Source organism: Peptostreptococcus sp. D1, assembly GCF_900112955.1.
Taxonomy (GTDB): domain Bacteria; phylum Bacillota; class Clostridia; order Peptostreptococcales; family Peptostreptococcaceae; genus Peptostreptococcus.
On the sequence record NZ_FONP01000008.1, the window covers coordinates 57,672 to 106,179 of the forward strand.

At 32.4% G+C, this 48,508-nt stretch carries 51 protein-coding genes (1 of these 51 running past the window's edge); 38 read left to right on the plus strand and 13 right to left on the minus strand.

What is annotated here, in order from left to right; all coding sequences use genetic code 11:
• Together BM120_RS07010 and BM120_RS07015 are read right to left on the minus strand one after the other, a co-directional pair.
• A protein-coding gene (locus BM120_RS07010; RefSeq protein WP_177187396.1) for an HAD family hydrolase crosses the window boundary here: on the minus strand, nt 1–619 show its 5' portion. It extends 125 nt beyond the left edge of the window; only the first 619 of its 744 coding nucleotides appear in the window; the start codon lies at nt 617–619; its stop codon lies beyond the left edge, outside the window.
• Nucleotides 620–693: 74 nt separating this feature from the next.
• Nucleotides 694–1,233: a TDE2712 family protein gene (locus BM120_RS07015; protein ID WP_091994419.1), complete on the minus strand. Its 540-nt coding sequence runs from the start codon at nt 1,231–1,233 to the stop codon at nt 694–696.
• Nucleotides 1,234–1,603: 370 nt separating this feature from the next.
• On the opposite strand from BM120_RS07015, the gene mnmE reads away from it, so the two are divergent.
• From mnmE to rsmG, 3 genes are read left to right on the plus strand one after another with little or no spacing between them, the layout of a single operon-like run.
• Nucleotides 1,604–2,983, plus strand: a complete 1,380-nt coding sequence (mnmE, locus tag BM120_RS07020) for a tRNA uridine-5-carboxymethylaminomethyl(34) synthesis GTPase MnmE (protein ID WP_091994421.1) — start codon at nt 1,604–1,606, stop codon at nt 2,981–2,983.
• 40 nt (nt 2,984–3,023) lie between these two features.
• Nucleotides 3,024–4,910, plus strand: a complete 1,887-nt coding sequence (mnmG, locus tag BM120_RS07025; RefSeq protein ID WP_091994422.1) for a tRNA uridine-5-carboxymethylaminomethyl(34) synthesis enzyme MnmG — start codon at nt 3,024–3,026, stop codon at nt 4,908–4,910.
• Nucleotides 4,911–5,633 (plus strand): 16S rRNA (guanine(527)-N(7))-methyltransferase RsmG, encoded by a 723-nt coding sequence (gene rsmG / locus BM120_RS07030; RefSeq protein WP_091994424.1) that lies wholly within the window; start codon nt 4,911–4,913, stop codon nt 5,631–5,633.
• Nucleotides 5,634–5,968: 335 nt separating this feature from the next.
• On the opposite strand, the gene BM120_RS07035 is transcribed toward rsmG, so the two are convergent.
• From BM120_RS07035 to BM120_RS07050, 4 genes are all read right to left on the minus strand, one after another.
• Nucleotides 5,969–6,439, minus strand: a complete 471-nt coding sequence (locus tag BM120_RS07035) for a hypothetical protein (protein ID WP_091994426.1) — start codon at nt 6,437–6,439, stop codon at nt 5,969–5,971.
• A gap of 392 nt (nt 6,440–6,831) precedes the next feature.
• On the minus strand, nt 6,832–7,284 hold the full coding sequence (locus tag BM120_RS07040; RefSeq protein ID WP_091994427.1) for a thioredoxin fold domain-containing protein: 453 nt from the start codon (nt 7,282–7,284) through the stop codon (nt 6,832–6,834).
• 252 nt (nt 7,285–7,536) lie between these two features.
• On the minus strand, nt 7,537–8,679 hold the full coding sequence (locus tag BM120_RS07045; RefSeq protein ID WP_091994429.1) for an aminotransferase class V-fold PLP-dependent enzyme: 1,143 nt from the start codon (nt 8,677–8,679) through the stop codon (nt 7,537–7,539).
• A 55-nt stretch (nt 8,680–8,734) separates the two neighbouring features.
• The gene (locus BM120_RS07050; RefSeq protein WP_091994430.1) at nt 8,735–9,355 is read right to left on the minus strand and encodes a GerMN domain-containing protein; all 621 of its coding nucleotides are present in this window, start codon (nt 9,353–9,355) and stop codon (nt 8,735–8,737) included.
• 360 nt (nt 9,356–9,715) lie between these two features.
• Between BM120_RS07050 and yedF the strand changes: the two genes are divergently transcribed.
• The 21 genes from yedF (at nt 9,716) to dnaB (ending at nt 29,440) form a co-directional block, all read left to right on the plus strand.
• On the plus strand, nt 9,716–10,330 hold the full coding sequence (yedF, locus tag BM120_RS07055; RefSeq protein WP_091994432.1) for a sulfurtransferase-like selenium metabolism protein YedF: 615 nt from the start codon (nt 9,716–9,718) through the stop codon (nt 10,328–10,330).
• Nucleotides 10,331–10,337: 7 nt separating this feature from the next.
• Nucleotides 10,338–10,604, plus strand: coding sequence for a putative Se/S carrier protein (locus BM120_RS07060; RefSeq protein WP_091994433.1), 267 nt, complete (start codon nt 10,338–10,340; stop codon nt 10,602–10,604).
• A gap of 39 nt (nt 10,605–10,643) precedes the next feature.
• Nucleotides 10,644–10,823: a DUF951 domain-containing protein gene (locus BM120_RS07065; protein ID WP_091994435.1), complete on the plus strand. Its 180-nt coding sequence runs from the start codon at nt 10,644–10,646 to the stop codon at nt 10,821–10,823.
• Nucleotides 10,824–10,939: 116 nt separating this feature from the next.
• Complete coding sequence (locus tag BM120_RS07070) at nt 10,940–12,136, plus strand: aminotransferase-like domain-containing protein (RefSeq protein ID WP_091994437.1); 1,197 nt, start codon at nt 10,940–10,942, stop codon at nt 12,134–12,136.
• A gap of 1,026 nt (nt 12,137–13,162) precedes the next feature.
• The gene (locus BM120_RS07075) at nt 13,163–13,966 is read left to right on the plus strand and encodes a hypothetical protein (protein WP_091994439.1); all 804 of its coding nucleotides are present in this window, start codon (nt 13,163–13,165) and stop codon (nt 13,964–13,966) included.
• A gap of 15 nt (nt 13,967–13,981) precedes the next feature.
• A complete protein-coding gene (locus BM120_RS07080; RefSeq protein WP_091994440.1) occupies nt 13,982–14,881 on the plus strand; it encodes a radical SAM protein in 900 nt (299 codons plus the stop codon).
• Nucleotides 14,882–15,095: 214 nt separating this feature from the next.
• A complete protein-coding gene (locus tag BM120_RS07085) occupies nt 15,096–16,085 on the plus strand; it encodes a helix-turn-helix domain-containing protein (RefSeq protein WP_091994442.1) in 990 nt (329 codons plus the stop codon).
• 272 nt (nt 16,086–16,357) lie between these two features.
• Nucleotides 16,358–16,843 carry an RNA polymerase sigma factor gene (locus tag BM120_RS07090; protein ID WP_091994444.1) on the plus strand — a complete coding sequence of 162 codons (486 nt, stop codon included), beginning with the start codon at nt 16,358–16,360 and terminating at the stop codon, nt 16,841–16,843.
• Nucleotides 16,844–16,845: 2 nt separating this feature from the next.
• Entirely contained in the window at nt 16,846–17,814 is a 969-nt protein-coding gene (locus BM120_RS07095) for a hypothetical protein (protein ID WP_091994445.1), read from the plus strand.
• 203 nt (nt 17,815–18,017) lie between these two features.
• Nucleotides 18,018–18,341 (plus strand): hypothetical protein, encoded by a 324-nt coding sequence (locus tag BM120_RS07100; RefSeq protein WP_091994447.1) that lies wholly within the window; start codon nt 18,018–18,020, stop codon nt 18,339–18,341.
• Nucleotides 18,342–18,446: 105 nt separating this feature from the next.
• The gene (locus BM120_RS07105) at nt 18,447–19,892 is read left to right on the plus strand and encodes a cell wall-binding repeat-containing protein (RefSeq protein ID WP_091994449.1); all 1,446 of its coding nucleotides are present in this window, start codon (nt 18,447–18,449) and stop codon (nt 19,890–19,892) included.
• Between the two features lie 17 nt (nt 19,893–19,909).
• The gene (locus BM120_RS07110) at nt 19,910–20,929 is read left to right on the plus strand and encodes a cell wall-binding repeat-containing protein (protein WP_091994451.1); all 1,020 of its coding nucleotides are present in this window, start codon (nt 19,910–19,912) and stop codon (nt 20,927–20,929) included.
• A 133-nt stretch (nt 20,930–21,062) separates the two neighbouring features.
• Nucleotides 21,063–21,806, plus strand: coding sequence for a LytR/AlgR family response regulator transcription factor (locus BM120_RS07115; RefSeq protein WP_091994452.1), 744 nt, complete (start codon nt 21,063–21,065; stop codon nt 21,804–21,806).
• Nucleotides 21,803–23,110, plus strand: coding sequence for a sensor histidine kinase (locus BM120_RS07120; protein ID WP_091994454.1), 1,308 nt, complete (start codon nt 21,803–21,805; stop codon nt 23,108–23,110). The genes BM120_RS07115 and BM120_RS07120 overlap by 4 nt, the downstream gene beginning before the upstream one ends.
• 309 nt (nt 23,111–23,419) lie before the next feature.
• On the plus strand, nt 23,420–23,710 hold the full coding sequence (rpsF, locus tag BM120_RS07125) for a 30S ribosomal protein S6 (protein WP_091994456.1): 291 nt from the start codon (nt 23,420–23,422) through the stop codon (nt 23,708–23,710).
• 17 nt (nt 23,711–23,727) lie between these two features.
• Entirely contained in the window at nt 23,728–24,162 is a 435-nt protein-coding gene (locus BM120_RS07130) for a single-stranded DNA-binding protein (protein WP_091994497.1), read from the plus strand.
• Between the two features lie 21 nt (nt 24,163–24,183).
• Complete coding sequence (gene rpsR, locus BM120_RS07135) at nt 24,184–24,411, plus strand: 30S ribosomal protein S18 (RefSeq protein WP_091994457.1); 228 nt, start codon at nt 24,184–24,186, stop codon at nt 24,409–24,411.
• Between the two features lie 120 nt (nt 24,412–24,531).
• The gene (locus BM120_RS07140) at nt 24,532–25,554 is read left to right on the plus strand and encodes a DUF2232 domain-containing protein (protein ID WP_091994459.1); all 1,023 of its coding nucleotides are present in this window, start codon (nt 24,532–24,534) and stop codon (nt 25,552–25,554) included.
• Nucleotides 25,555–25,571: 17 nt separating this feature from the next.
• The gene (locus BM120_RS07145) at nt 25,572–27,578 is read left to right on the plus strand and encodes a DHH family phosphoesterase (RefSeq protein WP_091994460.1); all 2,007 of its coding nucleotides are present in this window, start codon (nt 25,572–25,574) and stop codon (nt 27,576–27,578) included.
• A 1-nt stretch (nt 27,579) separates the two neighbouring features.
• Nucleotides 27,580–28,029 carry a 50S ribosomal protein L9 gene (gene rplI / locus BM120_RS07150; RefSeq protein ID WP_091994462.1) on the plus strand — a complete coding sequence of 150 codons (450 nt, stop codon included), beginning with the start codon at nt 27,580–27,582 and terminating at the stop codon, nt 28,027–28,029.
• Nucleotides 28,030–28,105: 76 nt separating this feature from the next.
• Complete coding sequence (dnaB, locus tag BM120_RS07155; RefSeq protein WP_091994463.1) at nt 28,106–29,440, plus strand: replicative DNA helicase; 1,335 nt, start codon at nt 28,106–28,108, stop codon at nt 29,438–29,440.
• A gap of 418 nt (nt 29,441–29,858) precedes the next feature.
• Here dnaB and BM120_RS07160 read toward each other — a convergent pair whose 3' ends face one another.
• From BM120_RS07160 to BM120_RS07185, 6 genes are all read right to left on the minus strand, one after another.
• Nucleotides 29,859–30,845 (minus strand): ATP-binding protein, encoded by a 987-nt coding sequence (locus BM120_RS07160; RefSeq protein WP_091994465.1) that lies wholly within the window; start codon nt 30,843–30,845, stop codon nt 29,859–29,861.
• Between the two features lie 8 nt (nt 30,846–30,853).
• Nucleotides 30,854–31,939 carry a DnaD domain protein gene (locus BM120_RS07165; protein WP_091994467.1) on the minus strand — a complete coding sequence of 362 codons (1,086 nt, stop codon included), beginning with the start codon at nt 31,937–31,939 and terminating at the stop codon, nt 30,854–30,856.
• Nucleotides 31,940–31,999: 60 nt separating this feature from the next.
• A complete protein-coding gene (gene rlmH / locus BM120_RS07170; protein ID WP_330389412.1) occupies nt 32,000–32,482 on the minus strand; it encodes a 23S rRNA (pseudouridine(1915)-N(3))-methyltransferase RlmH in 483 nt (160 codons plus the stop codon).
• Nucleotides 32,482–33,279: an MBL fold metallo-hydrolase gene (locus tag BM120_RS07175; RefSeq protein ID WP_091994468.1), complete on the minus strand. Its 798-nt coding sequence runs from the start codon at nt 33,277–33,279 to the stop codon at nt 32,482–32,484. The genes rlmH and BM120_RS07175 overlap by 1 nt, the downstream gene beginning before the upstream one ends.
• Nucleotides 33,280–33,525: 246 nt before the next feature.
• Complete coding sequence (gene rd / locus BM120_RS07180; protein ID WP_091994470.1) at nt 33,526–33,687, minus strand: rubredoxin; 162 nt, start codon at nt 33,685–33,687, stop codon at nt 33,526–33,528.
• Nucleotides 33,688–33,798: 111 nt separating this feature from the next.
• Nucleotides 33,799–34,257, minus strand: a complete 459-nt coding sequence (locus BM120_RS07185; protein ID WP_091994471.1) for a Fur family transcriptional regulator — start codon at nt 34,255–34,257, stop codon at nt 33,799–33,801.
• 263 nt (nt 34,258–34,520) lie between these two features.
• On the opposite strand from BM120_RS07185, the gene BM120_RS07190 reads away from it, so the two are divergent.
• From BM120_RS07190 to BM120_RS07200, 3 genes are all read left to right on the plus strand, one after another.
• Nucleotides 34,521–35,519 carry a metal ABC transporter substrate-binding protein gene (locus BM120_RS07190; protein WP_091994473.1) on the plus strand — a complete coding sequence of 333 codons (999 nt, stop codon included), beginning with the start codon at nt 34,521–34,523 and terminating at the stop codon, nt 35,517–35,519.
• Nucleotides 35,520–35,658: 139 nt separating this feature from the next.
• Nucleotides 35,659–36,327, plus strand: a complete 669-nt coding sequence (locus tag BM120_RS07195) for a metal ABC transporter ATP-binding protein (RefSeq protein ID WP_091994474.1) — start codon at nt 35,659–35,661, stop codon at nt 36,325–36,327.
• A 1-nt stretch (nt 36,328) separates the two neighbouring features.
• Nucleotides 36,329–37,111, plus strand: a complete 783-nt coding sequence (locus BM120_RS07200) for a metal ABC transporter permease (protein ID WP_091994476.1) — start codon at nt 36,329–36,331, stop codon at nt 37,109–37,111.
• A gap of 108 nt (nt 37,112–37,219) precedes the next feature.
• Here the strand turns inward: BM120_RS07200 and BM120_RS07205 are convergent, their stop codons facing one another.
• Nucleotides 37,220–38,170, minus strand: coding sequence for a CobW family GTP-binding protein (locus BM120_RS07205; protein WP_091994478.1), 951 nt, complete (start codon nt 38,168–38,170; stop codon nt 37,220–37,222).
• Between the two features lie 218 nt (nt 38,171–38,388).
• Between BM120_RS07205 and BM120_RS07210 the strand changes: the two genes are divergently transcribed.
• The 11 genes from BM120_RS07210 to tuf form a co-directional block, all read left to right on the plus strand.
• Nucleotides 38,389–39,975: a permease gene (locus tag BM120_RS07210; protein WP_091994479.1), complete on the plus strand. Its 1,587-nt coding sequence runs from the start codon at nt 38,389–38,391 to the stop codon at nt 39,973–39,975.
• A 14-nt stretch (nt 39,976–39,989) separates the two neighbouring features.
• The gene (locus BM120_RS07215; RefSeq protein ID WP_091994481.1) at nt 39,990–40,766 is read left to right on the plus strand and encodes a TIGR03943 family putative permease subunit; all 777 of its coding nucleotides are present in this window, start codon (nt 39,990–39,992) and stop codon (nt 40,764–40,766) included.
• 143 nt (nt 40,767–40,909) lie between these two features.
• Nucleotides 40,910–43,405: a cell wall-binding repeat-containing protein gene (locus tag BM120_RS07220; RefSeq protein WP_091994482.1), complete on the plus strand. Its 2,496-nt coding sequence runs from the start codon at nt 40,910–40,912 to the stop codon at nt 43,403–43,405.
• Nucleotides 43,406–43,514: 109 nt separating this feature from the next.
• Nucleotides 43,515–43,976 carry an S-ribosylhomocysteine lyase gene (locus BM120_RS07225; RefSeq protein ID WP_091994483.1) on the plus strand — a complete coding sequence of 154 codons (462 nt, stop codon included), beginning with the start codon at nt 43,515–43,517 and terminating at the stop codon, nt 43,974–43,976.
• Between the two features lie 35 nt (nt 43,977–44,011).
• Nucleotides 44,012–45,415, plus strand: a complete 1,404-nt coding sequence (gene cysS / locus BM120_RS07230; protein WP_091994484.1) for a cysteine--tRNA ligase — start codon at nt 44,012–44,014, stop codon at nt 45,413–45,415.
• Complete coding sequence (locus BM120_RS07235) at nt 45,400–45,840, plus strand: Mini-ribonuclease 3 (RefSeq protein WP_330389414.1); 441 nt, start codon at nt 45,400–45,402, stop codon at nt 45,838–45,840. Before cysS ends, BM120_RS07235 begins: the two co-directional genes overlap by 16 nt.
• 11 nt (nt 45,841–45,851) lie before the next feature.
• Entirely contained in the window at nt 45,852–46,586 is a 735-nt protein-coding gene (gene rlmB, locus BM120_RS07240; protein ID WP_091994486.1) for a 23S rRNA (guanosine(2251)-2'-O)-methyltransferase RlmB, read from the plus strand.
• Entirely contained in the window at nt 46,552–47,115 is a 564-nt protein-coding gene (locus tag BM120_RS07245) for an NYN domain-containing protein (protein ID WP_091994488.1), read from the plus strand. Before rlmB ends, BM120_RS07245 begins: the two co-directional genes overlap by 35 nt.
• 27 nt (nt 47,116–47,142) lie before the next feature.
• On the plus strand, nt 47,143–47,379 hold the full coding sequence (locus BM120_RS07250; protein WP_091994489.1) for a hypothetical protein: 237 nt from the start codon (nt 47,143–47,145) through the stop codon (nt 47,377–47,379).
• A 17-nt stretch (nt 47,380–47,396) separates the two neighbouring features.
• Nucleotides 47,397–47,498, plus strand: a complete 102-nt coding sequence (locus BM120_RS11305) for a hypothetical protein (RefSeq protein WP_330389415.1) — start codon at nt 47,397–47,399, stop codon at nt 47,496–47,498.
• A 45-nt stretch (nt 47,499–47,543) separates the two neighbouring features.
• Nucleotides 47,544–48,508 (plus strand): elongation factor Tu (tuf, locus tag BM120_RS07255; protein ID WP_091994491.1); only part of this gene is annotated, 965 nt, incomplete at its 3' end.

Sequence of the window (48,508 nt, forward strand, 5' to 3'; positions counted from 1 at the left end):
TTTTTGCACCAATCACATCATTTTCAAATGAATCACCAATATAGTAATATTTCAAATTAGGTATGTCATCTGATTGAAGCCTGTTATTTGAAATCAGGTTATCTTCAATATGTTTTTTTGCATAGCAAAATATTCTGGAATCTGGTTTATGAAAACCAACATCCTCAGAAACAAAAATATTATTTTTATCTACATATTTGTACATATCTAAATATTTTATCTTATTATACTGTTCTTTGTGAGGTCCATTTGATATAATTCCAATTTCTGAGCCTTTTGAAATGATATAATCAAGTGACATTTGTACGTGATCCTCAAACTTGATATGTTTTTTTTGATCCAAATAAACCAGATGGAATTGCATTGCCTCTTTGTCGTCTATAGATATTCCATTATCAATAAATGAATTTTTTGTTCTATAAATACATAGATACTCCATAGAAATTTCGCCCTTTAATGCTTTATCATAAATTTCGTTGTTGTATTTTCTAAAATCCAAAAATATTTGGTGAATATTTTTAGGAAGGTAATAATACATTTTTTTAAATGCAAGTCTAAATGGATATTCCAAATCATACAGAGTATCGTCAATATCAAAAAAGAAAACATTTCTATTCATATACATTACCTCCCATAAATAATTTCTGATTATTGTGATTTATTAAGCTTCATACTAAGATAATACAATGAGTATTAATTTTTTTCAACTAATTCACATAGTCTTTCAAATACATAATCCTTCAATGGTTTTCCATCTACTACTGCATTATCGTTTTCATCAAAGTATATTGTGAAAAAGTTTATTAATAGAGCATCTCCAGCTATATAGTATGGATCTAGATGAAGTGGTGCTATATGAACTGTTATTTTTTCCAAATTTGAATCTGGATATTTTTCGTTTAGCTTTTCAACAAGGTCGTCTACATTTAAAACCTTTACTGGCTGTGCCATTTTTGTAGCAAGTGAAACGTCTTCCGCAATCCACATATTTTTGCTCCAGAATCTTTTTTCCGGTTTTGTTGCAGCTGAAAGCAATTCTCTGTTTTGAATAGAGCTTAATACTTTTCTGATTGATTCCTCTGTGAATTCAGGACTTTGTACTAGCTTCATCGCTTCCATATTGGCTACGTCAACAAAAAAGCTTTCATTCACCTTTTCTCTGTCGACTACAGTACTCCAATAGTATAGCATAGATTCAATTACTTCGAGATTAATAGTTACTGATTTTATCATGATTTCCTCCTCCAATATCTTATATAGATATAAACTATATTAAGCATATTATGTTAAAATTTTTATCAATAACATTATTATAGTATATTTTCATTCAAATTTATAGTTAGAAGTACGATATTTTTTATATATATGTAGCAATAGTAAAAAATTTAGTTATGACTTGCAACAATGTGATATAATTTTATATATTGGATAGGTCTAAAAATTTGAGTTTAGAGTATAAAAATAATATAAAGTTTATTGTTGATTATAATAGATTTATATGAATACATATAAGTATATATGTACAAATATGTATTTATAATATTTTATGTTATATAAATGGTGAAATTGTCAAGGGATATTGAAATAGAGAGCGAGGTATAGAGTGTTTATTGATGATACTATTTCTGCCATTGCTACAGCTCCAGGTGAGGGTGGTATAGGCATAATTAGAATAAGTGGAAGTAAGGCTGTAGATATTGCAAAGGCGATATTTAAACCCTTTTATAAAAATGGTATTGATGAATATAATACTAGAACATTGATATATGGTAATATAGTGGATGGCGAGGAAATTGTGGATGAAGTTTTGCTGGCATATATGAAGGGTCCTAATTCATATACAGCTGAAGATGTGATAGAAATAAACTGCCATGGTGGGTTTATTTCCGTGAAAAAAATACTAGAGCTGACTCTGAAAAATGGGGCTAGATTGGCAGATAGAGGAGAGTTCACAAAGAGGGCTTTTTTGAATGGTAGAATTGATTTGTCACAGGCAGAGGCAATTATAGATATTATCAACGCCAAAACAGACAAATCTCATGAAATTGCACAAAGTCAGCTGGAGGGTTCACTTTCTGATAAAATAAAGAAATTGAGACACAGGATAACTGAGGTTTTGGCTCAGGTAGAGGTTGCTATAGATTATCCTGAAGAGGATATAGAGTTTATCACTTACAAAGAATTAACTGAAAAAACCGAGTCTATAAGAGATGAGATTAGATTTCTATATAATACCGCGGATACAGGCAGGATTTTTAGAGAGGGGCTTAAAACAGCTATTTTGGGTAAGCCGAATGTTGGAAAATCATCGCTAATGAATGCAATTTTAGGTGAAAATAGAGTAATTGTGACGGATATTCCAGGAACAACTAGAGATGTAATCGAGGAGTTCGTAAATATAAATGGTATTCCTTTGAAAATTGTCGATACAGCAGGAATAAGGGAAACCGAAGATATAGTAGAAAAAATAGGTGTTGAAAAATCTATTTCTCATCTGAAATCATCTGATTTAAATTTATTGGTAATAGATATATCCAGAGAATTGGAGGCTGACGATTTGGATATATTGAAAAATATTGATCCGAATAAAACTATTGTACTACTTAATAAGATTGATTTGGAGTCAAAAATAGAATTAAAGGAGATTGAAAAATATGTTGATAATGAAAATATTATTAGCATATCTGCATTAAAGCATGAGGGGTTAAATTCGATTCATCAAAAAATAGAAAAGATGGTATTTAGTGGTGAAGTACAAAGCTCTTCTGATGTAGTAATTACAAATTCTAGACATAAGGATGCTATATATAAGGCTATGAATTCCATTGAGGATGCCGTAAACGGATTAAAGGATATGCTTCCTTATGATTTTATAGAAGTGGATTTAAAAGATGCTTGGGATAGTCTTGGATATATCAATGGTGATACAGTGTCAGAGGACTTGTTAGATACTATATTTAGCAATTTTTGCATTGGAAAGTAGATTGTATTAAAAAGTAAAGATAAATAAAGAAAGGAAATATATGGAAAGATTTGAAGCGGGAAATTATGATATTATTGTAGTTGGTGCTGGTCACGCTGGATGTGAAGCGGCGTTGGCTTCTGCAAGATTAGGAATGAAAACTCTGATGCTTACACTTTCTCTAGATGCGATTGCAGCACTGGCTTGTAATCCTTCAATTGGAGGAACTGGAAAGGGGCAGCTGGTAAGAGAGGTCGATGCATTGGGTGGTGAAATGGGTATAGCGATAGATATAACATATATTCAGAGTAAGATGCTCAATACGGCAAAGGGTCCGGCAGTACATTCCTTGAGAGCACAAACCGACAAAAATTTGTATCATAGAGTTATGAAAGAAACAATAGAAAATCAGGATAATCTAGACGTTGTGATGGATGAAGTGGAAGAAATTCTTCACGAGGGAAGGATAGTTACAGGTGTAGGGACTAGATTGGGATGTAATTATAGATCCAAGGCTGTAATTCTTGCCACAGGTGTTTACCTCGAATCAACTGTTTTCATTGGTCATGACAAATTTAAAGAGGGACCAAATGGACTGGCATATGCAAAAAGTCTGACAAAGAGCTTGGTGGAGCTTGGGCTTTCTATGAGAAGATTCAAAACAGGTACTCCAGCGAGAATTCATAGAGATAGTATAGATTTTTCAGTTATGGAAATTCAAGAGGGGGATAGTAAGGTCACTCCGTTTTCATTTATGAGTGATGATATTCAAAGAGAACAGGTTTTGTGTCATCTAACAAGGACCACTCCTGAAACAAAGAGCTTGATACAAGAAAATATTACTAGAAGTGCTATGTACAGTGGAAATATAGAAGGAACAGGTCCTAGATACTGTCCATCAATTGAGGATAAGATTGTGAAGTTTGCCGACAAAGAAACTCATCAGCTATTTATAGAGCCGGAGGGATTAGATACAAAGGAAATGTATATTCAAGGTGTTTCGACAAGTTTTCCACTGGATATGCAGGTTAGAATGTATAGAACGATAAAGGGCTTGGAAAATGCTCAAATTATGAGACCGGCATATGCAATAGAGTACGATTGTATTGATCCGACTCAATTAAAGCAAAATTTGGAGATAAAGGGCGTTGAAAATTTATTTTCTGCTGGACAATTTAATGGAACATCGGGATATGAAGAGGCAGCGGCTCAAGGATTGATTGCAGGAATAAATGCAGTCTTAAAAATTCAAGGGAAGGAGCCTTTTATTATAGACAGATCTGAAGGATACATAGGTGTTCTGATAGATGATTTGGTTACAAAGGGAACTAATGAGCCATATAGAATGATGACATCTAGAGCTGAATATAGACTTTATTTGCGTCAGGATAATGCTGATATGAGACTAACTCAAAAAGGATATGATATAGGGCTTGTTACACAAGAGAGATATAATAGATATATTAAGAAAAAAGCACAGATTGAATCCGAGATAGAAAGGCTAAAAAAGAATAGAATAACACCAAATGAGGTGAATGAATTATTGGCTGAAAGGGGAATTGTAGGTCTAAATAATGGATTGTCACTTTATGAATTTTTAAAGAGACCAGAAATAGACTATTCATTTTTAGACATTACTGGAAAATCAAGTGAATTGGAGCTGCCAGAGGATGTTAAAGAGCAAGCTGTAATAATGATAAAATATGAAGGCTATATTGAAAAGCAAATGAAGCAAATTGAACAATTTAGAAAGCTAGAGAATAAAAAGCTTTCTGAGGATATAGATTATAGCTTGATAGATGGGCTAAGACTTGAAGCCAGACAGAAATTAGATCTGATTAAGCCAACTTCGATAGGACAGGCTTCGAGAATATCGGGGGTTTCTCCATCTGATATATCAGTTCTTTTAATATATTTAGAGCAAAAGAGAAGAAAAGTGGAGGCGTAAGTGAGCAGAGAGAATATAGAGCTGTTGGAAAATGGTTTAAAAAATTTCAATATTGATGTAAATGATACTATGCTGGAAAAATTTGAGAAGTATAGAGAAATATTGGTTGAATACAATAAAAATATGAATTTGACAGGAATTACTGAACAGAGAGAGGTTTATATAAAGCATTTTTTGGATTCGGTAGCAATTTTTAAAGATGGATATATTATGGATGGATTATCTGTGATAGACGTTGGTACTGGTGCGGGGTTTCCTGGAATACCTTACAAAATTTGCAATCCAACAATAAAGCTTACACTTCTAGATTCTTTAAATAAGAGAATTAATTTTTTGAGGGAAGCTTGTACAAATATAGGCTTTGATGATGTCGAATTTGTTCATGGAAGAGCAGAGGATTTTGGTCAAAATGAAGATTTTAGAGAAAAATTTGATATCGCAACTGCAAGAGCTGTTGCAAATTTACCCATTCTTTTGGAGCTATGCATTCCATTCGTGAAGGTTGGAGGCTTCTTTATCTGTTTAAAAGGACCAAATGCTGAAAATGAGGTCGAAGAAGCGAAAAATGCAATGGATGTACTCGATGTAAAATTAGTTGAAAATATTGAGGTAAGCTTGCCTGATGAAGAACTTAAACACAGGATATTGGTGTTAAAAAAAATAAAAGAAACTCTAGGTAAATATCCTAGAAAAGCTGGTAAATTATCTAAAAAACCACTTTAATACAAATTTTGGATAATCAAAATAATAGTAAACTAATAGTAAACTAATATCATCAAAAGATGATATAGTGTAAAATATAGATTTTAAAAATAAAAAGTCTATCCACATTCCCCATAAATGGTGGAAATGTGGATAGATTCCTATTTTTCTTTTATTTTTCTAATATTTATCAAAATAGCGAATATTATTATCAAGACAGAAAATAATACACTTTTAATGCCATCAAAGCTTAATAGAATAGATTTTTTATTGAATAAAAAATCTATTCCAATTATTGCTAAGTAAGTTTTTATAGATTCATATAATATTAGTATCGATTTTTATAGATTCATACTTTATTTTCCCCAGTAGGTAAATATGCATTCTGCTATTCCATATGCCACACCATACTGTAAACCGCTTTTTGCGAGTTTTCTTGCAAAACCTTTAATTCCCATTTTTTTTAGTTGTTTTGGTGAAAACCCAAAAAGAACACCTTTTGCTATATTAACTGGATTTATTACTTTCGATATACAAGCTCCTGTTTTTGTTTTAGTCCAAAAATATATAGAGTCTTTTAAATCTAACATTTCCCCTACTGCATAAGGCTTTATAACTACAAAATCACTATTATTCTTTACTGAATAAGCTATGTATGCTGCATAATCATCCACTGTATTAAATTGTAACTCTGCATTTTGATTAGCAATAACATTATTAGATGGTTTAGCTTCACTAGCGAATGAAGAAAGTGAATTAAAAGGTGACATTAATAAAGATAATAATAGAACAAATAGACTTAATTTTTTGAATTTTTTTAATAACATAAAACAATTTCCCCCTTTTTTTAAATTTATTATAATTGATACTATAAAAAATGTCAATATAAATGCAAATAATTGTATTTAATAGAATATAAATTATGGGATTTGAGCTTTTTTGTCAAATAACGTTAACGAATTTATCTCACGATGAATTTGAAAATTTTTACCATCAACGCTAAATATTATACAACCAATAAATCCTAAGCAAAGAGGTATCCAATCATTCATAAGAATGTTGGATACCTCTTTGCTTAGGATTGACTTTCAAGTCATACCATTTTTACGGTTAAAAAATTTATGTTATGTTAAGCAACAACTTATTTGAAATATAATAAATTTTTGTGATAACCTATAAATTATAGAAGCTATCAATTATATTAATTACTGTTTAGATGCTATTGTTTGTTAAGCTCTTGATGAGTTTTATCGATCAACTCGGTAGGTAAAACTTTATATTTACCATCTTTAATCAGTAACATACTAGGAATTGTTTCAAGTCCGTACTTTTCATAAAACTTCTCGTAATTTTTGTCTTTAAAATCCTTATCCATATCGACTTCGACAAGATAGCTTTTCACATTTACTTTTTTCTGTATATTTGAAACTATGTATTCATATGAACTCGAAAATCTAATACAGTATGGGCAATCTTCAGAGGTCAATACATACAATCCATCTTCTTCGCTAGTGATATCTTTCCAGCTTTTTTTATTTACCAAGAATTTTATGTTATTTTTATATTCTTTCTGCTCCATCATTAGTTTAATATCATCCTTTTTGGCAAAAATGCCGACAACCAAAGCAACTAAAACAATTACTACTATATAAATAAGTTTTTTGTTTTTCATATGTACCTCTCATAATATTAAGATAATAAATAATAATGTCAACAATATTTTCAAAACTCTATTATTGCACTAATATATTATCTTATCACTGACAAAAAGTAAACAAATATATAAAAAAACTATATTGAAGTAATCTAAAAATTAATAATATCTATACAAAAAATTGAGATCATTGATTTTTAAAATAAATAATCTCAACTTTTAAATATTATTCAAAATTTGTTGATGCTGATATAGAACACTTTAATTGTCTTAATATGATTTTGATATTTCCTTTAGTGCATGAATAGCCTTGTCTACGTCATCCTTGGTATTAAAATAACCAAAGCTAAATCTGATTGCACCTTGATTTAATGTACCTATTGTTTTGTGGGCAAGAGGTGCACAATGAATACCAGATCTTGTGGCAATATCAAATTCTCTATCCAATCTAAATGTAATTTCTCCGGAGTCAATATCGCCTATATTTACTGCGATAACAGCAGATCTTTCCTTTGAAGACCTTGGTCCATATATCTTTATATTGTCTATTTCTGATAGCCTGTCTAGCATGTATTGAGTAAGCTCTTCCTCGTGATTTCTAATCCTTGAAAGTCCAGTTTCCAATAAAAACTCAATACCTGCTCCAAGTCCGGCTATGCCAGGTGTGTTGTGAGTTCCAGATTCATATTTATCTGGATATAGATCTGGTTGTATTATATCCTCAGATTTACTGCCAGTACCACCTTCTCTTTGGCTTTTCAACCTAATATCATCATTTACATACAAAATTCCCGTACCTTGAGGTCCTAAAAGACCTTTATGTCCAGGCATTGCCAACATATCTATATTCATTCTCTGGACATCTATATCATATATTCCGGCAGATTGAGAAGCATCTACCAAGTATTTTATGTTATGTTTTTTTGCTATATTTCCAATAGCTTCTATATCTACAAGTGTTCCCACGACATTAGATGCATGAGTTGTTACAATTAATTTGGTATTTTCCTTTATCGCTGATTCTATATCCTTTGGTGATATTTTTCCCTCGCAATCAGCCTGAACAAATGTATGCTCAACTCCTATTTTTTCAAGCTCCATTATTGGTCTTAGAACGGAATTATGCTCCATAGTCGTTGTTACTACATGATCTCCTGCTTCTAAAAATCCCTTTATAGCGAGATTTAATGAATCTGTCGCATTGAAGGTATAGACAACCTCCATTGGATTTTTTATATTAAATAGTTTTGCTACCAAATCTCTAGTAGCCTCTACCGTTCTAGCAGATTCCATTGCCATCCTGTGACCGGATCTGCCGGGATTAGCACAATATGCCCTTGAACAATGATCCATAGCCCTATAAACATTTTCCGGTTTTGGAAAAGTCGTTGCAGCATTGTCTAAATAAATCATTTTATTGCCTCCTTGCGATAATGTCAATTGTCGTTTGATATTATCTAAGTTTATATTACTTGAATTTTAGATATTCCCCATCCTTTATTACTATATGCCCACTTGAATAGCTTTTTCCGTCAACTGTCAATTTGACCTGTTCGACCTTGAAGGTTTTTATCAAGCTATTTGTGAATGATCTCAACATAAGGGTTTCAGCACTTGAGCCCAAATCAAAGTTAACGAACTTGTCATTTACATCGACGATTAATGTTCTAACTCCATCAACTGTTTCAACCTTGGCTTTATTTACATCTGTACCTTTTTGAAGTACTTTTTCTGAAACAAGTGCTTTGATAACATTTCCGACACTTACTTCATCAGCCTTTTGCTTATGCTCAGTCAATTTTTCTGAGTTGATATCATAAGTGTAGTAAGTTATTTCAGCCTTTCCGGATTCTGTTTTATTTGCTTCGTTATTTTGAGTGGACTCTTTTTCTTTATCAGATGCTTCCTTAGAAGTGTCGTTATTCTCGCTATTTTTAGACTCTGAGCTTTCATTGGTATTTTTTTCCTCTGTTTGTGTTTTTTGTTCAGATGAATTATTTGCATTTGTTGTACATCCAACCATCGAGATAGTTGATGTAATAAGTATTCCAACCATCAGTAAGCCTTTGATTTTTTTATTGTATTTCATAATGTAATCCTCCTTAATTTGTTTTTCCTCAATTACTTTAAGTGAAATATCAAAAACTGATAAAAATTGATATCAATATTATTATATCATATTTGTGAGCTTTTTAATATATAATAGAATTTCGAATAGGAAATATCAAAAATATATATGAAAAAATTTTTCTCGAAATTGTGAAAATTTATTAATAATTATCTCTTTAATTTTATTTTTTTTAGTTAAATATAAGCAAAAACTAAAATTAACTAAAAATAATAATTGTGTAGCGTTTTCCCTTGGATGAAATTGAAATTATTATGTGTCACAAATACCAATAATGTGATATTATATAAGTGTAAGTGTACTATGTTGGAGGTATGAATAATGGTAGTAAATGTAGACGCAAAGGGGCTTGCTTGTCCGATGCCTGTAATAAAAACTAAAAATGCTCTTGAGCAAATAGAGGAAGGCGTTGTCGAGGTTGTAGTAAGTGACAATGTTCCAAAGGAAAACATTTTAAAATTTGCAAGGTCAGTCAATTGTAGGGCTGAGATTATAAAAGAAGAAAAAGATGAAATTATCATTAGAATTTCAAAGGAAAATGGAGCAATGCTTGATATAGCTGATGAAGATATTACTTGTGATGTCGAAATCCCTAAGGGAAAAGAAGTGATAGCTATCATGAGTAATAGAATTGGAAGCGGTAATGATGAGCTAGGTGCTGTTTTGATAAAAGGCTTCCTGTTCACACTTACAGAGTCCAAGCCATTACCAAGGTCGATTTTATTTTTAAATGGTGGAGTAGAATTAACTACAAGAAATGAAGCTACCGTAGAGCATATTAAAAAATTGGAAGAGCTAGGTGTTGAAATACTTTCATGTGGAACTTGTCTGGACTACTATGGTCTAAAGGAAGAATTAAGGGTTGGTACAGTGACTAATATGTACACAATCGTTGAAGAGATGAAAGCTGCATCAAAAGTAATTACAATTGGGTAGGTGATATATGAATAATTTTTATATTGTGTCGTTTAACTCGACACACCATGCTATTAGATCAGAGAAGCTATTGTTGGACGATGGTCTAAAGGTAATGACATTGCCTACTCCTAGAGAGGTAGCTGCTAGCTGTGGGCTGTCAATAAGGTTTGAATTTGAAGATAAAAAAAGAATAAAGGAGCTATTAGAAGAAAATTCTATTGACATAAAGGGTGTTTATCATATATTGAGGAATGAATCAGGTGATAGAGAAGCACTTGAAATAGAATTTTAATGAGAGAATTTTCTTCTTGCTATAAATATGGGAGAAAATATGGCAGTAGACATTAAGGTTGGAAATATTGTTGAATTAAAAAAACAGCATGCTTGTGGTTCCAAAGAGTTTACAATAACTAGAACAGGAGCTGATGTAAAGTTTAAATGTAATAATTGTGGAAGAATAATAATGCTTGATAGAGAAACTGCTGAGAAAAGAATAAAAAAGTTTCTTTAAGGTTGTTTTTACTAGCAGGGCAAAATATGGGAGCTTTAGTATTATTAATGTGTTTGTCATGCTTTTAAATAAAATAATATAATTAAATTATTCTAAATTATGGAGGTGCTTTTTAAATGGCTGTAAAATTTGCAAAAAGACTAGAAAAGGCAGAAGGTTCTGCTATTCGTGAAATCCTTAAGTTAGCTTCAAATCCGGATGTAATATCTTTTGCTGGTGGGCTACCAGCTCCTGAATTATTTCCAGTTGAAGAAATGAAGCAAGTGGCGATTGCAGTAATGGAAGAACAAGGTAGAGCTGCTATGCAGTATTCTGCAACAGATGGTTACCCACCACTAAGAGAAGCTATAGCTGAAAGAATGAACAGAAAGCTATACACTGATGTTACTGCTGATAGCATATTGGTAACTAATGGATCTCAGCAGTGCCTAGACTTTATGGGTAGAGTATTCCTTGACGAAGGTGACAAGGTTATAGTTGAAAGCCCATCTTATCTTGGTGCATTAAATGCATTTAAGGCTTATGGACCACAGTTTATTGAAATACCTACAGATGGTGATGGTATGATAATGTCAGAGCTAGAAAAAGCTCTTGCTGAAAATCCTGACGTTAAATTTATATACGTTATCCCTGATTTCCAGAATCCATCAGGAAGAACTTGGCCAATTGAAAGACGTAAACAATTTATGGAAATCATAAATAAGTATGAAATTCCAGTTGCAGAAGATAATCCATATGGCGAATTAAGATTTGAAGGAGAAATATTCCCATCATTGAAGTCTTATGATACTAAGGGATTGGTTTGCTTCTTCGGAACATTCTCTAAGATTCTTTGCCCAGGATACAGATTAGGTTGGGTTTCTGCAGCACCAGAAATACTTGAAAAATTCAATATTTCTAAGCAGGCTTCCGATTTACAGGCATCTACAATTTCTCAGATGGAAATAGCTAAGTTTATCGAAATGTTTGATTTAGATGCTCATGTTGAAAAAATCAAAGAGGTATACGGACATAGAAGAACACTTATGCTTGATGCAATGGACAAATATTTCCCGGAAGGTGTAACATTTACTAGAACTGATGGTGGATTGTTTACATGGGTGACTCTTCCAGAAGGAATAGATGCTGCTCAGTTGATGAAGGATGTTGTTCTTCCTAATAACGTTGCTTACGTTCCAGGTGAACCATTCTATCCAAACGGAGGAAATGCTAACCATTTCAGAATGAACTATTCTTGTATGCCTGATGATAAGATAGTAGAAGGTGTTAAGAGATTAGGAAAGGCTTTGACAGAAGCTATAGAAAAACTATAATATTTGATCTTTATTTAGAATAACAGAAAAATAAACTATTTTATATATGAAGCGTTATTAAATATAAACTTCAACAATAGATAGGCAGGAAATTGCGTGATTTAACGTTAATTTCCTGCTTTATTATTGTTGACAATTTGACTACCATATTGTAAAATAGATTGACATGTTTTCAATTTTTTTTCAAAAAATTAGCGCTGATGGTCTCCGAACTCACCTCAAGATGAATTTGAAAATTTTTACCATCAACGCTAAATATTATACAATCTATTAAAAGCTCTGGACGAACTATACGGTCAACTAATATAGATTCAATTTTATATAGTTAGAAATAAGAATAAATCTTTACTAATATTTTTTGTAAAATATTTTATCTGTATTTTTTAAAATATAATAATTAATATTATAAATGTTATTAAAGCTACAGAATAAGATATTAATGTGTATTTATTTATAAATATTTCCCAAAAACTAACTTTTCTAATACGTGATATTAATAGTGAAAATACTAACGCAGATACGAAATATACTATTAACACTAAATATTTGTCCATTAATGAAAACCTCTCTTTGAATATGTAAACGCACCAATATATTGTCTTTTAGCTGAATCTAAATAAAATTTACCCTCATAATTATTTTACTTATTCTTTTTTTAAGCATAATTTAATCCCTACTAAGTATTATTTTTATTAATGATATATCATTATTGAATAATATTTTAACTTAGTAGATAATAAAAATCAATATAAAAATGTTAATTTTTTTATTTTTTAGATTATTTTAATTTTTTCTTTGTTTTTTCTTTATTTTTATCCTTAATATAAAAATAGGTAACTCATAAGAGTCACAAATAAAAATGAATACCCACAACGCTAAATATTATACAACCTTATTATTGTGCAATGAGAAAGAATGATTTAAAATATATATTAGGTAAACATTTTATTGAGGGGTATGTTAATAAGATAAGGTAATTTAATGGGTATTAAGTGATTTGCAGTAGGTAGGAGAGGGTGTGTAATTATGTTAAATAAAAAAATTTCTTTATTAACAGCTTCAATACTATTATCTTCAATGCTTATGATGGTGGCATGTCAGATATCTGAATCAGCCGATAATGAAGTAAGCTATGCTCAGAAGCTTGAAGGAAGTGCAGTAAATATTGATAAAAATTTTAAAAAGGATGTTGTTGAAGCAATAAAAGGTGATATCATTAGGGATATCAGAAATTCGTATGAAAAAGAGGATTTAGAAGGATTATTGCCAATAGTGGTTTTGAAAATTGTAGGGATAAAAGATAAGGGGGATTTTTATACAGTGTTTGCAAATGTGAATACAAACCTGTTTTCCTTTAAAGAGGGATTATTTACAGATGAGTCAGGCTCGGCTTATCCTGTTAGATACGATTTGTTTAAGGATTTTGGCATAAAAAAAGTACATGAAGCAAAGGATGGAGGGTTATTCGCTGATTCGATATTGGAGCTTACAGAAAATGACAGGGAATTGTCCGGTAAGCTTTCAGAATCACAAGGCTATTATCCAGTTGTATATAAGGACATACTTGCAGAATTGAAAAACGAAGCAAAGACCAGTGGATTAAAAAATTATTATCATAAAATTAATGAGATTCCAGGATATGAATCTAAGGTGGTAAAAATAAAAGAAAAGAATATTGATGGTCTAACATATGTGATAAAAAACGATGAATATGAAAAAATAAAAGATAATAGAAAGAACAAGGATAATAAAAAATATCTTTTTGCACCATGTGTTTTGCATGATGAAGCAACAGGTATTACAGTATCAACAATTTATTCAGAACAGTAGTGGAGGTATTATAATATGAAATATGACGAACAGATATACAGACCACCAAAGGAGTATAAATCAATATTGCTTCAGGTGACTAGTGGATGTACTCACAACAAATGTAAATTTTGTGGAATGTATAGGTACACAAATTTCAAAATGGAAAGTTTGGAGCAAATAGAAAAAGATATCGTTGAGGCAAGTAATCATCCGTTTTACAGGAATACTAAAAGATTATTTCTCTTAAATGGCAATCCATTTGTACTACAAGCTGAAAGGCTTCTAAGAATTGCAGAATTAATCCATAGATATCTTCCGAAGGTTGAGGTGATTACTACATATGCTTCAATAAAGGATATTGAGAGAAAAACTGACGAAGAGTTAAGAGCTTTAAAAGAAGCTGGATATAACGACCTATACATTGGTGTTGAATCCGGCAATCAAGAAGCCTTGACATTTATCAATAAAGGTAACACAGTAGAAGAAGCTATAAGAGAAATGAAGCGACTAGACAAGCTTGACTATTACTACTATGCTATGATATTGACAGGCTTGATGGGTAAGGGCGTGGATAAAGCTATTGAAAATGGTAGAAAAACAGGAGAAATGCTCAGTCAAGTAAATTGTAGAGGTATATTTCCGATGTCTGTGACAATTGTTCCTGGAACTGAATTATGGGAAATGTATGCCAATGGAGAGTATGAGGAAGCTACAGAGTATGATAGATTAATAGAGCTGAGAGAAATATTGGAGAATTTAAATCCTCAAAAAACAGCACTTATTTCTTCTGCTCATAATTCGAATACCATGTATATAAAAGGAATTATTCCAACTGAAAAGGATAGACTGATTAATGAGATAGATGAAATATTGAGCGAGGCATCTCCAGAGGAAATGCAAGAATGGATAGATAGAAGAAGAATAAGACTCTAATTTTATGCTAGATTGTTTTTCAGAAAGGACGAGGAGATAGGATACTGAATATATGTATTTATTATAAGATTCATTTGATTTGGCTTAAGCAAAATCCTTGAAAATACTTGGTTGCAAGCGTTAGTTGACAACTTGCAAGGTCTGATTGGTGGTATGCAACTGTAAACGAACGTATAATTGATACATATTAATTTGGTAAAAGGAGTGATAAAAAATGAAATTAGCAGATAAGATAATTCTACTTAGAAAAAAGAATGGATATTCTCAAGAGGAGTTGGCTGATCTTTTGGATGTTAGTAGGCAATCTGTATCAAAATGGGAGAGTGCTCAATCTATACCTGACTTAAAAAAAATACTAAAAATGAGTTTTATATTTGGTGTAAGTACAGACTATTTGCTAAAGGATGAGCTTGGGGAAGATGAGCTTTTAGGTGATGAAATAGTAAAAACAGATAATGACTATAAAGTAAAATACGTTTCTATGCAAGAAGCTAGTGATTTTCTGGGAAAAAGCTTAAAATCAGCGAAAGAAATCTCCTTTGCCGTAATGCTATGTATACTGTCTCCAGTTACGTTGATTTTTCTTAAGGGATTGATGGAAATGAATGTGTTAAAGATGTCTGAGGATAGAGCTGGCGCATTTGGAGTAATGATACTGATTGCTATTGTTGCTATTTCTGTTGGCATAATTATAAAAAATACTATGAAAATGAAAGAGTATGATTACTTGGAGAATGATTCTATTGAAACTGAGTATGGTGTAGATGGGATGGCAAAAGACAGAAAAAGAGAATATTTAGAGATACATACGAGAAGTCTTATAATTGGTGTAGGTTTATGTATTGCATCTGTTATTCCCATTATGTGCAGTATAATTGTATTTGGTAAGGAAAGTGAATTTACAATATTTGCGGTATGTATATTATTGATTATGATTTCAATTGGCGTGAAAGCAATAGTTGATACGTCTATTGTGTGGGACTCAATTATTAAGCTTCTTGAGGAAGATGAATATACTAGAAGTAATAAGGCCTATAGAAGAAATTCCATCATGGGTATATATTGGTGTATTGTTATTGCAATATATTTATGCTATAGCTTTGTATCTAATGACTGGAGAATGAGTTGGATAATTTGGCCTGTGGCTGGAGTATTGTCAGCAGTAGTATCCCAAGTAGAGAAGATGATAAAAAAGAAGGCTTAATTAAGCCTATGCAAGAAATTTAATACAAGAAATCTGATGCAAGAGCTATTAATAGTATTAATAATAGTTTTTAAAAATGAAGCATGGAAATCCTACGATAATTTGGTAGGATTTCTTTTTTTATTAATTTTTTATAAATATGAGAGAAATATCAAAAAAAATTGTGATTTTGTTAATACTTAAAATTTTTTTGCGTATATATATGTGAAAACCATTAAAAATATACTATAGTATTAATAAATCACTAGTGACAAGAAAGGGGGAATGGACCGTTGAGTTTCGACGATATTTACGAAAAATACTTTTATAGAGTATATAGATTTGTTAATGTAAGAGTTATGAATCATATGGATTCAGAGGATATTGCTGTAAAGATATTCGAGAAAATCTATAGGAACTTAGACACATATTCTCCTGAAAAAGGAAGCCTGGATGTATGGATATTTACCATAGCAAGAAATGAGATAACCTCTTTTTTCAGAACGAAAAAAATTCAAGTTGTCAGTATGGAATGTATATCTGAAATAAACGATAGTACAAGCTCCCCTGAAAATATAATGGAAACAAACATAAAAAATGAAAAACTATATAATGCTATTGGAAATTTGAATGATAATGAAAGATTTGCAGTTTCATGTAAATATGGTGCAGGGCTAACAAATATTGAAATAGCAGAATTGATGGGGATTTCTAGTTCCAATGTAGGTGTAGTTTTGTTTAGAAGTATGAAAAAGTTAAAAAAGGAATTGGAGGGATAGATATGGATAAAAAAGAATACAATATTGATGAAATATTTGATAAAGAATTTGATCTATTCTTGCAAGAAAATATCAAAAATGAATTTAATGCAACAAAAGCTGTGAGGGAAAGGATTAAAAAAAGAGTTGAGGAATCAATCGAAAAAGAGTCAGATATCAGTATGAATATTGTTTCTATGGATATCAAAGAGGATGAAAATAGGAGGGTGTTGGATATGAAAAATAAGAAAAGGAATAAGGCTTTAAAAATTGTAGCGGCATCAATTGCTCTATTGTTGATAGTAGGTAATATAGGAAGCTTGGGAGTTTATGGTAAGGATATGTTTACCATTATAAAAGAAATAAGTACTGGAAATATCACAATGATAGAAGAAAAATTCGATGGCGATATAAATAAGATATCTATGAAAGTTCCAGAACAGCTAAAGGGGAAAATATTTGATAAAAATGGAAAAGAGGTGGAATATTTAACTCCAGAATTAGAGGGTAAAATATATACAAAGAATGGAGAACTAATCGTGGGCTTCACTACTATTGAAGATACAGGAAAAATTGAAATTTGCACTAAAGAAAGCATGGAAAATGATTTGGTAAAGTATGATAGCATTGAAAGTGCAGCCAAAGATTTAAAATTCAAGCCTATGACTATACCTGGATTCAAGGTAGAGCAGGTATCCTTGTACAAGAATGATAAAGGTAAGGCATCTGATAAAGCAGTGGAAATGATATTATCAAAGGATGATATAAAAATATATGTACAGCAGAGATTTTCATCTAAAGACAATTCATATGTTGGTGGTGGAAAAAATGTAAAAGAGGTTAGTATAAATGGTGAAAAAGGGATTCTTTCTGGTGGAGATTCATTGGATTGGGAGTATAAAGACAAATTAATTGGTGTTCACGTAATAGGTGGAAAAATATCAGAGGATAAATTGGTTGACATTTGTTCTTCAATGGAAGAGATTAAATAGATTATAAAGCTATAAATAACTCGGGCGTGTATAAAAATATGCGCCCTATTTTAAATGTAAATTGTGAGATAATGCAAAAATTTCCGATTTATAAGCATTTTTTGCCATTGTATTGAAAAATAGTTTTTGAGTGATATAATTAAATTGATATTATAATAACAATATATATCGAATATTATTTAATGATATTTTGGGGAGGATTTATGAAAACGAGTAGGAGAATTTCTATTATTTTGGGATTAACTCTTTTTACCTTAGGAGCAGTAGTTCCCGGGTATTCTTTAGAAGATAATCACAAAAGTAATGAAGTGAGTGTATCTAGCGATAACGTTAATGGTGGCGTTAGTACAGATTTTTCTGGTGAGGAAATTTTAAAAAATTTGATTGTTGATAAGGAAAAAATAGCTGAAGACACAGATTTATTTACGATATGTAATCCAGAGGCATTTGTTAATTCACATCCTTTGTGTATTAGATCATTGTCAAAGTCTTTAAATGAAAAATCAGTGATAGAATTTCAAAGATAGGATGGTAGCATAGCTAGATTTAATGCTACAAATGAGGAAATTGAATTTATAAAAGATGGTGAGTACCACTTCAATATTGTAACTGACAAAAGGGGTATATGGAAGGTGTATTCACTAAATGGTCAAAGAATCAAAAATGATAAATTAACTTTTATGTCATATGATGATATTGAAGATTTTGATAATGTAAACAATAAGGAGTACAGAGAAGAACAAAAAAGACAGCAGATGAATAAAATGCTGAGAGCTGCTAGAAAACAAATTGTTAGATATCAAGGCTCTGATAGAATAGAGACTGCTGTTATAATATCAAAACGTAATTTTAGTTCAGCCAATAATGTGATAGTAACAAATGGCTGGAAACCAAGTGATGCAATAGCTGCGACAGCTTTGGCAAAAAATCTTAATGCTCCAATTTTGTATGTAAACGAAAGTAATATTCCAAGTAGCACTAAGAATGAAATTGAAAGACTAGGGGCAAAAAATATTTATGTTATTGGCGGTGTAAATTCAGTATCAGATGATGTGAAAAATCAATTGTATAATAGTATATCAGCTGTTCAAACCACAAAAAGAATAAGTGGAGATGATAGAGCTGGTACTGCTCTGGAAATTGCAAAGGAAACGTCTAAGTATGGAAAAGGGAAAAAGGCCTTTGTAGTTACTGGAACATCTGAATCCGATTGCTTGGCAATAAGTGCTGCATCAGGTGAAAATAATTACTCTATGTTTTATGTTGTAAATGGAAATTTGGATTATGCATCAAGAAGCTATATTCAAAATAACTTTAGTGGAGTTGTAGTTGCTAATGGAAACTCTAATGTAGGTGCAACTGTTGTTAATCAATTAAAGAATGCTGGATTGAATGTAAGTCAAATAAACGGATATGATAGCTTCGATTTAAGTATGAAACTATCAAAAAATACAGGCTTTTATACAACATTACATAGTGTTTATTTAACCTCTGGAAATAGTGTACCAGATGGAGTTCCTGGTAGTGTACTAGCAGCTAAAAGTGGTATGCCTTTGATGTTAGTAAATGGAAGCAATAATAAAGATGATATAGTCAATTATATAAATAATAAAGATGTGGATGCTGTATATATTTTAGGTGGTACTAATGGAGTTCCAACAGATTTGGAAAATGCAATTAATGGTGGAGGTAGTACGCCAAATATTAGTGAGGCTAGAAATAAGATAGTACAGCTAGCAAAGGCTCAATTAGGAAAACCATATGTATGGGGTGCAGTAGGACCAAATTCATTTGATTGTTCTGGGTTTACACAGTATGTTTATAGAAATGCTGCGAAATACAATCTTTCAAGAACAACAAAAACACAAATTGTAGAAGGTAAAGTTGTCAGTGAAAGTAATGCAAAACCTGGAGACTTAGTATTTTTCGGAAATCCAGTACATCATGTAGGAATATATATTGGTAATGGCAAAATGATTCATGCTGCTGGCACAGAAAAAAATCCTGAATGTGTGAAAATCGGAGAGATTCATACAAGTTATTTGAGATTTAACTGCATTAGGAATTTATTAGATTAATAAAGAAGGGGAAAGATATGAAAAAAAGAAAAAAATTACTTACCTTATTGATAGTATTAATATTTACTATTGTAACTCCAATTTCATTTGCTGATTCGTCAGACAATATTTCTGATAATACATCTATTAAAGTTCAAAGAATATCGGGTGGAGATAGATATGAAACATCTACAGCGGTAGCCAAGGAAATACAAAAGAACTCAAATTACTTTTATTACACTATATTAGCTAGTGGAGAAAATTTTCCAGATGCTTTATCTGCGGGTTCATTGGCAAGCGAATTAGGGGTACCTCTTTTACTAACAGAAAAAAAGACTATACCACAAAAGGTTGTTGGCACGATTGATGAGTTACAAATAGGCAAATTGTATTTAGTTGGTGGAGAAAATTCAGTAGGAAAAGAAATTGAAAAACAAATTTCCGAAGTATTTAGAGGGACAAAAATTGAAAGGATTTATGGAAAAAATAGGCTTTTCACAGCTATTTCAGTAGCTGAAAAAATAAGAGAATATAGAAGGTATTTACTTCTTGGAGAAACAGTTGCAACTTATAATAGTAATGCATTTTCAGATGCACTTTCAGCAGCGCCATTTATGTATCAATATAACAAACAGTTTAAAAATGGATATTCACTACCACTTTTACCTTTTGTTGAGGTGGAAAATAATTATTTTCCAGGTATATATATTGCTTTTGGTGGAAAGAATTCTATTCCAAATGATGCGGACGTTAGATTGTCAGGTTCTGACCGATATAAAACAGCTGTAGAAGTAGCAAAGGCATATAAAACAATGTTAAAGATGGATATTGATACTATAGTTTTAGTAGACGGAGAAAACTATCCAGATGCATTAACTTCAACACCGCTTGCTTCAAAACAAAATGCCGCCGTATTGCTTACAAAATCAGACAAACTAAACGTTGATACAAAAGAGTATATTAAATCAAATCCAAATATAAAAAATATAATTATAGTTGGTGGAGAAAATTCAGTATCAAAGGATATTGAGCAAGAATTACTAAATATTAGACAATAGACAATATATTTGTAAAAATTATAAGTATTTTATGGAGCTGTCTTATTTTTAAGACAGCTCTGACTATTAAATAAATTATATTATTATAGAAAATATTAAATCTTTGATATATAATCATATTGAGGTGATAAACATGTATAGGATTGCAATTTGTGATGATAATCCAGAGTATGTAGATTTTCTTGAGGAAAAGATTAAATCGTCAAAAAAATACACAGATGAAATGTCAATCAGTAAATATTATTCAGGGGCTAGCTTTGTAGAATCACTTGATATGACGTTCAATTTAGTAATATTGGATATTCAGATGGAAAATATTGATGGGCTGGACGCTGCTTTTGAGCTTAGAAAACATTCCGAGGATACAGTTATAGTATTTTGTACAGGAGAGATATCGCCTAAACCAGAACATTTTAACGTCAATCCCTTTAGATATTTATTAAAGTCATATTCAGATGACAGGCTAAATCAAGAAATTGAATTGGCGTTGGATAAAATGGTATCTTATCAAAAAGATTATTCTATTTCAATTGTTTCTGATGGAAAATTCGAAAGAATATCAATTGATGGTATACTATATGTTTCAAGAACGAAAAGAGGAACTTTATTCAATATATTTAATTACAAAACAAAAGAAAAATATGAAATAAAATGTAGTCAAAGGCTTCCTGATATTTATGAAGCTTTAAAGGACTATTGCTTTGAATACGGACATAATAGCTATATTATAAATTTTGGTTCAGTGATACGAGTTAGCAAGGAAATAATAGAATTAAAGGATGGAACTATATTAAATCTATCTAGATCTAAAAGAACTATATTTATTAATAGATTTGCTAAGTATGCAGGAAAGAATTTCAAGAGAGGTATGAGATGAGTGCTGTTGTTTCGGGTTTAATATCGGGCATATTTTCTGTGCTGATATTTGATATTTTTTGGGGGGATATTTTAAATAGAAAATTTAATTTTTTTCCGGTCTATCCTGCTGTATATTTAGCCTATGTATTAGTGTTTTATTTGATTTCAATATTCGATAACAGTATAGTGACGTTGATTTCAAATATTATCTTTTTTGTAGTGATGATTCACTTACTATTCGATGGCTCTATAAAAAGAAAGCTTTTTAATTTTTTAATATTTTTAATTGTATTTATGGGCATTGAGTTAATTTCTGAATTGATTATTAGCTTTATTCTGGGAAGTGACTATAGCTGGGATAGCTCTGGTGAGCTATTTAAATTTTCTGTTGTTTCAATTGAAAGGCTGACTAGCTTTATATTTCTCTATGTGCTGAGTAGGATGGTAAATAAAGGAGAAGCATACTTTAGAAAAAGACAGCTAGCCTGGTACTTGGTTCTTCCATTTTCTACGGGATTTGTGTACTTATCTATTTTCTATTCTAGTATTATAAAATCACTTCCAGAGGATATAGAGATTCTGGTTATTATTAGCTGTTTACTGCTTCTGATTTCAAATTTTATAGTATTTATATTATTTGATTACACTTTCAAGCTGGATTCCGAAAAAAAAGAGCTCGAATTGTATTCGATGAAGCTTGATTTGGAAAAAAGCTATTACACCAAATTAGAAGAGAAAAATAATAGTCAAAAGAAGTTCAACCACGATTTGAGAAATTATCTAACTACAATTGCAAATTTGGCTAGCAATGACAAAAATGAGGAAATATTTTCAGTAATAAATAATATGAGTATTAAAATAAACTCCTTTGAGGAGGTGTTATATTCTAATAATGCGGTATTGAATTCAGTCATATCTGATAAAAAGATATACGCTGAAAAAAATGATATAGAGCTCAATATAGAGGTTAGTCCAAATATCAATATTGATTTTTTACAGGATATAGATATAATATCTATCGTTGGAAATACTATTGATAATGCTCTAGAAGCATCCTTAAAAATGGAAATGCCGACTGTTAATTTAAATATATTCAATGATGAAAACAATAATTTTCTTGTGATTAATTGTGAAAACAATTTTGACGGAAAAATTGTTACCAAAAATGGAAAAATTATTACATCAAAAAATGATAAAGATGGACATGGATTGGGGATTAGTAATATTAGAAATTCTGTAGATAAGTATGGTGGATTTGTTGATATTGATGTGAAGGGTTGTATATTCTCAATATCTATAATAATAAGTACATGTAAAAAATAAAAAAGCTGTTACTTTGGCAGCTTTTTATAATGGTATTATTTTTAATTTTTTTGTCTATAATATCTATGATGACTTTTCCTCTCCAATTTATTTTACATAAAAAATACAAACGATTAGTAATGCTGTTATATTTTTTAACAGCTGAGAAAATCAAGGACGATAGTAAAAAAAATAAAAAAATTAATAACTGTAAAGCTATTGACTAAATCACCTCTAATATAGTAAAATAGTTTGGTATGAGAATTTAAGCATTCTCGTCTCTGCTCCGAAAGGTCTCGGAGCCGTATAGTCCAAAGGGAGGTGAAATGAATGAGAGCTTATGAATTACTTTATATTGTAAAGCCAACACTTGATGAAGAAGCAAGAGAGGCTGTGCTAAACTCAATCAAAGAAATAATAGCTTCTGCTAACGGTGAAGTTGGTGAAGTTGATGTTTGGGGTAGCAGAAAGCTAGCTTATCCAATCCAGAAGTTTAGAGATGGTGTATATACACTAGTAAACTTCAAGGCATCTGTTGATTTTCCAAAGGAATTAGACAGAAGATTAAAGATAAGTGAAGATATAATAAGACATGTCATAGTTGTACAAGATGAAAAATAATAGGTGGTGTTAATATGATTAATAATGTTGTATTAGTTGGTAGATTAACAAAAGATCCAGACATTAGATATATACCTGGTACTGGTACACCAGTGGCTACATTTACGTTGGCTATTGATAGAGATTACAAGAATAAAGATGGTTCAACAACTACTGATTTTATTCCAGTAGAATTAATGGGAAAGCCTGCTGAATTCTGTGCAAACTACATTACAAAAGGAAGATTGGTTGGAGTTCAAGGTAATATTAGAGTAGACAGATATGAAACTCCAAATGGCGAGAAGAGAACTTTTACAAAAGTTGCTGCTCGTAATATACAGGCATTAGAAAGCAAGGGAAGTGCAGCTCCTAATACTTCAAATGATAATTTTGAAGCACCGGTATTTGAACCAAGTGGTGTTGTTAGCCCGTCAGAGTTTTCTGCCGTAGAAAATGACGATGTTCCATTTTAATAAAGAGGAGAGGTGAAAGTCATGATAAACAAGAAAAGACGTAAGAAAAAAAGAGTTTGTCAGTTTTGTGCTGATAAAAACACTGTAATAGATTACAAGAACTATCAAAAACTTGAAAAGTTCGTAACTGAAAGAGGAAAAATTCTTCCTAGAAGAATAACTGGTACTTGTGCAAAACATCAGAGAGAAATAACAAAGGCAATTAAGCTTGCTAGAAACGTGGCACTTTTACCATACACAGTTGAATAGTATCCAATTGTAAACATAAAGGTCATTGCATTATTGCAATGACTTATTTTTTTAATTTACACTAATTGTCGTAAATGGTATAATATAAAGGATAGCTATATTTATTTTGGAGGTGATTGTTTGGAGAAAAGGAGCAATATTAATTTTGTAAATGTTGCCATGTTTGCACTGATTTTTTTATTTGTTGCAGTGTCAAAAATAAATTCCATTTCATCAATATTAATTGTTATTACGATTATTCCGATGGTTTTGTTGACTATGGGATCTGATATAAAGTTCTCTGGATTTATTTTGGTGTTGGCGTGTGTGGAGGCTTACATTATTAGTGGAGCGGAATATGCCTTATTAGTGACGTTTGTGTATTTGATACCAGCATTCATAAGTGGTATTGTATTTCTTTCTGATGAATATATAGACAGGAATGGTGTCAAGTATAAGATAAAGGTAAGAAAAAATGGCAATGATTTCAGATTTATCTCTATAAAAGCACTCCTATTATCGATGATATTCTTTGTAATAGGAAGTATGATATATATTGTATCTGTAAAATATTTATTGAATATAGATATAATAAAAGAGCTAAGGATGGTTTTGAATGATACACTACAGAATGTATCAGAGGTATACAAAAATAATTTAAAGCCTAGTGATTATGAAAAAATCGTTTCATCTGGAACTTTGGATATATTAAAAGACACAAGTACAGTTGTATTAGTGCTTTGCTTTTCTAGATCATTGATATTTTCATTGGTTTCGTACTTTATCTGTATAAAGCTATATAGTTGTTTTTATAGTGAAAAGACAATGTGCGTGCCAGTAGAAAGTATTTATTTTCCTGGAAGACCTGTATCGGTGTTGTTTTATTCTATTTTGCTGATGTTTTTGATCGACTATTCATACCCTAGCCTTGGAGTATCGACTATGATTGGTGGTTATATAATCATTATGAATATGCTATTCTTTATGGAGGGGGTATCGATAATTATTTATGCAGTTAAAAATTGGAAAAAGATAAAAAGCAGAGTAAATATTTTGATTTTTGCTTTTCTTGTAATTTTCTTGGGAATTGTGCCTGGAATATCGATTTTGGGAATGTTTGATAATTCTTTTGATCTTAGAAAAAGATGGAATTTGACAATGTAATGTTAGTGGAGGAGAAGATGAAAGCCAAAGATAACAAATCCGGTGTTTTTAACTACATCGATTACCTATTTTTTATTTCTGTTCTGATGCTCAGTATTTTCGAGCTGTTTAGGAATAGATTTATTGGTACTGTTGGTGTTGTTTTATCAGTTTTTATTATCGCAGCTTATACATATAAGAAGAAAATTGAAAAAAAAGAATGGATTGATAGGCTACGCAATGTAGAATTTGATATAGATAGTATAATCAAAAAGGCGGTAAGGAATAATCCTCTTCCTATATGTATATTGGAATTGGACGGAACTATATTCTGGTCTAATAATGCTTTTGATGAGATGGTATCAAGCAATGAAGAGTCTTCTATTTCAAAGAATATTGAGTCCTTCATTGAAGATTTTACCATCAGAAAGGTTTTGGATGAAAAGAAAATATTAGAGGATGAAGTGGTCTTTAAAGATAAGGACTATGTCATTAGATATTGTTTTTCCAAAGCAATGGACGAAAACACTGGAAGCGTGGATTATCGAGTACTGATTTATTGGATTGATAGAACTGATTATATCAATATGAAAAATAAATTTGAAAATGGAAAAGAAGCAATAATGTTTATAGAGATTGACGGATATGAGGATGTAATTAAGAGTACACCGGAAGAAAATAGAGCTCTTATGGCGATGGATATAGATAAGCTGTTGACTAGCCTTGAAGCCGAATCAAATGGTCTTCTTCAGAAGCTGTCAAATGATAAGTATATTATTTTTATGAAAAAAGAGCATTTAAAAAGCCTTGAAAGGTCTAAATTTTCTATATTGGACAAAGCCAGAGAAATCAACCATGGAAATTCTTTGCCCGTTACTCTTAGTATAGGTGTTGGAGTTGATGGAGAATCAGTTGAGCAGACAGGGGAATTTGCTTCTGGAGCATTTGATATGGTATTAGGTAGAGGTGGAGACCAGGTTGCTCTTAGAAATCAAGAAGGGTTTAACTTTTATGGTGGAAAATCTAAGGGCTTTGAAAGAAAGACGAAGGTTAAATCCAGATTGATAGGTTTTGCCTTGAGAGAGCTAATTAATCAGAGTGAAACAATATTGATAATGGGACATCATTATCCGGATATGGATGCAATGGGTGCTGCTGTTGGAGTTTATGACATATGTAAGTCCTATGGAAAACAATCTCATATAGTGTTGGATAATGTAAATGAGGCTGTAGAAATATTTTTTGACAGAATAAAAGATGACGCATACTACAATGGAATGTTTGTCGGGCATGAAAGGGCTATAGACATTTGTAACAAAAATACCTTAGTTGTAGTGGTAGATACTCACAGACCGAGTTACACAGAGTGTGAGGAGCTATTGAATATTTCAAAAAGAGTGGTTGTTATAGATCATCATAGAAGAGGTGTTGAATATATTCAAGATACAGTTTTGCTGTTCCATGAGATCTATGTTTCGTCTACCTGTGAAATGGTCACAGAGCTTATACAATACACTGAGCATGATATAAAGGTAAATAAGCTGACTGCAGAAGGTCTACTTGGAGGCATATATCTTGATACCAAAAATTTTGAATTTAAAACAGGTGTCAGAACTTTTGAGGCGGCGTCTTTCTTGAGAAATATGGGTGCAGATACTCTTTCTGTAAAGAAATTCTTCAACTCCTATGCAGAGGATTTCTTGGTGAAGGCGGAGATAATTCAGAGAACTGAGATTTTGGACGAGAAGATATGTATTTCGTATTCAAAGGAGGAGATAGATAATATTAATATTGTGATTGCGAAGGCTGCTGACGAATTGTTGAATATCAAAAATATTGAGGCTTCCTTTGTATTGGGTATGAAGGGTGACACTGTATTTATAAGTGCTAGATCGCTAGGTGATATAAATGTGCATGTGCTGATGGAAAAGATAGGCGGTGGAGGTCATATTGATATAGCTGGAGCTCAAATGAAGGATGTGAGTTTATCGCAAGCGTACAATATGGTAAAAGGTATAATAGAGGATTACTTGAAGGAGGAATAAAATGAAAGTTATTTTATTACAAGATGTTAAAGGTACAGGAAAAAAGGGTGAAATAAAGGAAGTTAGCGACGGATATGCGAGAAACTTTCTTCTGAAAAAGAAGGTCGCTGTTGAAGCGAACAATACCAACCTAAAGGAATTGGACGAAAAATCAAAATCAAAAGAAAGAAAGGCATTAATAGAATACGAAGAGGCAGTTTTATTAGGAAAGCAGATGGAAGGTGTTAATATAGAAATATTCTCAAAGGCAGGAGAGGGTGGAAGATTATTTGGTTCAATAACTTCAAAAGAAATAGCAGAACAGCTTAAAAAGCAGAAAAACATAGATGTAGATAAGAGAAAGATACTTCTTGATGAACCTATAAGATCTTTGGGATCTAGATTTGTGGAAATAAAAATACATCAAAAAGTAACTACTAAAGTAAGAGTAGATGTCAAAGAAAAAAATTAATTTTTAGCGAGGTTTATTCCTCGCTATAGTTTTATTGAAAGGGAAGATGTTAATATAGCATCGAAAGGAGAATTTTATGGCAGATTTGATAAAGGTTCCTCCTAACAGTATTGAATCGGAGCAATGTGTAATCGGATCTATATTATCAGATGAAGAAGCATTGATGATTGTGTTCGAGATATTAAAGGTAGATGATTTTTATTCTGAGGGACATCGATCAATTTATGAATGTATATTGGAGCTGAGTGAGGAAAGATTACCCATTGATATAGTAACAGTTTCAGAAAAGCTGAGAAACAGGGATATGCTAGATGTTGTCGGAGGAATGAATTACCTTACTAGTACTATTACCATGGTACCAACTACTTCAAATGTAAAGACATATGCTGAAATAGTAAGAGAAAAATCTATACTTAGAAAATTAATAAAGGCTTCTAACGATATTATCAATATTGGATACAGTGATTCGGACAATGTATTAGAGGTGCTAAATATCGCAGAAAGCAATATCTTTAAAATTTCTCAGGAAAGAATGTCAAATAATTTTAATAAAATTGAAGATGTTCTAGGAGCTGTATTAGGTCAAATAGAAGAAGTTAGTGTAAAAGGCTCAGATATTACTGGTCTTGATACAGGCTTTACTGACTTAAATAGTGCATTGGGTGGATTTCATAATAGCGATTTGATATTAATTGCTGCTAGACCAGCTATGGGTAAGACAGCGTTTGCACTTAATCTCGTGATGAATGCAGCTATAAAATCAATGGCCAGTGTTGCCATATTTAGTCTAGAAATGTCTAAAGAACAGTTAGTTCAACGTTTGGTTTCTAGTCAATCACATGTAGAAATGGACAAGATTTCAAAGGGAAGATTAGCAGATGAAGATTGGAAAAAAATAATGGATGCTATGAAAATTCTTTCAAAAACTGATATTTATATTGATGACACACCAGGCATAAAGGCTTCTGAAATAAGGTCGAAATGTAGAAAATTAAAGACAGAAAATAAAAAGCTTGATATGGTTATGATAGATTATTTACAGCTGATGGAAGGTGATGGCAGATCCGAAAGTAGACAACAAGAGGTTTCAAAAATTTCCAGAGCTTTAAAGATCCTTGCCAAGGAGTTAAATTGTCCAGTTGTAGCTTTGTCACAGCTATCAAGAAATACGGAAAACACAAAGGATCATGTTCCAAAATTGTCTGATTTGAGAGATTCTGGTGCCATAGAGCAGGATGCAGATATAGTTATGTTTATATATAGAGATGAATATTACCATCCTAATGATACAAAAAAGAAGAATATAGCAGAAATAAAAATAGCAAAAAACAGGCATGGAGAAACCTCTGATGTTGAGCTCGTTTGGATGGGACATATACAGAAGTTTGTAGATAAGATAAAAAAAGTGTAGGTATTTTTCACAGGTCGGAATTTTGTAATTAACTTGAAATAGCTATTCGAATGAATACATTTTGAAATTGTTTATTATTTTGATGATTATGATAAAATCAAATACTTGTTATTAATAACAATATCAATATATAGATTTGATGATATGCCGAAAAAAAGTTATCTACAATAAAAAAAATAGTGCCAAAAGTTATATCCTATTTTTGGGTAAAAATTATGGTCATGAACAATAAACTATACCCATAATTCATAAAAAAAACGAGTTATTCACAGAAAATATGTTTTTTTCAACAGAAATCTGTGGATAACTCTATTTTTTTATGTGGATAGATTGAGTTTTCAAGAATTTTTTTTGAACTTAATCCACAAACTTATCAACAATTTTTGTGGAAAAGTGGATAAAAATTCTGTGGATAAATTTACTTGAGTCTTAAGTCATTACCATAAAATTCATAGATTTTGAAATTACCAATTATTCTAGATAAAACTCTATCTGTATATTCTCTACCTATCTGTGGTGGGTTGAGATTTGTGGAAATAATAATTTTCTTGTTTGCGTTAAGTCTATCGTTAATAATATTGAACAGCTCAGAGGTTATAAAGCTGTTTACAAGCTCTGTACCCAAGTCGTCTATTATCAATAAGTCGCATTCAAATAAATTTCTAAAGTTTTCCATATCGTCAGAGGTGCAGTCGTTTCTATGAAATTTATATTTTTCGATAATTTCCATTAAGTTAAATGAGGTCTGGTAAATGACTGTATATCCATTGTTTAATATATCCTTTGCAATACAGCTACACAAAAAAGTCTTTCCTAATCCAGGCTTTCCCCAAAATAGAAGATTGTTTTTTTCATCAGAGCTATATGTATCAAAATTTTGTATGTAGTGATATACGTCCATGATTATATCTCTCATGTTTTCCTTGGGAGATTTGCCGTAGCCCTCTACTGTTTCATCTGGATATAAATCCAAGTTGAAGTTTGAAAAGTTATCTTTTTCAAGGATTTTTTCTAAATTCGACATCCTGTATAAGCTATTTATTATTTTTTGTTTAAAGCATGTACACTGTACTCCACTCTCCACAAATCCTGTGTCCTTACATATATTACAGTCGTACTTCAGCTTTAGGTAATCAGAGGGTATATTGTTTTCTTCAAGTGACTTATTTTTTTTGTATATTAGTTTTTCTTGATAATCACTTAGTTTTTCCAATTCCTCGTTTGATGTGGAGCTGAGTGCAGCTTTTGCCATTTTGATTCCGTTATCTCTAATTTGATCGCTTAGTTTTTTTATTTCTGGAAATCTTTCATGTATTTGGTTTATTCTTTCCTCAAGTAAATTCTTATTTCTTTGCCTTGTTTTTTGGTATTCATTTAATATAGATCTTAGATTTTCTTCGTTCATACATTCACCTATTTTTGATTATTCAATTTCTTTATTAGAGCATTTAACTCGTCATCTGTATATTTGTCAGAAATTCCTTGGTCGTAATTGTGGAATTTATTTTTTTTGCCGTTTTGATTTGATACGTTTTGTGATTTTTTTTCTTTGGCTTGGCTAATCTTTTTATTTGATTTTTTACTCTCTTCAAAAATTCTCTCCGATTCCAGCACTTTTTCCATAGTGGTAAGACCATTCTCATGCCAGTCTGAAATAATTGAATCAAAGTACTTTAAGTTTGGATTTGAGATATTAGCGGACTTCGAGCAAGCGAATAGTATTATTTCCATATCCATGTCATACGTTTCTATCCACCTGTTCATTATTTTTTCCTCAGCCTGTGTGGGACTTCTGAAAAATCCAAGGCTTTTAAATATCTGGTTATACTTATATTTTAATTCAGAGCTCATGCAGCTGAATATTTCGAGTTCTTCCAAGGTTTTTATGTTGTTGTCGTACCATGATTTTAGAATACCGATGACGTAGTTCACAGATTTTATTTTTCCGCTGTCACTTTTTGCTTTTTCAAAGGCTGCTACTACCAAATTTGTTTCAAAAGAGTAGCTATCTATCGCATCTAAAATGGAGAGCTTCTCATTTGGCGTTAGCAATCTTCCTGATATTACTTCAATTTCATCGTACATATTTACAAATTGTGATGAATCTATTTTATGCTCTGATGTTTCTTCACCTTGGTCATTTTTCTCTGTATTACTACCTGAGTTTGTATTGTGACGATTAACAAAATCATCCTTAATGTCTAAAAATTCTATTTGTATGTTTTTTTCATCATTATTCTTGTGAATTTTGATTGCTCCCATTTCCTCCCAGAATTTCCAGCAATCGACAACTTCAGCCTCTGTGATACCGACCATATTTGCAATAATTCTATTATTCGTATCCTCTTCGTCTGAGAGTATACTTACTTGGGCACTTTTATATCCTAGTAGGTATACCTTCAATTGGTTTCCTGTCGCTATGGGGATATATATATCGAAAAAAATACTGGGCACATAAATATCCATCAGTATTGGATTACTCTTTGTTTTGAAGAACATTTTATCACCACCTTTATGCTTTGATTTAGATTTCTATCCTTAAAAATTTACATATATTGATTATTTGTGATAAGGCTCATTGTTTATGATCCTAAAGCTTCTATACACCTGTTCAAGTAGAATTAATCTCATAAGCTGATGAGGAAAGGTAAAATCAGAAAAAGACAATTTCATATTGGCTCTGGAAAGTATTCTATCAGATAACCCCAATGATCCGCCAATTACAAAGCATATATGGCTGTTTCCATCAATGGATAGTCTTGAAATTTTTTGTGCCAATTCCTCAGATGTGAATTTTTTTCCATCTATTGCCAATGAGATTACATAGGCACTTTGATTAATTTGCGATAAAAGCTTATCTCCTTCTCTGTTTTTTACAAGCTCCATTTCCTTGAAGCTAAGCGTTTCTGGAGCTTTTTCGTCTGGAACCTCTATGATATCAAGCTTGCAATATTTTGATAGTCTTTTAGAAAATTCTTCAATACCCAGCTTGATGTATTTTTCCTTCAATTTTCCGACGGTCAATACGCTAATTTTTATCATTATTTTCCCACCTCATGTATTTTTGACAATGTATCACGTCTAAGTATGTCGATTTCAACATCCTTGCCTATTTTTATACCATTTTCGGACAATATGTGGTTTGAAGTCTCATATGCCAAGGCTGGAAAATTATTTTCACGACTTAGATGTGCTAGCAATATTTTTTCTGTGCCCTGGTTTATCAATTCTACTGCAAATTTGGAAGCATCCTCATTTGAAAGATGTCCTATATTCGACATAACTCTTTTTTTTAGAGTGTAGGTATATGAGCCCATCAACAGCATTTCTTTGTCATAATTTGATTCTAATATAACAAGCTTTGATTTTAAGATATTCTCTCTTATAGTATCAGTAATCTGTCCAGTATCAGTTGCAATAGAGAGTTTTTCACCTTTTTCATTTATCATAGAGTAGCCCACCGGATCCACTGCATCATGAGTTATAGAAAAAGGCTTAATGACTATATCGTTGATGGAGTATAATCTATCATTCTCAAATATTATTATATTATTTTCATCAACCTTTCCTATTTTATCTCTTATGCTCATCCATGTGTTATAATTTGCAAAGATGGGAAGATTAAATTTTCTAGAAAGTATCCCCACTCCCTTAATATGATCAACGTGTTCGTGGGTTATCAGTATGCCATTTAGACTTTTTGCGTCTATATCGATATCTCGAAGCCCATCAATAATTTTTTTACCGCTTAACCCGGCATCTATCAAAATATTTGTATCTTTATATCCTACATAGTGGCAATTACCGCTACTACCACTTCCAATGGAACAATATTTCATAAATCAATCCTTTCAGTAATATAATTATCATTTATATTTCCACATATTTATTATAAAGCAAATTTAAGATTAAAACAACAAATCATAGATGAAGCAATAGCTTTCAATAAATGTTTGTAGCATTTATTATAAAATTCATATTTCTTGTAAAAAATTGCCGTAGGCGAATTAACACCTACGGCTTGCTAGCTCTATGCTACAAAGCGGATTTTTAAATCTCTATTCTGTATTTATCAATATATTTGATTAGTCCATTACAGAGAAATCTTCTTTAGTAACACCACAGTCAGGACATTCCCAATCATCTGGTATATCTTCAAATGGAGTTCCTGGAGCTATTCCAGAATCTGGATCTCCTATTTCTGGGTCATAAACGTATCCACATACATCACAAACATATTTTTTCATAGTATTCCTCCTAAAAAATTATTATTTATCTCATTGCTTATTTGTATTTCTACCCACAAGCAAATCAATCTAATCATTACCCAACCCAATTTATAAGGGTAAACAGCTATATTATTTTAGTTTTTTCTTACAATCAGGGCAAATTCCTGTAAATTCTAAACTATGACCTGTTATTTCAAATCCCGTCTTTGAAGTAATGTCGTCAATAGTTTTTTCTATAGGGCAGAACTCTATGTAGTCTATTTTGCCACACTCTTTGCATGTCAATATATGTCGGTGTACGTCTCCGTTTAATTGGAAAACGTAGGTACCATCAGACCGAGCCTGCTTTGTCAAAATATCCGAATCTGTAAGAGCACCTAATGCCCTATAAATGGTAGACAAATTAATATTAGTATTCTCTCTTAGGATATTAAACACATCATCTGCTGTTAGAGGAACACTAGAGTGCTTGAAACAATCTATTATCAAAACTCTTTTTTTTGTCATTTTCAGATTTGCATTCTTTAGAATTTTTTGACTTTCTATTCCATGACTGTCTTTTGGGCGTCTATTCCTATCAAATGGCATCGAATCACTTCCTTTCAATACACTACCATTGATTATAACATATATTGCAAATAAAAAGTATAATTACTTGTAATATATTTATACCATTTTTTGTATAAAATTAAATATCAAAATTGTCATAATTCTTGACAAAGAGGTCTTATAGGAATATACTTTTCTATATAATATGCGAATGCTTTTCTTTTGCAAGTCAAAAAGTGATTCGGAAATTTATGGATATGTTAATTTAAAATAACATTATATTTAGTTGATTGGAGGACATTATGAAGAAAATAGCTTTTAAGTTAGTTGGATTGGCATTATCATCATCAATTTTGCTGGCAGGATGCTCTGGAGCAAATTCGAGTAATAGCTCAAATAGTAGCGATAGTGGAAAATTGAAGGTGTATACTAGCTTTTATCCAATGTATGATTTTGCAAAAAAAATCGGTGGAGATAAGGTCGAGGTTGAAAATTTAGTTCCAGCAGGTGTTGAACCACATGATTGGGAGCCTAGCACAAAGGATATAGCCAAGATTGGAGAATCAAATGTGTTTATCTATAACGGTGCTGGCATGGAAAGCTGGGTAGAAAAATTAGACGGAGCTTTTAAAGAGGGTAAGGTTTCTCTAGTGGAAGCTTCAAAAGGTGTAAAGCTTATAGAAGCAAAAGAATCAGATCATCATAAAGAAGATGGTAAGCATGAGGACAAACATGAGGATGGTAAACATGAAGAGGAGCATTCACATGAGCATGAGGGTAAATATGATCCTCATACATGGTTAGACCCTGAAAATGCTAAGATAGAGATGAACAATATCAAGGAATCTTTTATCAAGGCAGATCCTAAGAACAAGGATACATATGAAAAAAATTATCAAGATAATGCAAAAAAATTGGATGAGTTGAATAAAAAATTTAAGGATTCCTTGTCAAATACAAAGAAGAAAGAGGTTGTAGTTTCTCACAGTGCGTTTGCATATATGCTGAATAAGTATGGAATAAACCAATTAGGTATAGAAGGTTTATCTCCAGATTCTGAGCCTGATGCTAGTAGAATGGCAGAAATAACAAAATTTGCAAAAGAACATGATGTGAAGTATATATTCTTTGAGGAATTGGTAAATCCAAAGGTATCTGAAGCTATAGCGAAAGAAGTAGGTGCAAAAACAGAGGTTCTTAATCCTTTAGAAGGGTTGACGGATAAACAAGTCAAAGCTGGTGAAGATTATTTTTCAATCATGAATAAAAATCTAGAGGTATTGATTAAAGCATTGAATTAATATTAAGTGATAGATTAATACAACAAAATATTCAAATTGCTGCCTAGCTATAGTATAATATTGTTGGTAGTAATGTTTTATAGGAGGCTTTATTATTAGAATAGAGCCTCTTTATTATAGCAAGTAAGGAAAGGAAATAATGGAAAAAATAATTGAAGTAAGAGATATATTTTTTAAATACGACAAAGAATATATTCTTCAAAATGTGAGCTTTGATGTTGAAAAGGGAGATTTTGTTGGAATAATAGGTGCGAATGGAACAGGTAAGAGTACATTGATAAAGCTAATTTTGGGAATATTAAAGCCAGACTCTGGCGAAATATTGATATATGGGAGCAATCCAAATAAATCAAAGCAGGTAAGTGGCATTGGATATGTTCCACAGGTTGGTGTATCTAGTGGTGTGGAGTTTCCTGCGACAGTTACAGAAATAGTTCTAATGAATATGTACAGGGAGATCGGACTGTTTAAATTCGCAAAGAGAAGGCATATCGAAAAGGTGAGAGAAATTCTTTCAATAGTAGGTATGACAGAGTATGCGAACAGAAGATTCTGTGATTTGTCTGGTGGTCAACAGCAAAGAGTAGTGATTGCTAAGGCTCTAGCGAATAATCCTGAAATATTGATTTTAGATGAGCCTACATCGGGTATTGATCATAGATCGGAAGACGCTCTTTATGAATTATTAGATAGATTGCATCTAGAAAGAAAAATAACGATTGTTATGATTTCTCATGATATAGAGCGACTAAAAAAACATTCAAGCAGAATCATTGAGATTGAATCTTTTTGGAGTGAGGAGGTGTAGAATGTTTGAGTATGAGTTTATGAGACGTGCGTTTATCGTGGGAATTTTGTTGGCTATTATTATACCATGTATAGGAACTATTATAGTTCTAAAGAGGCTTTCTATGATTGGAGATGCACTTTCACATACATCGTTAGCTGGCGTGGCTATGGGATTGATATTGGGGATTAATCCAATCGTTGGTGCGATAATAATAACGGTATTTTCTGGATTTGGAATTGATTTTATAAGAAAGAAATTTCCTCAATACTCGGAGATTTCCATCGCCATAGTGATGTCAGCAGGAATTGGTTTGGCGGGTGTTCTTTCCGGATTTTCGAGCAATTCATCTGGGTTTAGCAGCTTTCTATTTGGAAGCATTGTGGCGATAACAGATTTTGAGCTATGCTTAGTGGTACTGCTTTCTGTGCTTGTGATGATTTCATATCTTTTGCTGTATAAGGAGCTTTTGTATTTTTCATTTGACGAGGTGGGAGCGAAATTAATCGGAATACCAGTAAGATTTGTCAATGTTATCTTTACAGTATTGACTGCTTTTACGGTTTCTATTGCTGCTAGAGCAGTTGGAGCTCTTATAGTTTCATCACTTATGGTAATTCCAGTTGCATGTTCTATGAGATTTTCGAAAAGCTATAAAATGACTGTGTTGTTGGCTATTATTTTCGCAATTAGTTTTACGATTATTGGTTTGACTCTATCTTATTACTTGGGATTAAAGCCAGGTGGAACGATCGTTTTAACTGGAGTTATAGCATTGATAATATCTATGTCGTTAAAAAAATAAGAATCATATAAGGAAATCTATGAAAAAAAGTATCCGAGCATTTATTTTCAAGCCAGTATAATGCTGGATACTTTTTACATAGGGAGGAGTAGATTTAAATAGGATACATTATGAAAATACTTCTTCTAATGCTTTTCTATCCAACTTTTCTCCGATTATAACCACATGAAATTTTGCATCATATGGTTTGTCATCTATTCTGATTTCTCCGGGTACATAGTCAAATTGAAGACTACCTTTTTCAATAGGGACGCTACCCTTTGAACGAATAATAGCTCCATATTTTCCAGATTCAAAATTATTTAATATGTTTGTCAGAGCTTCTCTTGAAATTTCATTGTTTATCGTTATTGTAATGCTTTCGAAGCTGTTGTTTGATTCCTTGTTTTCTGAAGAGCAGTGACAGCAATGTCCATCCTCATGATGATGGTGGTGATGACTAAACATATCTAATTTTTTCATTTTCTTTTTCTCAACGAATAGATCTTCAATTGAAAAACTGTCCCACTCCTTAGAAATAATATTTACCTTTGGATTTATTTCTCGTATTTTATTTTCTATATTTACCAGATTAGCTCCGGAATTTACTGCATCTGTAAATCGACTGAAAATAATCATATTTGCGCTTTCTATTTGATCTCTATAAAATTCGCCAAAATTCGTTAAAAACATAAAAAAGTTATTCAGGTCTAGTATAGTAATAATTTTATTTATCTGAAAGGTTTCAGGGGATTTATTACAAATGGAGATTATTTCTGATAATTTCCCAACACCAGAAGGCTCTATAATTATTTTATCCGGATTGAACACATCTTTGATTTCTATTAAAGCCTTTGCAAAATCTCCAGCTACTGAACAGCATATACATCCAGCATTTATTTCTTTGATTTTTACACCCTCTCTTTGTAATATCTCACCATCTATACTCACTTCACCAAACTCGTTTTCAAGAATTACAGTGTTTGAAAAATCTTCTGATTCATTTATTATTTTTTTTATGAAAGTGGTTTTTCCACATCCCAAAAATCCTGATATAATTTCTATTTCAGTTTTTTTCATAGTTTTCCTCCTCATATAATATGGCTGTAGCGTAGCTTTGTATTTCTGTAATTTGTTGAAAATTTCAATAGTAAATATCAATACCAATAATATATTATACATTATTTTTTGAATTACTTTCAATAAAATCGCAAATATTTTGCGGAATTAATCAAAAACTAAGTTTTTTTATGTAGTATTATAATAGGGAGTTTTTATGATAAATGAGGTGATAAAAAATGGAAATAGATATAGTTTCTGGTTTTTTTCAAAGCGGAAAGACGACCTTGGTCAAGAAAATAATTAAGGAAGAAGCAGCGAAAATTTATGACAATATACTGATAATAAATTGCGAATATGGAATAGTTTCTTATGATGACTACAAAAATATCGAGAATATTAATGTTATCGATATTTTTGATAAAGATAAAATCAATAGTGAATATCTAAAATCAATAGTAGATGAATATAATCCAGACTATATTATCATAGAATACAATGGAATCTGGGATTTATCTGAGGTTCTTGAAGTCTGTTACTCTAACGGATATTATATTAGAAATGTCATCACAGCATTGGATTTCAGGACAATGGACTCTTATTTTTCCAATATGAGTAGGTTTATTGTCGACAAGATTTCACATGCGGATTGGGTGGTTTTTACCAAAGTAGATAATGAAGATTTTTTGATAGTAGAGAAAAAGAAGAAGGTAATCAAGCGAATAAACAGAGGTTGCTCAATCGAAAATTATGATGATTTATATTTGGGAAAAAAAGGTATTCTGAGTGAACAGATAACTCGATCTGATAGAGAAATAATAAAATTTGCGTTATTGTTTTTGATGCTAAATTCCGTTATTTTAGTTATAAAAAATGTTTTTCCGAGTTTTTATGGTGGGATATTTCAAAAGGTGCTGGGAATTTTTTTGAGTCTACTGGTGCAGATTTTGCCATTTCTTCTGATTGGAGCGATAGTTTCGAGTATTATACAGATTTTCGTACCACAAAATAGACTGAATAATATTTTTTCAAAATCAGGTTTCAAATCGATATTTTTGGCGCTGTTTGGAGGGATATTTTTTCCGGTATGCGATTGTGCAATGATTCCAATAGCTACATCGGTTGCAAAAAAAGGATATTCAATACCTGTTATAATTACTTTTTTGATGGCAGCACCTGCTGTAAATCCAATAGTAATAGCTTCGACTTACTATGCGTTTCCAAATAATCCTAATGTGGTGATATTGAGAGCTGTTTTTGGATTGGTTATTGCTTTTATAGTTGGGCTCATTCTAATGTTTATTGAACGGCTAAAAAGGATGAGCGTAATAAGGGATGATTTTGAGAAGCATAATTTCAGCGATTTTGTAATGGATGATTTAATGCTTGCAGGTGCTGAAAAAACTGGAAAAATAAAATATATAGAGGCAATTGTGATTCACTCAAAAAAAGAGCTTTTTAAAATTGGAGCCTATATTGTAGTTGGAGCTTTTATATCTGCGTGCTTGCAAGTGTTGATTCCAAAGCATGTGTATATGCAGATAAATAGCATCAATATGCTTTCGGTAATAGTAATGTTGATTGCTGCATTTTTCATTTCTGTATGCTCTACCTCGAATTCTTTTATCGCTAGGTCGTTTGTCAATATGATGCCTGCAAATTCGGTTTTGGGATTTATGGTAGTGGGACCAATACTGGATATTACAAACATTTCTGTTTTGTTGGGAACATTTAAGAAGCGATTTATAGTATTTTTAATATTTTTGGTTTTAACTATATCATTTTTAATTTTCTCAATTATGGGAAATTGGTATAGATTTTTTTAGGGAGGAGAGTGAGTATGAATAGAATTAATTTAGAGATACTGATACAGATTCTGATAGAGCTTTTTCTTTCTGCACTCATCCTCGTGGGATTACAAAACGGGAGACTGAATCTGTTTGTTCATCCGAAATTTAATACTATTTTGGCGATTTCTGCAATCATATTGATAGCTATTGCGGTCTTCTCGATGTCTAAATTGTTTAAGCCAAGACATATGAATAATCTTTGTAGGTATTTTATCGTGATAATACCCTTGATGATGGTTTTTTATATGTCTAAGGATCTTGTTGTGGCAATGCTATCGACGACTCAATCACCAAGCGTAATCAAAGCTGAGTCGAAGGCTGGAGGTACTGGTGCTTCAAGTGGAATAAATAGAACTGAAAAGATAAAGAGGACGGTATACAAAAAGGAAAGAGGAAAAGACTATATAGACATAACGGATGTAAAGTACATGAAATGGTATTATGATTCTATATTAGACTGGAAAAGATATAAGGGCACAAAATTCAGACTCTTGTGCTGTGTGCTTGATGACAAGCAGAATAATGGTGATTTTGCTGTCATTGGAAGAATGGGCATGTTGTGTTGTATGGCTGACCTTCAAACCTGTGGATTTATTTACGAAGAGAAGGATACGCACAATCTGAAAAGAGGTCAGTGGTATATTGTCGAAGGGGAGATTAAAGAGAATAATTATAGGGAATATAATTATGAAAGACTTCCAATTATTTTTAATGTGAAATTCACGAAGACTGATGAACCAAAGGACAAATTTGTATATATTCAATAGGCGTGATTAAAAAGTATAAATACCACGAAAATGAGATTCTTTTGGAGTCCTTGTGTGTATATCAATAAGTTGAAAATATTGATATTTCGTGGTATTATGTAGATGGATAAGTTTATTTATAAGATAGTGATTAGGAGATAAAAATGACATATAAACGTAGTGGTAAAAAATTAATAAAAAAAATAGTGTGTGTCTCTCTTGTATCAGTAATTGTTTCTTCTGGATGCTCTTTCTCATTTTCAAATGCTGATGAAAGAAGTCAAAATCCGGTATATAGCTATGAGGGAGTTACTTCAGGGAACATAGGCTCAAGTAGTACCGTTTCACAGCCACAAGTACAGGCAGAGCTTATTTCAGGACAAACTGAAAACCAAGATAACTATAAGCCAAGTAATAAGCAAGAGGAAGTCATTACGAATAATAATTCTGAAATGATAAAGACAGATCCTTTTGATTTTAATGGAACTAAATTGACTGATAGTAGTAAAAGTGTAAGTGGTATAACTGCTGAGTCTAGCAAGTTTGATCCAAGAGAATTTAATTTGATGACCAGCATTAAAAATCAGTTAAAGCTTGGTATATGTTGGTCATTTGCGGGAAATGCAGCTCTTGAAAGCTTTCTAAATAAGAGTAATCTTGGAGCATATGACCTTTCTGAAGAGCATATGAGATGGTGGGCAAAGGAGGGTACTTTTAACTGGAGGATTGGTGATTCTGAAGGCTCTACAAATGAAACTTCAATGGGTTATTTTACTTCATGGCAAGGTCCAAAGCTAGAGTCTGACATACCATATAATGGCAATATGACTACTGATGAGGGTGCAAAAAAGCCTGCAAACTTTGATTCTGCTCCAAGGCTGGGATATAATGTTTTGGATGTTGTGAATGTAGCTACTGACAGAAGCTCTGTAAAAAATGCAATTTTGAAATATGGAGCCATTACATCTGGTTACTATGACGATGCAAAATATATGAGTCAGGATTCGACAGCATTTTATTGTGACGAAGCACTGGGACAGACTCATGCGATAGCCATTGTAGGCTGGGATGATAATTTTTCAAAAGATAGATTTACTGGAAAGGTAAAGCCAAAAAGTAATGGAGCTTGGCTGATAAAAAACAGCTGGGGAAATTACAACAAGGAAAATGGATACCTTTGGATTTCATATGAGGACAAGACCTTGTTGTCATATTCTGATAATTATGCAATCGCCAGAGTACAGAAAGACAAAGGGCAAAGGATATATCAGCATGAATATTCGATGTCTTCAACTCTCTCATCTGATGTAGTGATTGCTGCAAATAAATTCAATTTCGGACAGAATGAAGTTCTTCAAGGCGTGATGTTTGCTACTGATAGTATTGGAGCGAACTATGAGATATACTATGCACCAGAGGAGAATGGAGCACCTAGCTACAATAAGAGAATGCTTATAAAATCAGGAGTGGTGCCATTTTCCGGATATATAACAGCTGACATTGATAACTATATTCTTCCGACTGGAAATGGATCGATATGTGTAAAGATAGATAATTCATCACAGTCAAAAAAATCAAGTATTGGACTTGAAAAGAATGTAAAAAACTATAAAATGTTTGTATCTAAAGCAAGCTATGGTCAATCATACATACTTTCAAAGGGAAGATTTGTAGATTTAAATAGAGTAAGCACCTATTATCCATCTAATGTAGTGATAAAGGGAATAACCAAAAGCATTGGAGGCGCAAATATTTTGGCTGGCAAGGATAGATATGAAACAGCGATTAGGGTTTCGGCAAATGGATGGTCTAGTGCAGAAAATGTATTTTTGGTAAATGGAAATGCAATAGCTGATGCTCTGACATCTACCCCTCTGACAAGGTTGTTAAACGCACCTATATTGCTGACTGAGAAAGATTCTATAAATAAAAATGTCATGAATGAAATAAAGCGTTTGGGGGCGAAGAATATAATAATAATAGGCGGAGAAAATTCTATATCCAGCTCTGTTGCTGATGAATTGAAAAAACAAAGCTTTGGTGTTGAGAGAATATATGGAAAGGACAGATTTGAGACTAGCAACAGGATTGCTCAGAAAATACTGTCTGTAGATGGCTCTAAAGTAAATGCGTATGCAGTTGTAAATGGATATCAAGGGTTGGCAGATGCAATAAGCTTTTCACCTGTTTCTGGAGAGAAAAATATACCTATTATCCTATCAAATGAAAAAGGAAGGGTTAATATTCCTTCAGAGCTAAAATCTTCTGAGAGTGTTTTATCATCATATATTATAGGTGGAGAATCTTCTGTTCCGCAAAGCATAGAAAGCGAGTTAAAAAATCCTGCCAGAGTTAGTGGAATCGATAGAAACGATACTAATGCAAGGATTATCGAAAGGTTTTATACTAGCAGTGAATTGAAGCAGGTTTTCGTCGCAAAGGATGGCTATGGAAACCAAGGCATGTTGATAGATGGCTTGGCGATTGGAGCATATGCCGCTGGTGAAAACTCTCCAATAGTGCTAACTCATGGAAGACTGTCAGCTGAACAAAAAAGAGTTCTTGAAAAGAAAAAAATAGATAAAATCGTGCAGGTTGGTAATGGAAACAACAGTATGGCAGTTACCGAGCTCCTTTTGATGAGGGATAAACAAAAATAGAAAATATGAATAAATATAATGAAGAACAAGTAAAAATATAAGTGAAATAAACAATACAAGTAATAGAAATTGATTTGGAATTTAATTGCTATGAAAAGAGGTTATTATTATGAAATCTAATGTTGAAAGCTTTCAACTCGATCACACTAAGGTAAAGGCACCCTATGTAAGGAAGTGTTGTGTTCTAGATGGAAAAAATGGAGACAAGGTCACAAAGTTCGATTTGAGATTTTTGCAACCGAACAAAGAGGTATTTGAAACGAATGCCATTCATGGACTAGAGCATCTATTGGCTACATTTTTGAGAGATAATATGGATGGTGTTATTGACCTATCTCCTATGGGATGCAGGACAGGATACTATCTGATTATGTGGGGTGATGTGGAGCCATCATATGTTAAAGCTGGACTTGAAAAATCCTTGGAGATGGTTTTAGTAGCCGAAAATATTCCAGCTGCTTCAGAAGAAGAATGTGGAAACTACAGAGATCTTTCTCTGGAAGGTGCACAAAAGTATGCTAGAAAAGTGCTAGAAGAAGGCTTTTCATTAAATATATACGGGGAAAAATAAAAAATTACTAATTGATAAGTAGACGGAGGTTTTCGATGAGAGTATATAATACAATGACTAGACAAAAGGAAGAATTCATACCTCTAGAGCCAGGAAAGGTGAAGATGTATGTTTGTGGACCTACTGTATACAACTATATACACTTGGGTAACGCGAGACCATTTACTGTATTCGATGCATTGAGACGATATTTCGAATACAGAGGTTACGAGGTTACATACATTCAGAATTTTACTGATGTGGATGACAAAATTATTAAGAGGAGTCATGAGGAAGGGATTTCTCCAGAAGAGGTGTCTAGAAAATATATAGAAGAATATTTTGTTGACTGTGATGGCTTGGGAATAAAACGAGCAAATGTGCATCCTCGGGTTACAGACAATATAGAAGAGATTATAAATTTTATTCAGACTTTGGTGGACAGAGGGTTTGCATATGAGTCTGAAGGTGATGTTCTATTCAGGACTAGAAAATTTGATGAATATGGAAAACTATCTCATCAAAATATAGAGGAATTGGAATTAGGTGCCAGAATTGATGTGGATGACAAAAAAGAAGACCCACTTGACTTTGTTTTATGGAAGGCAAAGAAGGAAGGGGAACCTGGATGGCCGAGTCCATGGGGAGAAGGACGACCAGGCTGGCATATAGAATGCTCTGTAATGTCTAGAAGATATTTGGGTAATACATTGGATATTCATGCTGGTGGGCAGGATCTTCAGTTCCCTCACCATGAAAATGAAATAGCACAGAGTGAGTGTGCTAATGATGCGACTTTTGCAAGATATTGGATGCACAATGGATATATAAATGTGGATGGCGAAAAGATGAGCAAATCATTGGGGAATTTTTTTACAGTGAGAGATATATCAGAGGTTTATGATCTTGGATTGGTAAGATTTTTCTTGCTGTCAACTCACTACAGAAATCCTGTGAATTTTAGTGATACAATATTGGAGCAGGCAAAATCTGGATTAGAAAGATTGACAAATGCCAGAGATAGAGCAGAATTTATTTTGAGTAATCAGACAGTAGAAGGAATTAGTGCTGAAGAAAAGGAGCTAATTCCTACTATCGAATCTTTCAGAGATAAGTTTATAGAGGCTATGGATGACGATTTGAATACTGCTGATGCCATAAGTACGATCTTTGAACTAGCGAAGTTTATGAATACGAATGTGCTTGAAGCTTCCTCAAAAGAATTTATAAAGTGCAATCTTGATATGTTCTATGAGCTGACAAATGTATTAAATATAGCACAAAAATCAGACGACCTTGATGAAGAATTAGTTAAAAAGGTAGAAGACTTGATTGAAAAAAGAGCTGAAGCCAAAAAAGCGAAGGATTTTGCGTTGGCTGATAAAATAAGAGATGAATTGACATCTATGGGAATTTCAATTGAAGATACAAGACAGGGTGTCAAGTGGAAAAAGATGTAGCTATGGAAAAAGACGGAATAAATTTACGTGAATTGAGCAAAGAGGAGCTATTGAGGATATCTCCTCTTACTCTTGCTTATTTGGGAGATACGATTTACGAAACATATATCAGAGAATATCTAATAAAGAAAAGTATATATACTAAGATTAATGAGCTACATAGGTCTGCGATTATGTATGTAAGTGCAGCCGCTCAGTCAAAGGCAATAAAGTCGATGGAGGGGATTCTTTCTGAGGAAGAAACCACCATCTATAAAAGAGGTCGTAATCATAAAAAGTCAACTGGAGCAAAAAATGCCAGTATAATTGACTATAGACACGCCACTGGATTCGAGTCTTTGATAGGGTATCTATATTTGAAGGGCGATACAGATAGATTGGAATTTATAGTTTTGATGGCAATTCAAGCCATTGAAAACAGATAGGTGGTGAAGAAATGGCTTTGATAGAGGGAAGAAATCCAGTATTGGAAGCATTAAAAAATGATAGAAAAATAGAAAAAATTCTTGTGAACAAAGACTCGAAGGAAGGCTCGATAAAAAAAATTATCGCCATTGCCAAAGAAAAGAGCATAGTTATTCAGAATGTAGATAGACACAAGCTAAATGAAATGTCAGAGAGTCATTCTCATCAAGGGGTAATTGCATTGACAACTGAATACAAGTATTATGAATTGGATGAAATACTTCAGATTGCAAGAAGCAAGGGAGAGGATCCCTTTTTTATAATATTGGATGAGATAACGGATCCACATAATTTGGGATCTATCATCAGAACTGCTGATGCTGTTGGTGCTCATGCCGTAATCATTCCAAAAAGAAGGAGTGTACACATTACTCCAGTTGTTGCGAAAGCATCTGCAGGAGCTGTTGAATATGTTCCAGTATGCATTGTTACAAATATTGTAAATACCATCAACACATTAAAGGAAAATGGATTGTGGATAGCCGCAGTAGATATGGACGGCAAAACCTTCTATGAACAAAATTTATCAGGAGCGCTGGCGTTGGTTGTTGGTAGTGAGGGCAAAGGTATATCAAGGCTGGTGAAGAAAAATTGCGACTTTACAGTATCAATGCCTATGTCTGGAAATGTTTCATCACTCAACGCATCCGTTGCCGGTGGTATTTTGTTGTATGAAGTATATAGGCAAAGAAATGAAAAAAAATAAATTTGTGCCGAGAAAAATATTGATAGTAGATGGATACAATGTAATCAATGCATGGAGTAAATTAAAGCAGATATCAAAGGATAATTTGGAAGAGGCTAGAGATAAATTGATCAGCAGCATACAAGAGTATGCAAAACTAAAGGGATATGAGGCCTATGTGGTATTTGATGCATATAATGTAAAGGGATGTGATGAGAAGCTTGAAAATCATCATGGCATAACTGTAATATTTACCAGGGAAAATCAGACCGCTGACAGCTATATAGAAAAATTTATATCAGGTCTTTCAAAGTATGATGAAATTGCTGTTGCAACTAGCGATTATGCAGAGCAACAGATAGTTTTGGGAAAGGGATGTACGAGAATTTCCTCTAGGGAACTAATTGGAGATTTGAATAACGCAAAGGAAGAGTTGAGAAACAGCAATAAAAATACGACAAAGAAGTATAATGATATGAATAGGCTCGAAAATAGAATAGATAGCGATATTTTAAATAGGCTTGAAAATATGAGAAGAAATAGAAAATGACTGTATTGGGACTGGGAGGTTTTGATTTTGGATTCTAAGATAGAATTAGATTTTGAGAGGTCATGTAGAGAAAATGAAGATTATAGGTATGTAGAAATGGTAATGCTTGGAGATGTCGAAGCCCAAAATTATCTAGTAGAAAAGAAAAATCCAGACGGAAATCCAGAACAGCTGATCATTGGTAAAAAGGATTTTGAATACCTTGAAAATATTATTGAGCGAAGCTTGAGTAAGCTTGAAAAAAAGTTTTTATATTATATTTAAGAGGGTTAAGCTATAGGATGATTTCAGAAGTATTGTCTAAAGATATAAAAGCTATTGATAATGCAATACAGCGAGTGAAGAGAAAATTGGAGAAATCACTTGAAAATCATAGAGAATAATAGTAAAATACAACCAGAGAAAATTTTTTAGGAGGAGATTTTAAAATGGCAAAAGCTAAATTTGAAAGAAGTAAGCCACATGTTAATATCGGAACAATAGGACACGTTGACCACGGTAAAACGACATTAACAGCAGCTATAACAAAGACATTATTTGAAAAGTATCATCTAGGAGAAGCAGTTGCATTTGACAACATAGATAAGGCTCCAGAAGAAAGAGAAAGAGGAATCACAATCTCAACAGCACACGTAGAGTATGAAACACCAAACAGACACTACGCACACGTAGACTGCCCAGGACATGCCGATTATGTAAAGAACATGATCACAGGAGCAGCACAGATGGATGGAGCGATCCTAGTAGTTGCTGCAACAGATGGACCAATGCCACAGACAAGAGAGCATATCCTACTATCAAGACAGGTAGGTGTACCATACATAGTAGTATTCTTGAACAAGTGCGATATGGTAGATGACGAAGAATTACTAGAGCTAGTAGAAATGGAAGTAAGAGAATTACTAAACGAATACGAATTCCCAGGAGATGACACTCCGATAGTAAGAGGATCAGCATTAATGGCACTAGAAGATCCAAGCTCAAAGTGGGGAGAAGTAATAGTAGATTTCTTCAACACAATAGATGAATATATTCCAGCACCAGAAAGAGATATAGACAAGCCATTCTTGATGCCAGTAGAAGACGTATTCTCAATCACAGGAAGAGGAACAGTTGCTACAGGTAGAGTAGAAAGAGGAGTATTAAAGGTATCTGATGAAGTTGAGCTAGTAGGATTAACAGAAGAACCAAGAAAGGTAGTAGTAACAGGAGTAGAAATGTTCAGAAAGCTACTAGACCAAGCAGAAGCTGGAGATAACATAGGAGCATTGCTGAGAGGAGTGCAGAGAACAGAAATCGAAAGAGGACAGGTTCTAGCAAAGCCAGGAACAGTAAATGCACATACAAAGTTTACAGCAGAAATATACGTATTGAAGAAAGAAGAGGGTGGAAG

What these genes read in the sequence shown, in the direction of transcription:
- BM120_RS07015 (WP_091994419.1), bottom strand. Translation starts at nt 1,233, where the DNA reads ATGATAAAATCAGTAACTATTAATCTCGAAGTAATTGAATCTATGCTA.
- mnmG (WP_091994422.1), top strand. Translation starts at nt 3,024, where the DNA reads ATGGAAAGATTTGAAGCGGGAAATTATGATATTATTGTAGTTGGTGCT.
- BM120_RS07035 (WP_091994426.1), bottom strand. Translation starts at nt 6,439, where the DNA reads ATGTTATTAAAAAAATTCAAAAAATTAAGTCTATTTGTTCTATTATTA.
- BM120_RS07040 (WP_091994427.1), bottom strand. Translation starts at nt 7,284, where the DNA reads ATGAAAAACAAAAAACTTATTTATATAGTAGTAATTGTTTTAGTTGCT.
- BM120_RS07045 (WP_091994429.1), bottom strand. Translation starts at nt 8,679, where the DNA reads ATGATTTATTTAGACAATGCTGCAACGACTTTTCCAAAACCGGAAAAT.
- BM120_RS07050 (WP_091994430.1), bottom strand. Translation starts at nt 9,355, where the DNA reads ATGAAATACAATAAAAAAATCAAAGGCTTACTGATGGTTGGAATACTT.
- yedF (WP_091994432.1), top strand. Translation starts at nt 9,716, where the DNA reads ATGGTAGTAAATGTAGACGCAAAGGGGCTTGCTTGTCCGATGCCTGTA.
- BM120_RS07060 (WP_091994433.1), top strand. Translation starts at nt 10,338, where the DNA reads ATGAATAATTTTTATATTGTGTCGTTTAACTCGACACACCATGCTATT.
- BM120_RS07065 (WP_091994435.1), top strand. Translation starts at nt 10,644, where the DNA reads ATGGCAGTAGACATTAAGGTTGGAAATATTGTTGAATTAAAAAAACAG.
- BM120_RS07070 (WP_091994437.1), top strand. Translation starts at nt 10,940, where the DNA reads ATGGCTGTAAAATTTGCAAAAAGACTAGAAAAGGCAGAAGGTTCTGCT.
- BM120_RS07075 (WP_091994439.1), top strand. Translation starts at nt 13,163, where the DNA reads ATGTTAAATAAAAAAATTTCTTTATTAACAGCTTCAATACTATTATCT.
- BM120_RS07080 (WP_091994440.1), top strand. Translation starts at nt 13,982, where the DNA reads ATGAAATATGACGAACAGATATACAGACCACCAAAGGAGTATAAATCA.
- BM120_RS07085 (WP_091994442.1), top strand. Translation starts at nt 15,096, where the DNA reads ATGAAATTAGCAGATAAGATAATTCTACTTAGAAAAAAGAATGGATAT.
- BM120_RS07095 (WP_091994445.1), top strand. Translation starts at nt 16,846, where the DNA reads ATGGATAAAAAAGAATACAATATTGATGAAATATTTGATAAAGAATTT.
- BM120_RS07100 (WP_091994447.1), top strand. Translation starts at nt 18,018, where the DNA reads ATGAAAACGAGTAGGAGAATTTCTATTATTTTGGGATTAACTCTTTTT.
- BM120_RS07110 (WP_091994451.1), top strand. Translation starts at nt 19,910, where the DNA reads ATGAAAAAAAGAAAAAAATTACTTACCTTATTGATAGTATTAATATTT.
- BM120_RS07115 (WP_091994452.1), top strand. Translation starts at nt 21,063, where the DNA reads ATGTATAGGATTGCAATTTGTGATGATAATCCAGAGTATGTAGATTTT.
- BM120_RS07120 (WP_091994454.1), top strand. Translation starts at nt 21,803, where the DNA reads ATGAGTGCTGTTGTTTCGGGTTTAATATCGGGCATATTTTCTGTGCTG.
- rpsF (WP_091994456.1), top strand. Translation starts at nt 23,420, where the DNA reads ATGAGAGCTTATGAATTACTTTATATTGTAAAGCCAACACTTGATGAA.
- rpsR (WP_091994457.1), top strand. Translation starts at nt 24,184, where the DNA reads ATGATAAACAAGAAAAGACGTAAGAAAAAAAGAGTTTGTCAGTTTTGT.
- BM120_RS07145 (WP_091994460.1), top strand. Translation starts at nt 25,572, where the DNA reads ATGAAAGCCAAAGATAACAAATCCGGTGTTTTTAACTACATCGATTAC.
- rplI (WP_091994462.1), top strand. Translation starts at nt 27,580, where the DNA reads ATGAAAGTTATTTTATTACAAGATGTTAAAGGTACAGGAAAAAAGGGT.
- dnaB (WP_091994463.1), top strand. Translation starts at nt 28,106, where the DNA reads ATGGCAGATTTGATAAAGGTTCCTCCTAACAGTATTGAATCGGAGCAA.
- BM120_RS07160 (WP_091994465.1), bottom strand. Translation starts at nt 30,845, where the DNA reads ATGAACGAAGAAAATCTAAGATCTATATTAAATGAATACCAAAAAACA.
- BM120_RS07165 (WP_091994467.1), bottom strand. Translation starts at nt 31,939, where the DNA reads ATGTTCTTCAAAACAAAGAGTAATCCAATACTGATGGATATTTATGTG.
- rlmH (WP_330389412.1), bottom strand. Translation starts at nt 32,482, where the DNA reads ATGATAAAAATTAGCGTATTGACCGTCGGAAAATTGAAGGAAAAATAC.
- BM120_RS07175 (WP_091994468.1), bottom strand. Translation starts at nt 33,279, where the DNA reads ATGAAATATTGTTCCATTGGAAGTGGTAGTAGCGGTAATTGCCACTAT.
- rd (WP_091994470.1), bottom strand. Translation starts at nt 33,687, where the DNA reads ATGAAAAAATATGTTTGTGATGTATGTGGATACGTTTATGACCCAGAA.
- BM120_RS07185 (WP_091994471.1), bottom strand. Translation starts at nt 34,257, where the DNA reads ATGCCATTTGATAGGAATAGACGCCCAAAAGACAGTCATGGAATAGAA.
- BM120_RS07190 (WP_091994473.1), top strand. Translation starts at nt 34,521, where the DNA reads ATGAAGAAAATAGCTTTTAAGTTAGTTGGATTGGCATTATCATCATCA.
- BM120_RS07195 (WP_091994474.1), top strand. Translation starts at nt 35,659, where the DNA reads ATGGAAAAAATAATTGAAGTAAGAGATATATTTTTTAAATACGACAAA.
- BM120_RS07200 (WP_091994476.1), top strand. Translation starts at nt 36,329, where the DNA reads ATGTTTGAGTATGAGTTTATGAGACGTGCGTTTATCGTGGGAATTTTG.
- BM120_RS07205 (WP_091994478.1), bottom strand. Translation starts at nt 38,170, where the DNA reads ATGAAAAAAACTGAAATAGAAATTATATCAGGATTTTTGGGATGTGGA.
- BM120_RS07210 (WP_091994479.1), top strand. Translation starts at nt 38,389, where the DNA reads ATGGAAATAGATATAGTTTCTGGTTTTTTTCAAAGCGGAAAGACGACC.
- BM120_RS07215 (WP_091994481.1), top strand. Translation starts at nt 39,990, where the DNA reads ATGAATAGAATTAATTTAGAGATACTGATACAGATTCTGATAGAGCTT.
- BM120_RS07220 (WP_091994482.1), top strand. Translation starts at nt 40,910, where the DNA reads ATGACATATAAACGTAGTGGTAAAAAATTAATAAAAAAAATAGTGTGT.
- BM120_RS07225 (WP_091994483.1), top strand. Translation starts at nt 43,515, where the DNA reads ATGAAATCTAATGTTGAAAGCTTTCAACTCGATCACACTAAGGTAAAG.
- cysS (WP_091994484.1), top strand. Translation starts at nt 44,012, where the DNA reads ATGAGAGTATATAATACAATGACTAGACAAAAGGAAGAATTCATACCT.
- rlmB (WP_091994486.1), top strand. Translation starts at nt 45,852, where the DNA reads ATGGCTTTGATAGAGGGAAGAAATCCAGTATTGGAAGCATTAAAAAAT.
- BM120_RS07245 (WP_091994488.1), top strand. Translation starts at nt 46,552, where the DNA reads ATGAAGTATATAGGCAAAGAAATGAAAAAAAATAAATTTGTGCCGAGA.
- BM120_RS11305 (WP_330389415.1), top strand. Translation starts at nt 47,397, where the DNA reads ATGATTTCAGAAGTATTGTCTAAAGATATAAAAGCTATTGATAATGCA.